The sequence below is a fragment of the Anaerolineales bacterium genome, from assembly GCA_003105035.1.
Lineage (GTDB): Bacteria > Chloroflexota > Anaerolineae > Anaerolineales > UBA4823 > FEB-25.
Genome location: PQAL01000006.1, coordinates 57,672 through 104,717, shown reverse-complemented (window position 1 = coordinate 104,717; position 47,046 = coordinate 57,672). Strand labels below are relative to the sequence as shown.

General features: G+C 51.9%; 42 protein-coding genes and 1 other RNA gene (1 of these 43 cut by a window edge). 20 read left to right on the top strand and 23 right to left on the bottom strand.

Going from position 1 to position 47,046, the window contains the following annotated elements:
- Positions 1–341 precede the first annotated feature (341 nt).
- Positions 342–1,403, bottom strand: coding sequence for a hypothetical protein (locus tag C3F13_04535; protein PWB55554.1), 1,062 nt, complete (start codon positions 1,401–1,403; stop codon positions 342–344).
- A gap of 192 nt (positions 1,404–1,595) precedes the next feature.
- Here C3F13_04535 and secG point away from each other — a divergent pair, with 192 nt between their 5' ends.
- Both secG and C3F13_04525 read left to right on the top strand, forming a co-directional pair.
- Positions 1,596–1,817: a preprotein translocase subunit SecG gene (gene secG / locus C3F13_04530; GenBank protein PWB55553.1), complete on the top strand. Its 222-nt coding sequence runs from the start codon at positions 1,596–1,598 to the stop codon at positions 1,815–1,817.
- 115 nt (positions 1,818–1,932) lie between these two features.
- The gene (locus tag C3F13_04525) at positions 1,933–3,633 is read left to right on the top strand and encodes a hypothetical protein (protein PWB55552.1); all 1,701 of its coding nucleotides are present in this window, start codon (positions 1,933–1,935) and stop codon (positions 3,631–3,633) included.
- Positions 3,634–3,655: 22 nt separating this feature from the next.
- On the opposite strand, the gene C3F13_04520 is transcribed toward C3F13_04525, so the two are convergent.
- Entirely contained in the window at positions 3,656–4,270 is a 615-nt protein-coding gene (locus C3F13_04520) for a hypothetical protein (protein ID PWB55551.1), read from the bottom strand.
- Positions 4,271–4,596: 326 nt separating this feature from the next.
- On the opposite strand from C3F13_04520, the gene C3F13_04515 reads away from it, so the two are divergent.
- The 9 genes from C3F13_04515 (at position 4,597) to C3F13_04475 (ending at position 14,309) form a co-directional block, all read left to right on the top strand.
- Entirely contained in the window at positions 4,597–5,049 is a 453-nt protein-coding gene (locus C3F13_04515) for a hypothetical protein (protein PWB55550.1), read from the top strand.
- Positions 4,995–5,465, top strand: coding sequence for a hypothetical protein (locus C3F13_04510; GenBank protein ID PWB55549.1), 471 nt, complete (start codon positions 4,995–4,997; stop codon positions 5,463–5,465). Before C3F13_04515 ends, C3F13_04510 begins: the two co-directional genes overlap by 55 nt.
- Positions 5,466–5,497: 32 nt before the next feature.
- Positions 5,498–6,793 carry a hypothetical protein gene (locus tag C3F13_04505; GenBank protein PWB55548.1) on the top strand — a complete coding sequence of 432 codons (1,296 nt, stop codon included), beginning with the start codon at positions 5,498–5,500 and terminating at the stop codon, positions 6,791–6,793.
- Between the two features lie 201 nt (positions 6,794–6,994).
- Positions 6,995–7,822 (top strand): hypothetical protein, encoded by an 828-nt coding sequence (locus C3F13_04500; protein PWB55547.1) that lies wholly within the window; start codon positions 6,995–6,997, stop codon positions 7,820–7,822.
- A 63-nt stretch (positions 7,823–7,885) separates the two neighbouring features.
- Positions 7,886–9,145 (top strand): hypothetical protein, encoded by a 1,260-nt coding sequence (locus C3F13_04495; protein PWB55546.1) that lies wholly within the window; start codon positions 7,886–7,888, stop codon positions 9,143–9,145.
- Between the two features lie 29 nt (positions 9,146–9,174).
- Positions 9,175–10,164: a hypothetical protein gene (locus tag C3F13_04490; protein PWB55545.1), complete on the top strand. Its 990-nt coding sequence runs from the start codon at positions 9,175–9,177 to the stop codon at positions 10,162–10,164.
- Between the two features lie 10 nt (positions 10,165–10,174).
- Positions 10,175–11,125 (top strand): hypothetical protein, encoded by a 951-nt coding sequence (locus C3F13_04485; GenBank protein PWB55544.1) that lies wholly within the window; start codon positions 10,175–10,177, stop codon positions 11,123–11,125.
- Positions 11,126–11,172: 47 nt separating this feature from the next.
- Entirely contained in the window at positions 11,173–12,921 is a 1,749-nt protein-coding gene (locus tag C3F13_04480) for a hypothetical protein (protein PWB55543.1), read from the top strand.
- A 23-nt stretch (positions 12,922–12,944) separates the two neighbouring features.
- Positions 12,945–14,309 carry a type II secretion system protein E gene (locus tag C3F13_04475; GenBank protein PWB55542.1) on the top strand — a complete coding sequence of 455 codons (1,365 nt, stop codon included), beginning with the start codon at positions 12,945–12,947 and terminating at the stop codon, positions 14,307–14,309.
- Positions 14,310–14,486: 177 nt separating this feature from the next.
- Here C3F13_04475 and aspA read toward each other — a convergent pair whose 3' ends face one another.
- Genes aspA through C3F13_04460 form a run of 3 tightly spaced genes read right to left on the bottom strand, consistent with a single transcriptional unit; the run spans position 14,487 to position 17,138 of the window.
- Positions 14,487–15,875, bottom strand: a complete 1,389-nt coding sequence (gene aspA, locus C3F13_04470; GenBank protein PWB55541.1) for an aspartate ammonia-lyase — start codon at positions 15,873–15,875, stop codon at positions 14,487–14,489.
- A 13-nt stretch (positions 15,876–15,888) separates the two neighbouring features.
- Positions 15,889–16,875, bottom strand: coding sequence for a hypothetical protein (locus C3F13_04465; GenBank protein PWB55540.1), 987 nt, complete (start codon positions 16,873–16,875; stop codon positions 15,889–15,891).
- Positions 16,876–16,928: 53 nt separating this feature from the next.
- Complete coding sequence (locus tag C3F13_04460; protein PWB55539.1) at positions 16,929–17,138, bottom strand: cold-shock protein; 210 nt, start codon at positions 17,136–17,138, stop codon at positions 16,929–16,931.
- Between the two features lie 348 nt (positions 17,139–17,486).
- On the opposite strand from C3F13_04460, the gene C3F13_04455 reads away from it, so the two are divergent.
- On the top strand, positions 17,487–17,852 hold the full coding sequence (locus C3F13_04455) for a hypothetical protein (protein PWB55538.1): 366 nt from the start codon (positions 17,487–17,489) through the stop codon (positions 17,850–17,852).
- 36 nt (positions 17,853–17,888) lie between these two features.
- Here C3F13_04455 and C3F13_04450 read toward each other — a convergent pair whose 3' ends face one another.
- The gene (locus C3F13_04450; GenBank protein PWB55537.1) at positions 17,889–18,869 is read right to left on the bottom strand and encodes an alpha/beta hydrolase; all 981 of its coding nucleotides are present in this window, start codon (positions 18,867–18,869) and stop codon (positions 17,889–17,891) included.
- A 176-nt stretch (positions 18,870–19,045) separates the two neighbouring features.
- Between C3F13_04450 and C3F13_04445 the strand changes: the two genes are divergently transcribed.
- Both C3F13_04445 and C3F13_04440 read left to right on the top strand, forming a co-directional pair.
- On the top strand, positions 19,046–19,732 hold the full coding sequence (locus C3F13_04445) for a DNA-binding response regulator (protein ID PWB55536.1): 687 nt from the start codon (positions 19,046–19,048) through the stop codon (positions 19,730–19,732).
- Positions 19,733–19,758: 26 nt separating this feature from the next.
- Positions 19,759–21,102 (top strand): sensor histidine kinase, encoded by a 1,344-nt coding sequence (locus C3F13_04440; protein ID PWB55535.1) that lies wholly within the window; start codon positions 19,759–19,761, stop codon positions 21,100–21,102.
- Between the two features lie 113 nt (positions 21,103–21,215).
- Here the strand turns inward: C3F13_04440 and C3F13_04435 are convergent, their stop codons facing one another.
- The 5 genes from C3F13_04435 to C3F13_04415 all read right to left on the bottom strand — a co-directional run bounded on the left by C3F13_04435 (position 21,216) and on the right by C3F13_04415 (position 26,396).
- On the bottom strand, positions 21,216–22,235 hold the full coding sequence (locus C3F13_04435) for a nitrogen fixation protein NifH (GenBank protein ID PWB55534.1): 1,020 nt from the start codon (positions 22,233–22,235) through the stop codon (positions 21,216–21,218).
- Between the two features lie 28 nt (positions 22,236–22,263).
- Entirely contained in the window at positions 22,264–23,202 is a 939-nt protein-coding gene (locus C3F13_04430) for a hypothetical protein (protein ID PWB55533.1), read from the bottom strand.
- A 124-nt stretch (positions 23,203–23,326) separates the two neighbouring features.
- A complete protein-coding gene (locus C3F13_04425; protein PWB55532.1) occupies positions 23,327–23,716 on the bottom strand; it encodes a glyoxalase in 390 nt (129 codons plus the stop codon).
- A gap of 13 nt (positions 23,717–23,729) precedes the next feature.
- A complete protein-coding gene (locus C3F13_04420; GenBank protein ID PWB55531.1) occupies positions 23,730–24,572 on the bottom strand; it encodes an EamA family transporter in 843 nt (280 codons plus the stop codon).
- A 132-nt stretch (positions 24,573–24,704) separates the two neighbouring features.
- The gene (locus C3F13_04415; protein PWB55530.1) at positions 24,705–26,396 is read right to left on the bottom strand and encodes an AMP-dependent synthetase; all 1,692 of its coding nucleotides are present in this window, start codon (positions 26,394–26,396) and stop codon (positions 24,705–24,707) included.
- Between the two features lie 245 nt (positions 26,397–26,641).
- Between C3F13_04415 and C3F13_04410 the strand changes: the two genes are divergently transcribed.
- Complete coding sequence (locus C3F13_04410) at positions 26,642–27,118, top strand: Cys-tRNA(Pro) deacylase (protein PWB55529.1); 477 nt, start codon at positions 26,642–26,644, stop codon at positions 27,116–27,118.
- A gap of 72 nt (positions 27,119–27,190) precedes the next feature.
- Here the strand turns inward: C3F13_04410 and C3F13_04405 are convergent, their stop codons facing one another.
- The 3 genes from C3F13_04405 to C3F13_04395 all read right to left on the bottom strand — a co-directional run bounded on the left by C3F13_04405 (position 27,191) and on the right by C3F13_04395 (position 33,007).
- Positions 27,191–27,979: a hypothetical protein gene (locus tag C3F13_04405; protein PWB55528.1), complete on the bottom strand. Its 789-nt coding sequence runs from the start codon at positions 27,977–27,979 to the stop codon at positions 27,191–27,193.
- Between the two features lie 63 nt (positions 27,980–28,042).
- Positions 28,043–28,705, bottom strand: a complete 663-nt coding sequence (locus C3F13_04400) for a hypothetical protein (protein ID PWB55527.1) — start codon at positions 28,703–28,705, stop codon at positions 28,043–28,045.
- 234 nt (positions 28,706–28,939) lie between these two features.
- Entirely contained in the window at positions 28,940–33,007 is a 4,068-nt protein-coding gene (locus C3F13_04395; GenBank protein PWB55526.1) for a hypothetical protein, read from the bottom strand.
- Positions 33,008–33,492: 485 nt separating this feature from the next.
- On the opposite strand from C3F13_04395, the gene mgtA reads away from it, so the two are divergent.
- Positions 33,493–36,126, top strand: a complete 2,634-nt coding sequence (gene mgtA, locus C3F13_04390) for a magnesium-translocating P-type ATPase (protein PWB55525.1) — start codon at positions 33,493–33,495, stop codon at positions 36,124–36,126.
- A 247-nt stretch (positions 36,127–36,373) separates the two neighbouring features.
- On the opposite strand, the gene C3F13_04385 is transcribed toward mgtA, so the two are convergent.
- The 6 genes from C3F13_04385 to C3F13_04360 all read right to left on the bottom strand — a co-directional run bounded on the left by C3F13_04385 (position 36,374) and on the right by C3F13_04360 (position 42,045).
- Entirely contained in the window at positions 36,374–37,525 is a 1,152-nt protein-coding gene (locus C3F13_04385) for a hypothetical protein (protein ID PWB55524.1), read from the bottom strand.
- Positions 37,526–37,535: 10 nt separating this feature from the next.
- Positions 37,536–38,243 carry a hypothetical protein gene (locus C3F13_04380; protein ID PWB55523.1) on the bottom strand — a complete coding sequence of 236 codons (708 nt, stop codon included), beginning with the start codon at positions 38,241–38,243 and terminating at the stop codon, positions 37,536–37,538.
- Between the two features lie 319 nt (positions 38,244–38,562).
- The gene (locus tag C3F13_04375; protein ID PWB55522.1) at positions 38,563–38,823 is read right to left on the bottom strand and encodes a hypothetical protein; all 261 of its coding nucleotides are present in this window, start codon (positions 38,821–38,823) and stop codon (positions 38,563–38,565) included.
- 347 nt (positions 38,824–39,170) lie between these two features.
- Positions 39,171–40,472 (bottom strand): hypothetical protein, encoded by a 1,302-nt coding sequence (locus tag C3F13_04370; GenBank protein ID PWB55521.1) that lies wholly within the window; start codon positions 40,470–40,472, stop codon positions 39,171–39,173.
- Positions 40,473–40,675: 203 nt separating this feature from the next.
- Positions 40,676–41,071, bottom strand: a complete 396-nt coding sequence (locus C3F13_04365) for a hypothetical protein (GenBank protein ID PWB55520.1) — start codon at positions 41,069–41,071, stop codon at positions 40,676–40,678.
- 146 nt (positions 41,072–41,217) lie between these two features.
- A complete protein-coding gene (locus C3F13_04360; GenBank protein PWB55519.1) occupies positions 41,218–42,045 on the bottom strand; it encodes a hypothetical protein in 828 nt (275 codons plus the stop codon).
- On the opposite strand from C3F13_04360, the gene C3F13_04355 reads away from it, so the two are divergent.
- Positions 42,038–42,232 (top strand): hypothetical protein, encoded by a 195-nt coding sequence (locus C3F13_04355; protein ID PWB55518.1) that lies wholly within the window; start codon positions 42,038–42,040, stop codon positions 42,230–42,232. The two genes, C3F13_04360 and C3F13_04355, sit on opposite strands and share 8 nt — an antisense overlap.
- 3 nt (positions 42,233–42,235) lie before the next feature.
- On the opposite strand, the gene C3F13_04350 is transcribed toward C3F13_04355, so the two are convergent.
- Both C3F13_04350 and C3F13_04345 read right to left on the bottom strand, forming a co-directional pair.
- Entirely contained in the window at positions 42,236–43,687 is a 1,452-nt protein-coding gene (locus C3F13_04350; protein PWB55517.1) for an RNA-splicing ligase RtcB, read from the bottom strand.
- Between the two features lie 15 nt (positions 43,688–43,702).
- Positions 43,703–44,116, bottom strand: a complete 414-nt coding sequence (locus tag C3F13_04345) for a protein archease (protein ID PWB55516.1) — start codon at positions 44,114–44,116, stop codon at positions 43,703–43,705.
- 125 nt (positions 44,117–44,241) lie between these two features.
- Between C3F13_04345 and C3F13_04340 the strand changes: the two genes are divergently transcribed.
- Positions 44,242–45,057: a hypothetical protein gene (locus tag C3F13_04340; GenBank protein ID PWB55515.1), complete on the top strand. Its 816-nt coding sequence runs from the start codon at positions 44,242–44,244 to the stop codon at positions 45,055–45,057.
- A 15-nt stretch (positions 45,058–45,072) separates the two neighbouring features.
- Entirely contained in the window at positions 45,073–45,519 is a 447-nt protein-coding gene (locus tag C3F13_04335) for a hypothetical protein (GenBank protein PWB55514.1), read from the top strand.
- Positions 45,520–45,558: 39 nt separating this feature from the next.
- On the opposite strand, the gene C3F13_04330 is transcribed toward C3F13_04335, so the two are convergent.
- The gene (locus C3F13_04330; GenBank protein PWB55513.1) at positions 45,559–46,320 is read right to left on the bottom strand and encodes a hypothetical protein; all 762 of its coding nucleotides are present in this window, start codon (positions 46,318–46,320) and stop codon (positions 45,559–45,561) included.
- Positions 46,321–46,596: 276 nt separating this feature from the next.
- Between C3F13_04330 and rnpB the strand changes: the two genes are divergently transcribed.
- An RNA gene (rnpB, locus tag C3F13_04325) (RNase P RNA component class A) lies at positions 46,597–47,046 on the top strand (it continues 5 nt past the right edge of the window).

The following is a 47,046-nucleotide window of genomic DNA, read 5'->3' as shown; positions in this document are numbered from 1 at the left end:
ACAGAAAAAAGGTTGCGTAATCATTAAGAATGACCTCACAGAGTTGTTAATCGAATTGTGAAGTGAAGGGCATCGTTATCAAGACGATCGTAAATGGATGAGGAACTGCGCTGGGATCAATATTGAGTTAATACGGCAAATATGAGCCATTCCCGCCAAGCCAGTTTCGGTGTAATCTTATGCCCGATCTGAGATTTCCTATACTTCCCCTATTTAGCGAAAAAATATATTCCAATTCCATTTAGACGAAAAAACCAAAAAGCAGAGGTATGACAATGGGGTCAAGAAGAGTGAGTTGCTTAACGAGTACTTCAGTTTCTTGTGCTATCGGTTTATTTATCTTACCTCACATATATCGGATTACTATAGATCCAACCTCTTTTCCTCCCCAAATATTCGATATACACCTCCACCCGGTACACTCCTGGATCTGATGTTATATACGTGCACAATTCATGCTTATGCCAGGTGCGTACAGGAACGCCATTCTTCAATAATATGCATTCCGCAATCCTGGGCAGGCGGATCTGGAAGGTCACACCACCTTTACCGCTCAGCTCATCGCCCATCTCGGCAGTCCGTTCCATTCCACGGGCAGTGAAGTGGAATCCGCGTGTGGGTGCAGGCCGGTCGTAACCGATAAAGCAGTGTCCCTGGCGAAGCGCATCCAAGACCATGCTGATATCTGATGAACTATCTGTACCAAGCGGGCGTGGTACGAAGACATGGTTATTGATCGCCCTGAAATGGAATTCATACGGAAAGATAGTCCGGTGCAATGGCCCGAGGCTGAGGCGATTGGCATGGGCATCGCCACCCCCAATGGCGACCACGCGTTTGCCCGTAGCCAGCAATTCATCCCAGCGTAGCAGCACTTCAGGCAGCGGGCCGCAGTTGATGCGCTGTGGGTTGTAAGCATAATACAGGGCATGCAAAAACGACTTGATGCGGGGCTTGAATTCCGAAAAGCCATTCCACAGTTCAATCCCGGTGTATCCATGCACATTCCAATCCACCCATGAGATATCGCCTTGATGTACCGATGGAGCCGCAGGGTCCACTGGATGGGCGATAAATGCCAGACCACCCGCTTTAGCGATAGTATCAATGAGCAGCTGGGGGTCGTAAGCATAGGTTGCCAGCTCTCGATTCACACCGAAAGCTAACAAGTGGTTTTTCTGAGGATCGCGGGCCTGGTCATGGATCTCCTCCCCGACCATTACTAGGACCTGGCGATCGGCCTCCTTGATATATCCCTGCAGGCCATTTACCCAAACATTGTGGTCAGTGACGATCAGCGCATCAATGCCTGCCTTCATTGCATCAGATGCAATACCAGCATGCGTACCACTCCCATCGGAGTAACGGGTATGCATATGCAGGTTCAGAATGATTTCTGGCATATCGACTCAATATCGCAGGATCGTAACTTATTATATATGGAATTTCTGCCAGGAATAATGCTCGAACGAGTTGGAAGAATAATACACACAGATGAAACTTACCATTTGATTTGACGATTCAACCAACCGAAGGTATAATCCGCAAGCTTAACTACTGAAGCTGAGACATTAACGATTGTTCGGAGGCAGGTTGTGGTCAACGTTGTAGACATTTCATTGATTATTATATCGGTAGCGCTGATTGTGAGCGTTATTATGCAAAGCAAGGGTGCAGGTTTGGGCGGCTTGACCGGTGCAGACACGGGCGGTATCTTCACTGCTCGAAGAGGCGTTGAGAAGACGCTTTTTTATGTAACCATCGTTTTGAGTGTGTTATTCTTTACCCTGGCAATCATTTCAGTTAAAGTATCATAATTGAAGCCAACCCAAGCGCAGAGGTGTGCTGCCGAATTGAATGTGAATACTCGGCAGCTGAACTGAAGCGCTTTTTATTTTTAATCATTATTTGACCCATGATAAGATTGATCCCATGAAAAAACTTCGCTGGCCATTATTGATCGCGATTATTGCACTGGCAGCTATATCAATCCTGCTGATCAAGCAAAGGCCAAGCAACTTACAGCCTGTAAACGTACCGGTGGTCCAACCAGCAGTCGGGGGTATATACACAGAAGGAATTGTTGGCACCTTCATGCGCCTCAACCCGGTGCTGGATTATTACAATGAAGCTGACCGGGATGTAGACCACCTGATTTTTAGTGGGATGTTGAGGATCGACGAGCGCGGCCTCCCGCAGGCTGATCTGGCTACTTCATGGGGTATTTCCAGAGATGGTACAATCTACAACTTTTCATTAAACCCAAGCGCCACCTGGCACGATGGCGAGCCCGTCACGAGTGACGATGTAATTTATACGATCCAAACGATGAGCTCAGACGACTCGCCCCTACCGGCTGACCTGCGTGAATTCTGGAAGCAGATTGAAGTCATTCGCCTGGATGACAAGACCGTGCAATTTAAGCTGCCAGAGCCATATGCACCATTCCTGGATTACCTGACCTTCGGCTTGCTTCCTTCACACCTGCTTGGTGACTTGAGCATGGCTGACCTGATCGACAATCCCTTCAACTTGCAACCGGTTGGCACCGGCCCATACCGTTTCGACCACCTGATCACCGGCGACGGGCAAGTTACCGGTGTTGTGCTTTCTGCATATACAGACTACGTACCTCAACCGGCTTTTATCGACCAGATCGCATTGCGCTATTTTCCCGACACACCGGCCGCGTACGCAGCCTACCAGGCAGGCGAGATAGCTGGAATTGGAAAAGTAACTGCTGATATCCTCCCCGAAGTCCTCGCTGAAAGCGGACTGAGCTTATATACCACGCGCCTGCCGGTCATGTCGATGGTCCTGCTGAACCTGGATGATGCGCAAGCGAAATTCTTCCAGGACGTTAACGTCCGCATGGCACTGATGCAGGGTTTGAATCGTCAAGGGATGATCGATAACCTGCAGAGTGGTCAGGCTATCCTGGCTGATGGTCCAATTTTCCCAGGCACTTGGGCTTATTATGACGGCATCACACACTATGCTTACAACCCAAGTGAAGCGATCTCGCTGCTCCGTGAAGCCGGTTACACCATCCCCGCGGAAGGCGGGGAGACACGCACCAATGAAGATGGAACAGCGTTATCCTTTGAGCTGCTTTTCCCGGATGACCGGGCACACCAGGCACTGGCAGATGCCATCCGGCGTGATTGGGCTTCCTTGGGAGTACAGGTTAAGCTGACTGCCATGCCTTATGATCAGCTGGTTGCAGAGCACCTCGATACAAGGAACTACCAGGCAGCCCTGGTAGATCTGAACCTGTCACAAACACCAGATCCTGATCCCTATCCCTTCTGGCACCAGACGCAGATCTCCAGCGGGCAAAATTACTCAAATTGGGATGATCGCCAGGCAAGTGAATACCTGGAACAGGCCCGCATCACAACCGACCTCGAAGTGCGGGAGCGTTTATATAATAATTTCCAGGTGCGCTGGAGCCAGGAGCTGCCTGCCCTTCCCCTGTACTATCCTGTTTATACTTACGCAGTAAGCAATGATGTCAACGGGATCAGCATAGGGCCGATCCTTGAACCGGCTGACCGATTCAACCACGTCACCAACTGGTACCTGGTGACGAGCCGGGCGACCGGGACTGAAACTCCTACCCCCAATCCATAAATAGATTTACTGAACTACCTTTTCAGCGTTTCTCGACAGTTTTCTTCACCTTAAGAAACGCAGGAAGCTCGGCCCCAAATACTTCCACCAGCTGGGGATCAAATAACGATCCACCCGCGCCGCTAATCAAGCGAGAGGCATCTTCCGGCGATATTTCCTTTTTATATGGGCGGGGAGTTGTGAGAGCGTCGAAGACATCTGCAAGGGCACACATGCGTGCACTAAGCGGGATTTCCTCCCCACTGATCCCTTGTGGATACCCCGATCCATCCCAGCGCTCATGATGATTCAGGGCGATGGTTTCCGCTGCTTGCAGCAAGGGAGAGGTGGAGTTACTCAGCAGCTCCGCGCCGATAATCGTATGGCGCTTGATCTTCTGCAGCTCGGTTTCGGAATACTGCCCCTGCTGGAGCAATAAGGACTCTGGTAAGCCGACTTTGCCAATATCATGTAACTGGCAAGCAGTGGCGATCAGCTGGTATTCACTTTGGGTCAGGCCAATCCCGCGCCCGAGAACCTGTACATAACCCTTGATACGCTCCAGATGGGAAAGGTTGTTACCTTCTCGATATTCGGCAATATAAGCCAGGCGCCAGACTGCATCCAGCAACTCCCTGTGACTATCTAACGAATACATAATCCCTTCCTTTCCGAGGTTGCACTGTAACCGAAAACATAAAAATCCGTTTTATATGATGACAAGGAAATAACCTACTATATTTTACAACAATAATCAAAGGGATTTGTTTAATCTAGTTCTTATTTCCTTATCAGATTTGTTAGTATAATTGTTAGACCGCAATGATATAATTTTTGCGTACAAGGGACGTGGCTGCTCACCCGATCTGACGGGAAATATTACTGGTAAAGGTTAATACTGGTGTCTGGATAGATGATATTCCGCGTCGATTGGGGGAGCGTTTTTTGAGAATGCCGATTATCGCGAGTTGTGTATATTAATAAATGATGACTGGTAAAGACAAATTAATGAATCAGAAATCTTTGGGGCAAAGTATGGTTGAGTTTGCCCTGATCTTGCCGTTGATGGTGCTTATCGTGCTGGGAATCTTCGAGCTTGGAAGGGCTTTTTTTGCCTATATCGCCATTTCTAATGCAGCACGCGAAGGTGTCAGAGTGTATACCTTCACGCCCGACACAACCACAGTGAATCAAATCTACTCAACTGTAGTCACCGAGGTGGGCACATCGACACTTGTTGATCCGGATAAAATCACCTCGATCACCATCGCCTGTGGCAATGCCTACACCCCGGTAACAACCGATGCCGGACTAAAAGCTTGTCTGGTGGAGGAACCCATCCGGGTTAGCGTTACGTATGCCCATGACTTGATTTTGGGGATATTGTTCTCCCAGCCGCTTACGATTGGAAGGTCAGTGGAGATGATGAAACCGTGAAGAATCAGCAAAAATCGAGTAACAAGGGTCAATCACTCGTGGAGTTTGCCTTAATCATTCCAGCCTTTCTATTGATGGCTGTGATGGTTTTTGACCTTGGTCGGGCAGTCTATTATTCAAGCTCTGTACACAATGCAGCCAGAGAAGCAGCTCGGTATGGTATCGTTCATCCAGCGGACGAGGCTGGTATGAAGGGAAAAGCGGTCAATTATGCCGTGGGCTTGGGTTTACAGGTTTCCGATGTATCTATTGATGTGGTTGTTCCGGAAGATACTTCCAGCTTTCCACCGCCACATGTCACTGTCTATGTAAACTATGATTTTTTCCCGGCAACACCGCTCGTATCCAATTTCATCTCAGGTGGCAAGATAACCATAAAAGGTGAAGCCACAATGAAGTTGGAAGCATTACCGTAATCATTCGTTATTGTGAATACTAGTGAGGATGAATGATGAACAAGAAGCTTTTTTCGGAAAGCGGACAAACCTTAGTACTGGTAGTCATCGGGTTCCTGGCTTTTATTGCCATCCTGGCGCTGGTGCTTGATGGTGGGAATGCCTACGCAGCCAAACGGCAAGCTCAAAATGCAGCCGATTCAGGGGCGTTGGCTGGGGCGCAGTACTTATGCCAACATCGGAATGATGCTGGAGTGGTTACTGCAGCAATCCAAAAAGCCAAGGACTATGCAGGTTATAACGGGGCCGATAATTATGCCCAGGTGAATGCCAATATTACCGCAGCAACGGTGGTGGTGACCGCAACCGTCACAAAGGACACTTTTTTCGCAAGTGTGATTGGTTACCCTCAAGTGGCACCCCGCGCAGTAGCCGAAGCGGCCTGCCGCCCTCCCGGTGTGGGCGTGCTACCCGTTGCCTGGTCGTGCCGTGAAAATGTTGTGGGAGAAATTAAATGCACCGAGGATGTCGGCCCGTGCCGAACGGCATCCGATCCGACGGGTTTAAAATGCACTTATGTGCTGATGGATTCAGTTAAAGTTAAAGAAAAGAATAAAAACTGTGACCCAGCTGACCCGACCTGTTATACTCAGAATGACCTGGAGTGCAGTCCCCCAGGCACGCCCCCGACCTGCGCTCCGGCAGATCTCACGAAGATCGATTGCGATCTGGACAACGATTGCGTGGATGAGTTGGCAACTGGGGGCTCGCGCAGCTGGCTAGATTTAGATGGCAGCGGTGGTGGGGCAAATGAGCTAAAAGACTGGATCACTGGAGCGGTAGACCCTCCAGAGATTGCAGTCCATACCTGGTTGCCTGAAGAAAGTGGTGTGGCTACCAGTATATTTCACTCAACAGCTGATGCCCTCGTAGGAAAAGTTGTGATCCTACCGGTGTTTAACAAAGTTTGTAACGGCTTGCCAACAATTCTGAACCCTGAAACGACCAGTTACTGTAATGCTGGATCAATCGACATACAAGACTTGATCACCAGCAGCACACTCAATTTCCATGTGATTTCTTTTTCGGCATTTCACATAACGTGTGTTCAGACCGGTAAGAATAAAACCACCCCTGAAGCAGGATATTTCCTATCTCCATCGGATAAAAGCTGCTATGGGCATAAGGTGGCAGCCACTGATCCAGACGGATCTGGTCCATTAAATCCCTCTATCGACGATAACGATAAAACGATCGAGGGCTATTTTGTGCGCGACAACCTCGGTGGTTTTGGCGGTCCGGGTGATTGGTATGATACCGGCACTTTCACAGTGGTCCTGGTCAGGTAGAGGTTTGGACCAACTTTTTTTGATATCTAAATAATAAGAATAGCTATTTACTCTTTAATTGTTAAGAGATTAATTATTGGTACCCTTCACAAATGAAAGCAACAACTAATCTAAATATGCCCACTTTCTGGTATATTTAATGCATCAGTTTGCATAGCATTTGCAAATTAGCAATAAAACCTGTAACCCAGGAGGGCTACCTTGAATCGTCGCGTTCTCATCGGAATCCTGATCGCAATCGTGGGCATTGGGTTGATCGGGCTTGGCATCCTGGCGATCAACCGGGTGTTGAAGCAAAGCTTTGCCCCACCCGCGCAGCCAACCGCGGTCGTGGAAGCGACCACGGATGTCGTCATCACCACCCGCGATCTGGCGGTTGGAACGGTATTGACCCGGGAAGATTTGCAAACCGCAACCATCCCGGTGACATTGGTGCCCCGCGATGCCCTACTCTCCATCGAATCGGCCCTCGGCAAAATCGCCGCTGTGCACCTCATCCAGGGTGAAATGGTGCTCCAGCACCACCTGGCAGACCCAACCAACATTGCACACGATATTGGTTATATCATCGGTGATGACCAGGTCTTAATGGCATTCCAACCGGGTGACTTAATGACCAGTCTGGGTATCTTGCAACGTGGAGATAATATTGATCTCTTCGCAACCATGACGGTGGCTGTCACTCCCACCAATATTACCATTGTTGGAACTGAACAGGAGCCTGAACCACGTACGTTCACCTTTGATTCGTTCCAGCGAGTGCAGATTTCTGCCATTGTGGCTGACGTGATCGCTGATTCTGGCTCGTCTGGTCAACCTCAACCGACTCCAAGCCCGCAGGATATCAGGGTGCGCGCCTACTTACTGGCATTAAATGCTCAGGATGCACTTGTGCTAAAGCATATGATCGACAGCGGTGCGAACTTTACCCTCGTCCTGCGCTCTCCAACATCGAGCCAGTTGTTTGAGGTCAGCCCGGTTACAGAGGAATATCTGTTGCAGCGCTTCCAACTGCAGGCTCCTCGATGATTCAGCTAAAAATATCCAATGGTTATTTTCATTAAGCACAGTTTTCTACAGAGGTGAGCGACAATGAGCCCAGCAAATAAATCAATTCGTGTAATTGCGCTATGTGACAAAGGCCCAACACAGCAACAGATATCAGAAGCGATTAGTTCTACACAGGGAGAATTCACCCTGGTGGATGTTTTGTTGTCAAAGGAGATGCTGGCCAGGCAGATCCGAACCGCTGAGCCTGATATCTTGCTGGTAGATTCGCAGCTTGAGAACGAAACAACCATGGATATCATCGATGACCTGGCCTTGCAATTCCCGACCGCGGCAGTGGTTGCAATCTTACCGAGTAATGATCCTTTAATTGCCCAGCAGGTTATGCTAGCTGGGGCACGCGCTTTCCTCATCGCCCCGTTCTCACAGATCAATCTGGTCAGTACCTTACGGCGGGTGTCTGAGCTAGAAGGGCGCCGGCAACAAACCCAGACCTACGTTCCAACCCAGGCACCTGAAGCGACCCGACCATTGCATTCGATCACATTCTTCAGCCCACGAGGAGGTACAGGAGTAACCTCCATTGCAACCAACACAGCCATTGCCCTGGCAGAGGAGACCGGCAAAAAAGTGCTGCTATTTGAAGGGAAAGTATTTTTTGGTCACCTGGAAGTGATGCTCAACCTCAAGGTGCAGAATGCCTTATCCGACTTGATCCCCCATGCCAACAGCCTGGATGAGGCACTGATCCGCGACGTTGTAGCCCCTCACCCTTCGGGAATCAATGTACTTCTCGCTCCTTCAAATGTCCAGATTGCCCAGGGTATCAAGGCTGAGGATATATACAATATATTTGTTGGCGTGTCACGCTATTATGATTACATCGTGGTTGATGCTGGTGGCCAATTAAACGACATATCGGTGACCTTGATGGATGCAACCGACCGCATTGGCCTGGTGACCACAGCCGATCTGGCTTCCTTGCATGACACCAGCCGTTTCTTACAGCTCAGCCGTTCACTCTCGTATCCGACAGAGAAGATCCTGATGATCTTGAACAAGGCAGGTGTTGAGGGCGGCGTGAAGCTGAAAGACATTGAAACCGTGCTCCATAATCAGATCTATCATCAGGTGGCGAATGATCCAGCAAACGTTTTACGCAGCATCAACCGGGGCATCCCATTTTTGGTCTATTACCCCAGGAGCATAGCCAGTAAATCGATCCAGCAGCTGGCGCGTAACCTCTCAGCGATCAAGATCAGGGAGCTCAGCCATGAAACTGCTCCAGTAGCGGGTGAAAAGGCGGGGCGTGACCTGTTGATGGCCTCCAGCCGCCTGGGCTAGCATGGAGCCGCTAAAGTAGGAATTACGGAATGCCAACCTTTACCTTATTTATCGGACTGATTCTATTCATCCTGGTCATTATACTGATCGCCTATGGGCTGGTGATCTATGGCTTGCGGGATATCTTTTATGCTGGCCAAGATATCGGCTCCAGGCTGGCTACCTACGTCTCATTGCCCGAGGAAGCCAATCCTGCCCAGGCGGGTCAGCGGCGACGAGTGGGATTTATTCGTTTTCGTCTGCGGATGAATAATATGCTTTCAGGGTTGGCCTCTGAAAAGCTGAACCTCCAATTGTTGAGTGCCAACTGGCCGATCACTGAGACAGAATATGTGCTGGTCAGGGTAGCTGGCGTCATCGTGGCATTCGGGCTGGGCGTTTTGATATCGAAGATGGTCATTTCTGGGTTGGGATTGGCTGCGATTGCATATTTCATCCCCGAATTACTGCTCAAACGAGCCATCTCCCAACGGCGGCTGGCATTCGGCCAGCAACTGGTGGACGTGCTGGTGCTGATGACCGGAGCAGTCAGGGCAGGCTACAGCCTGCCGCAGGCAATCGAGGTTGTTAGCAAGGAACTGAAAGCACCCGCTTCCGAAGAATTTCGCCGGGTGAGGCATGAAATTGGCTTAGGATTATCACTGAGCCAGGCATTGACCAACCTGGTCGCCCGCATGGAAAATGATGACTTGTATCTTATGGTGACCGCCATCAACATCAACTCGCAGGTCGGTGGAAATATTGTGACCATGCTTGAGGCGGTGACGGATACCATCCGGGAACGGGTACGCTTGTTCAGTGAAGTGCGCGTGCTCACCGCCCAACAAAGATTTGGCAGTATTATTCTCACTTTTTTACCGATCGCTATGGCAGGTGCACTGTTCTTCATTAACCCCGATTATATGATGCGCCTGTTTAGACCTCCAGAACCATTCCTCTTGTGTATCCCAATTGGAGCGGCATTCATGGTGATTATCGGTAATTTCGCCGTAAGACGATTTGCAAAGATCGATGTATGAGGTATAGTTTATGCAATATTTAATGCAAATCACACTAAGCCTGGTGTTAGGTATTGCAGGATTAACCATTATCTTCCTCGGCGTTCGTTGGCTGACGACAAGCAACGTCAACAAACGCCTGGTTCAATACGTGGAAACGCCTTTACAGGTGCTGGAGGGCAAGAAAAATATTCCGCGCATGCAATCCCGAAACATCACAGGCTCTTTCTTTGGCCGGATCGTCACCCCGGCTATTAAAGCCATTGGACGTTTCTTCGGCCGGATCACACCTGCAGGTGCGATCGAAAACATCTCAAAGAAACTGATGATCGCTGGTAATCCGATGGGCCTGGGCGCTCGAGAATATTACGGGATGAGCCTAGCTTCAGCTCTGTTGGGCGTGTACCTGGCATTCCTGTTCTACCGCAGGGGCACAACTACACTGAATGTGCTTGTCAGTATATTAATCATCATTTTCTTCTATTATGCTCCAAAGGCATGGCTGCAAAGCCGGGTGGCCAACCGTCAGAATAAGGTAAGGAAAGGCTTGCCCGATGCCCTGGACATGCTCAGCGTATGTGCTACGGCAGGACTGGGATTTGACCAATCTCTACAGCGGGTCAGTGAATATTGGGATACTCCTATTGGTCGCGAGTTTGGACGGGTGATCAGCGAGATGGAGATGGGCCTGACCCGGCGAGATGCACTACGCAACCTTTCCGACAGGCTGGAGATCAGAGAAATTGCTAGCTTCGTCGCCCTGATCTTGCAAACAGAGCAGTTGGGCATGAGTATTAGCGACACCTTGCATGCCCAGGCAGAACAAATGCGCATTGAACGGCGTTATAGAGCACAGGAACAAGCCCAGAAGGCGCCGATCAAAATGCTCATCCCCATGGCATTGCTGATCTTCCCTGCACTGATAGCTGTGATCTTAGGTCCCGCTATTCCTACGCTAATGGAAGTATTTAATTCTTTATAAGTGTAAATGGTGATTGTGTGGATGATAAAGAGATTGTTGGAGGAAGTATGAGTCCGAATGATAATGGATCGTTCAAGGATTCGCCTGCATTCCAGGAAGCGATGGGTCACTTTCGGGTTGGCAGGTGGGAGGAAGGCTTATTGAAGCTTGCTGAGGTTGAAAAGACCTTCCCTACCGCAACCGAGTTGAGAGGCCTACGGCAAGAAATGGAAATCCGTGCCCGCATCTCCGAATATGAGGCAGAAGAGAACAAGCATAATCGTGGGAATAAAATAAAAACCTTTACGGTAAGGTTTTTTCTTGGCACAGTGATCGTTATCTTGCTGGTGGGAGCGATCATGACCTATTCTGGATGGATCCAGGGACAGGTCGCCAGAGCACAAACCAGCTATGCCCAGGGAGTACAACAGGCTGAGTTAATTTTTGAATTTCGGGCAGCCCAAAGCTTGATGACTGCTGGCAAGCCAGATGAAGCATTAAAGAGCTTTGAATCGATCAAAGCGAAGCAAGCAGAATACCCAGGTCTGGCTGAAGCCATCCAGCAAGCCCAGTCATTGAAAGATATTGAAGTGGAGTATACCCAGGCAATGAACCTGCTTCAGGTCGGCGATTCTGCTCAGGCATTGCAGTTGTTGCAAGGCATCAGTGAAGAAATGCCGAATTACAGGGATGTTTCGCTGCAAATAAAAAACCTGCAAACGCAGACAGAAATGAGCTCCGTCCTGGAACAAGCTGATCTGGCGTTTTTAGAGGGCCGGTACGAGGATGCTATCAGCAATTACGAATCCCTGCGCATTATGAATCCGTCATTCCAAACTACACAAGTGGAGGAAAATCTGTTCCAGAGTTATATAAAAGCCGCCCAAGAGCTCTTACTGGCACCCGTGCCCACCCTTGAAAACCTGAAGATAGTCGACCATTACTTCACGCAGGCCCTGTCTCTAAAACCGCTGGACCGTGAAGCACTGGCAGCCCGGACACAAGTCAGATTGGTGATCGAGGATGGTGTCATAAATGATTATGTGAGCCAGGCCCAAGCAGCCTTAGCCGAATCACCGGATGGATTGGATGCCCAGCAAAAGGCGGAACATTTCCTGAGTCTGGCGCTTGGCGTCCGACCTGATGATCCAAACGTTCTGCTGCAATTCCAACTTGCCCAGACATTTATCCAGGCAATCAGTGATTTCAACAGCAGTAAATGGGGCGCAGTCATCGATAACCTGGAATTTGTGATCGAACAGCAAGCAGGGTATGCCAGCGGCACTGCCCTGCAGACGCTGTTTGATGCTTACATTGCCCGCGGGGCTGAATATATCGCTTCAGGCGAATATGCATTGGCATTGTCAGATTTTCAGCGGGCAGCGGTGCTGGCTCAACAATTGGAAGAATCGGACGCTCTGGCCTTTGAAGCCCAGGTGATGATCGGTGAAGCCCAGGGGTTGCTCAATCACTACCAGCAGGCAGTCCAAATCTACCAGGAGGCGATGAACACCATCGGATTAAGGGAGCGCATTATAAACCTGCAAGGTCCGTTGAACGACAGCTTGATGTATGCCGATTACCTGGCCAATGCCGGTAATTACCAGAGTGCGTTCTATGCCTATCGAAACCTGATCCGCAACCGTGTACAAGCCTATGATCAATCGACGCTAGTTACTGTCAAAAACGGTGATTATCTGTCGATGCTTGCCCATCGTTACAATACCACGGTGGCAGCCATCTTATCGGCCAATGATCTTAATAACCAGCCAAAACTCACCCCCAATACGACTCTGGTGATCCCAATCCTTCCATAATGGTATAGAACGGAGTAGGTGCTATGTTTACCAATAGACCAGCTAAAAACGGGCACACGCCGACCTCAACTGAGTATGATGTCTTAGCTGAGGCCAAGACTGTAGGTGCAAGTGATCATATCACGGCGGATGCCTACATGATCCGCGACCGCGTTCAACGGAGATTGCTCGCTGAAGCGGATGGCGAAGTGGACCTGTCACACATCCCCCAGATGCACCAGATGATCGAGTCGCTGTTCAACCGGGTGTTAACCGAGGAAAACCTGTTGTATACCCGGGCTGTGCGTTCCCGGCTATTGGATTGGGTCATCGCAGACATCCTGGGGTTCGGTCCTCTGGAGCCATTGCTCAATGAGCCGAGTATCACAGAAGTCATGGTCAACGGCTATGATAATATCTATATCGAGCGATACGGAAAAGTAGAAAAAACACGCATTACATTTGAGAATGAAGCCCACCTGATGCGCATCGTCGACCGCATCGTAGCACCGTTGGGAAGGCGTGTGGATGAATCGAGCCCCATGGTGGATGCCCGCTTGCCCAATGGTTACCGTGTCAACGTGATCATTCCACCCCTCTCCCTTATCGGGCCAATGCTGACCATCCGCAAGTTCGCTCAAACCCCCTTCACTGCACAAGATCTGGTGGCGAACGGTACCCTAACAACGCCCCTGGTCAACTTCTTGAAGGCCTGCGTGGAAGCCCGTGTAAATCTCGTCATCTCGGGTGGTACCGGCTCAGGTAAAACGACGCTGCTCAATGTTGTATCTGCTTTCATACCGAGTAACGAGCGAATCATTACCATCGAGGATATCGCCGAGTTGCAGATGAAACAGGAGCACGTCGGTAGGCTGGAGAAACGCCCGTCTAACGTGGAAGGAAAGGGCGAAGTCACCATCCGCCAGCTGGTGATAAACTCGCTGCGTATGCGCCCCGACCGGATCATCGTAGGCGAGGCGCGTGGCGGTGAAGCGCTGGACATGCTCCAGGCGATGAACACCGGCCATGACGGCTCCATGACCACGATCCACTCCAACAGCCCGCGCGATACCCTGCGGCGTATCGAGACGATGGTATTGATGGCGGGTCTTGAGCTACCCTTGCGGGCAATCCGTGAGCAGGTATCTTCAGCCATTGAGCTGATCGTCCACATGGAGCGCCTGCGGGATGGCACCCGTAAAGTAGTGCATGTGGCCGAAGTACAAGGTATGGAAGGCGACACGATCATTATGCAAGACCTTTTCCTGTGGGAACAGGTCGGCATCCAAAACGGAAGAGTGATCGGTGCGTTGAAATCCACCGGCCTACGCCCGAAATTTGCCGAGAAATTTGCCATTAACAACATCGAGCTACCGGCAGAGATATTTAATGTAGGTACCGTAATCTAATTCCAACGAACATTTATCGAAATTTAAGAAAGAATCAGTGACTCTGTGCCGCAGGTGCTAACAACCCTGCGGCATATTATTTACTTACCTGGTTAGTCGTATTAGCAAAGATATAGCACCCGACATCACCCCTTAACTTTGCATCGTCAAAATATACACCCAAAGACCAGGATCGGCTTAGCGGATCATCCTATGTGGAGATAGCACCTGCTCAAGCTCCTCCCGGCTCAGGTAACCTTTTTCAAGCACCACTTCCACCACTGATTTTCCTGAGCGCAATGCTTCCCGGGCGACTTCACTGGCTTTGTCATAGCCAATCAATGGGTTCAGGGCAGTCACCAGCCCGATGCTGTTCTCAACCAGCTGCCGGCAATGCTCGCGGTTGGCGGTGATACCCAGGATGCAACGATTGACGAGTGTGCGACAGGCACGCCCGAGCATGTCCAATGAAGTGAACAGGTTGTAGGCAATCACAGGCTCCATGGCATTCAGCTCAAGCTGGCCGGCTTCAGCCGCCATGGTGACCGTCAGGTCGTTGCCGATCACCTCGAAGGCCACCTGGTTCACCACCTCGGGGATGATCGGGTTGACCTTGCCCGGCATGATGCTTGACCCGGGTGCCATGGGAGGCAGGTTGATCTCCCCCAGCCCAGCGCGTGGACCGGATGAAAGCAGACGCAGGTCATTGCTGATCTTGGATAACTTGACTGCCACCCGCTTCAACACCCCCGATAGCTGTACATAAGCCCCAGCATCCTGGGTGGCTTCCACCAGGTTAGGCGATTGGACCACAGGCACTCCGCTCAGCTCTCTCAGCTTGTGAGTGACCAGCTCAGCATAACCGGGAGGCGCATTAATACCGGTGCCGATAGCTGTGGCTCCCAGGTTGATCTCCCGGATCAAGGACTGCGCCTCCCTGACACGCGCAATATCCTCCCCAACTGTCACACCCCAGGCATCGAACTCCTGCCCGAGGGTCATGGGGACGGCATCCTGGAGCTGGGTACGCCCCATCTTGATTACGTCGGAAAACTCAACCCCCTTCTCCGCCAGGGCAGTCTGCAGAGCCTGCATCTCAACCAGCAGGCCATCCAATTTCATGCTGAGAGTCAGGCGCAGAGCGGTAGGGTAAACATCATTGGTGGATTGCGAAAGGTTGACGTGATTGAGTGGGTGCAGCACTTCATATTGCCCTTTTGGTAGGCCAAGATGCTCGAGCGCCCGGTTGGCGATGACCTCATTGGCATTCATGTTCGTGGAAGTGCCCGCCCCACCCTGGATGGCATCCACAACAAACTCGCCGTGTAGCTGGCCCTGCAAAATATCATCGCAAGCCTGCGTGATAGCTTGGGTGATATCCTCAGGCATCAAACCCAGCTCATGATTTGCAAGGGCAGCTGCTTTCTTAATGTATGCAAGGGAGTGTATCAGCCGGGGGTATTGGGAGATGGCGATCCCACTGATAGCAAAATTTTCCACCGCACGCAGGGTCTGGATCCCATAATAATGTTCATCCGCAATCCGGCGCTCACCTAACAGGTCGTGTTCAAGACGTGAATCCGACATACCAGCTCCTATCTCACGGACAATTGAGCGAAAAGATTTGCAGGTTTTGATCTACCTGCACTGCCAGGTATTGGCTGTCATATGACCAATCCGTCTCGCTGGCAGTGCCGTACTGACCGATATCCAGTGGATACAGGCTGCCATCCTCCGCATTGATCACCCAGGCGTTGCCAACCTGATCGATGTAAGCTGCCTGCTTTTCATCGGGAGACCAGTTAAGCTGACCGGGTAAATCAGCGTATTCTGCAGGTAATGTGTCAGGTTGATTGGTATGAGGTGCCCACAACCCCCAGCCACGCTGGATCGCCTCGCCTACCGGGCTCGAGGCCCCACTCTCCACGTAGAAATCGATCGTCTGCAAACAATTAAAACCGCAGGAGGTCAAGACCCTTAAACGGCTTGAATCCATCCATTCCAAGACTGCTTTCTGGCTGGCATAATCATCCGTACGGGCAGCTTCATCAGGGAACAGGTCCTGGGAGGGACGTCCATCCGGGTAAGCCAGCCCAATAGTATAGAGATCGTCGCTGCGCCGCAGGCCCAAGAAAGCAATGGCTGACGAATCGGGAGACCAGTTGAGCTCACCCGCCGCGCCAGTTGCCAGGCGTTCCGGATCTTGAAACATAGGCGCAGACAGGATATTCAGGTCACCCACATCCCAGCTTGAGCTCTGTGTGGAAGCGATGTATGCGACGGTATTGCTTTTGGGTGACCAGGCAATCAGGTCACCCTGAGGCTCATACACTCGGATCATTCCCTGTTCTGCCAGCTTGCATGCTTGTGGTGCGATGACCTGAAAATTGGGGATGCTGGATGTAGGTACCGGCGTGGCTGTAGACTCTGGAGAGCCAATCCCAATCACGCTGCAGCTGCTCAAAAGGAGCAGCAACCCGCTGGCGAATAACAACAGGGTTATATTTTTATATCTGAATGGTATCATGCTGGGTGAATTATAACTGCAAGAAAGCTCGCCTAATTCATAGGTCAACCCAGGAAACAAAAGACCTGCCGATTGTGCGGCAGGTCAGGTTTGGCTTGTAATTTTGTGAATTATTACATGGGGATTACATTGGCAGCTTGCAAACCCTTCGGGCCTTTCTCGATGGAGAACTCCACCTTCTGGCCTTCCTGGAGAGTGCGATAGCCGTCAGATTGGATCGCTGAGTAGTGCACGAAAACATCCGCGCCATCGGGCTGAGATAAAAATCCATAACCCTTGCTCCCATTGAACCATTTGACTGTGCCGACGATTCTTTCAGACATTGATTTACCTCCGTAAGGTATGAAAAAAGATATGTGGTGCGCCTTCAAATCCATCGGAGCAGTCAAAAAAAAACAGCCCAAGGAGCGAGCCTTGGACCGTCTTCATTACTACGTGCAACGAGAACTTTCTGGCTTTCCTACAGGGCGTTAGTGTACCAGTGAATCACTGAATCGTCAAGCTGCAGGTAATGAATGTGTCAGTGCAAAGTAGAAATGTCCCCTATTTAATGGATAGATGACTGAACTCAATCTGTTTCATGGGTAAGAAGCTCTTGAAAATTGGCCGATAATTCCAGCTATGATCTGGGTAGAATGCCGAAGTATCTACTGGTCTAGGGAGTAGCGTCTATGTTCACTAGAATCTCGACGATTTCAGTGCCGGTAAAAGACCCTGAAATCTCCAAATTCTTTTACACCAATGTGCTTGGCTGCCGTGGGATGGAAGATGTGCAAGCCACGCCTGGTATGCGTTGGCTCAGGTTGGAATTTCCCGGTGTGGAAACCTGCATCGTGCTGGTGACTTGGTTCCCGCAAATGCCTCCAGGCAGCCAGCAAGGAGTCATCCTGATCCCGGATGATATTGTCAAGACTTGCGACGAATTGAAGAGGTGCGGGCGGGAGATTACCCCCATCAAGCAACAGCCTTACGGACAGGAAGCCACTTTTCGAGACCCCGATGGCAATAGCTGGGTACTCCAGCAACTTCCTCTGTAGAGTTGGGGATGAGGTTGGAAAAGTTGCTCTGTTCCCTTAATGTTGCCGGATAAATTCCCCAATCCTTTCAATGGCTTGGCGTCCTTCCGGCAAGCGGCTGGCTGCGTACTGCCACACATGCTGCATCCCGGGCCATACCTCCAGCTTGACCTCCACACCCGCCTGTTTGGCTCGTTCGGCAAATTGTTGTGCATCCGAAAGCAGCATCTCATCCGAACCGACCTGGATCAGGATGGGTGGCAAGCCTGGTAAATCGCCAAAAAGTGGCGATGCCAGAGGGCTGCGTGCATGGACGTCTCCGAGATATATGGATTGTAGCTTATCGGCAGTGTATGGATTGACGATCAGCTCTTTTTTGAGATTCTTTTTCCAGCTCTCGCCACTGAAGGTCAGGTCAATCGCGGGAGATAAGCATACACCTCCCGCGGGTAATGGGAGGTTCCTTTCTTTTAGCGCCAACAGGCAGGATAAGACAAGCCCCCCACCCGCTGAATCACCTGCAAGGAATATCTGGCCAGGCTCATAACCTTGTGCCAACATCCATTGATAGGCAGTCAACGCATCCTCAATACCTGCAGGGAAACGGTGTTCGGGTGCCAGCCGATATTCAATGATCAATGCCTTCGCCTGTGCGGCATAGGCAATACTACCTGCCAGGTGGCGGTGAGATTCGATTGACCCGGAAATGAAGTACCCGCCATGAAGGTATAGGATGCCCCGACCTCTGTCCACTATAGATGGTGTAATCCATTCAGCTGGAATACCCTGGATGTCAGCGTGAGTGCAATCAATGTCAGCCAGGGGTTTGAACAGTTTTGCCATTGCATCCATCTCGGCCCGTTCCTTTTTAATATCAAGTGTCTTCGGAAAAGGCGTGATCAACAGGTGTACCTTAAAATAAAGCTTCAGCAGTTGTCCTTGGATGCTTGTCATGCTTTCCTCGCTTCTTCTATATATTTCAGGTAATTCATGATTGGGTAGACAGGTTTCGGTATCACACCAATCGGTGGACGTCATGAAGATAGCAGAATTATATGTTGAAATTAAAATACTTGCATCAACCTCAGGCTGGCTTGAGCAACAGTAAGGACCATCAAAACATGATTCAGCAGGGCAAATCCAACAGAACGCATAATTAATTCACATCTATATGTTATCTTTTATATTTATCTCGAAAGCGATATACTCACCTCATGGCTACTTTGCTGATCATCGAAGATGAACCTGAGCTTGTGCGTGTCCTGCGTTCTTATCTGGAGCAGGCTGGATTCTCAGTGCTCACCGCCCTGCGGGGTGACACCGGGCTCACCACCTGGGAAGATAAGCGGCCGGACCTGGTGATCCTCGATCTCAACCTCCCTGGGATGGATGGACTCAATGTTGCCCGGCGCATTCGCCAGAATGAAACCCGCCGCACGCCGATCATCATGCTGACTGCCCGGGCAGATGAATCCGACCAGCTTATCGGCCTGGAGCTAGGAGCAGATGACTATATCCCCAAGCCATTTTCGCCGCGCATCGTCGTTGCGCGGGTGAATGCACTCCTACGCCGTACCGATGCAGGTAGCCAGGCTGGCCAACCCTTGCGGATTGCTGACCTTGAGATTGACCGGCAAGCTCATCAGGTTACACGGGCGGGGGTCAGCATAGAGCTCACCCCCACTGAGTTCAGTCTGTTGGTCACCCTGGCCAGCCAACCAGGGCGGGTGTACAGCCGCTTGCAGCTGCTCGAAGCGGCCCAGGGTGTGGCATACGAGGGATATGAACGCACAATCGACGCGCACATCAAGAATCTGCGCGCCAAGATTGAGCCTGATCCAAGAAACCCCATCTACATCGAGACTGTCTTCGGTGTGGGTTATCGTTTTTCCCGTAACTGAGCTATCGAGATTGGTCAGAATGAGACATGCGCCTTAAACTTTTCCTTGCTTTTACCCTGATTGTGTTCGTCTCTGTCTCGCTGGTGGCGGTGATTGCCCGGCGTGGGGCTGTTAATGAGGTCCGCACCTTCATGTTTCGGGGTGGTATGTATGGCTTGAATGAGCTGGCAACCGGCCTTGAAAATTATTTCCGCAACAACGGCAATTGGAATGATGTCCAGTCCATTTTCAGACAACCGCGAGGAGTTCCATCTGGGATGAGCAATATGATGAATGAACACCTGCTCCTGGCGAATTCCTCAGGTGTGGTCGTCGCAGATACCCAGCAAGCCCAAATTGGGCAGAAATTGGCTCCTGTTGAGTTGCAAAATTCCATCCCAATCATCGTGGCTGGGAAGGACGTAGGTTACCTGTTCTACGAGGGTGGGATGAATGTTATTCCTGGCAACGAGCAAGCCGTGCTCCAGCGGTTGAACCGCAGTGTTTTACTTGCCGGGATTCTCTCCGTTGTGCTGGGGTTGGTTGTTTCCTCCGCCTTGGCTTACACGCTGCTGCGCCCGGTGCGCGCTCTCACCGTGGCAGCCAAGAAACTTGCTGAGGGTGACCTGTCACAGCGTGTGGAAGTGAATGGAAAAGATGAGTTGGCAGACCTCGGCCACACCTTTAACCAGATGGCCGATTCGCTCCAGCAGGCAGAAGAAGCCCGGCGTGCCATGACTGCGGATATCGCCCACGAGCTGCGCACCCCGCTGGCTGTCCAGCGCGCCAACCTGGAAGCGCTCCAGGATGGAGTCTACCCCCTCACTGTGGATAACTTGGTGCCGGTGGTCGATCAAAATCACCTGCTCACCCACCTGGTGGAAGACTTACGTACGCTCGCTATGGCAGATGCCGGCCAGATTGAGTTGGAACGCACCCCGACCGACCTGGTTTCTTTGGTTGGCAGGGTGGTGGAGCGTTTTCAACCCCAGGCTGTCACCCAGCAGGTTGAGCTGGTCATCACTCCTCCACCATCCGCACTGCCACCTGTCTCTTTGGATCCGATCCGCCTGGAGCAGATCCTCACCAACCTGCTATCAAACGCATTGCGCTACACCCCCGTTGGTGGGAAAGTCGAGCTGGCTATCGTATCGTCAGCGAAGAAAGCCATGGTACACATACACGATTCGGGTCCGGGGATTCCTCCCGAAGCGTTACCGTATATCTTTGGACGTTTTTACCGGGTAGATAAATCTCGCACCCGCGCCGAGGGAGGCAGCGGGCTGGGGCTCGCCATCGCCCGCCAGCTGGCGCGTGCCCACGGGGGAGACCTGACGGTCGCCAATCATGCTTCAGGTGGGGCCGTGTTCACCTTGAGCCTGCCGTTGTAAAGATTCCCACTGAATCCAGTACGGGTGTTCCTCGTCAGGCAAGCTGTGACACCGAATCGTATACAGCTGTGAAAACCGGGTGTTGCCTGGCGCACATATGCAGTAAACCGGGTCTATCCGCTAGCAGCTCGCTTTAGCGCTCTCATTGCTCTCAATGTTACCCACTTGTTGGGTTGTTTCTTATCCCCATAGTTTCCCCAGGTCTTACCTGTATAGTCGTACTCCAGCAGCCACCTGCCATTTTCATCCTGCTTATCCCGGATGAGCTCCAGCGTGTTCGCAAGCAGTGGGTCTTTACCATAACCCAAGACCACCAACCCTTCCACCAGCTGGAGCAGGTCAGTGATGTAAAACACCGGGAAGCCGAACTTCCACCAGTTTCGGCTGGGTTTATCGCCCAGCCTGGTCGGCCAGGCAGCCGTTGCCGGGTCAATACCCAGGAAGAAATCCAATCCTTCCTGGATGGCTTGCTTTATCAGTGGTGATCGTTGACTTTCTGGGAGTTTACCGAAGGCCAGCATGACCTTGACACCCCCCCAGGCGCAGGGCTGGCCATAATTAGGTCCACAAGCGAATAATGGCCCACACTTGTAGGCGTAATACCTGCGTTCAGCATCCTTGTCGTTTCTGGAGGCCAGGCCCTCCCCCGTCACTGTACGTGCCATCCAGTCAAAAGCTGCCTCCAGGCGGGGGTCTGCATAGCCGATCTCGAGCAGAGCCCACAGCAGGTTGCCTTGCAGGCAATCGATTGTGCTTGATGGTGTTCCATAGACGCTGAATTGGCCACCAGGGGAGAAGGAATGCTCCATGAGATAGCGGCACCCCCGGTCAATACGCTCATCCTGATCTAGCCTGGCTCCCAGCTGCGCCAGCAGGATGATGGTCCAGGCGGTTGAGCGATATTTGGCCGTATATCCTGGGCCTGGTTTCGCCCAATAGCCTTCGAGGTGGATGTTATCAAGCACGCCAGCAATGGCTCCATTCTGATGTGCTTCTGAGCATGCGGAGATAAATTCTGGGTCGTCAGCAGGTTTATCAAGCAGGTCACGCAGCGCCAGGTAGCGTACCCCGGGGTTATCCGGTTGCAATAACCAGGTGATGGGATCACCTTTCAGCTGATCTTGCCAGCTCATCGTCTCATCCTATATTGCCTAGCAAGAGCTATTTCTGTTTCCTGGATGCCGAGTACAACCCAATGAAGACGAATAAACCTGCCATCAATCCCACCGCGGTCGGGTTGGGTATCCGAAACAGCTTCGATAACGGTCCGGCAAACAGCACCATCGCCAGCAGCGAAATCCCCAGGATGGTGAAGATTGACATTCCGCCACCTCGGCCTCCCCGTTTGGCAATGCGTTGCCCGTATTGCGGCGCCGTGCCTGTATCCAGTACTTTCCGGGCATCCGTGCCGGCTCCCCCCTGCGGGTCAAGCTCGATCACCTTTTCGAAATGTACTTTAGCCTGTTCGTCTGCATCCGGGATGTACAGGGAGTACAATGAGCCAAGCTGGTAGTGTGCTTCAAGGAAATCCGGGGCTTGTGCAATAGCCTGCTTCAGATATTTCTCCGCGTCCTCTACCTTGTTCACCTCGAGCGAGAATATCCCGAGCAGATAGATGGCAGCCGGAAACTCGGGTTTATTCTCCACCGCTAGCTTTAGTTTTTCAATTGATAAATTATGGTCTTGTGATGCAATGGCCTGCAAAAATAACAGCTCGGCGTGGTTTGGATGCTCCAATAGAGCGCCTTCCATGCTGGTTTTTTTCTTCGATTGGGGTTGTAAAATGAAATCTAAAACCTGGAAATTCGCGTTGTGTTTGTCTGCCTCGGTTTGGAATCCCTTGAACCAAACAAGCACTTCATTCCAATCTTTTTTACTCACCTTCACCAGATAGCTTTTATTGCGAATGATGTTCGGTGGATTGGTGAACAGGCAGGCGATATTTTGTACGAATGTCGCCGCCGGATGGCCTGGTTCGGCATCCAGCCATGTGGAAGCGGTTTGGTACAACCCTTCCCAGTCACCTTGTATTAAATCTGCCCTTAATCGTGAGCTATAAAGATTGCTTTGGGCTGGAGCATTTGTCGTTATTGAATCCACGATATGACTTCCTTTCAAATAGCAAAATCATGGTACCTTGCTCTTATCAGATAATATTCTATTTCCATCTGCTATGCATGGCAGGTCTCTAGGAGAGTATTTTACCAGCCTTACCTGACTGATATCATACGGTGATTTCTACCCGGTTCCCATCTGGGTCGAGGATCACACACTCGTAATAACCATCTCCGGTACGGCGAGGTCCATCCACAACCTGATAACCATCATTTTGGATCTGTTCGGTCAGTAGATCCACCGCTCCTTCGCTTCCAACGGAAATAGCAATATGAAAATTCTCCCGGGATTGACTGCCCGTCAGCGTATCCGCTTCAGGAACAATCAAATGGGTCATGAGTTCCAAGCGAGCGCTTGAGGAAAAGTTCAAGAAGTAGGAGGCAATCTGCTTCGTTTGATTAAAATATCTCTTGCCTGCCCTGGCTTGAAAGTAGTTTTCGTAAAATTCCCTCATTTGCTCCAGCTGATTGGTCCATATGGCGATATGCTCAATATGCATGGCCTACCTCCAGTTATAAAATGATCAAGGTCATTGCCAGCAGGCATAGGAGCAGGCCTGCCAGTTGTGCCGGTGAAACTTTTTCCCTCAAAATGATGCGGGCCAGAATGACTGTGCTGGCTGGGTAGAATGATGAAAGCAAAGCGGCAATATCCAGGCGGGTGAGCTGCGTCGCCAGGAGGTAGAGAATATTACCACCTGTGTCCAGCACCCCTGCCAACAATGCCAGCGGGTTAGATACGATCCCGGGCGAGGGCAAGCGGTTCACCCGTAGCATGATGATGGCGATGGCCAGGGTGACCGTCCTGGCTACTAGGATCGGGACAAAAACCTGGCCTTTTTCAACGAAAGATATGAACAGGAAGAAGCCTCCAAATCCGATCCCGGACAGGAAGGCCAGGACTAAACCTTTGCGGAAATCTCCGTCACCTGCTTGAGGTGATCTGCTTAGCAGCCAGATGCCGATGAATGCCAGCACAAATCCAACCAGCTGGGTGGTGGTTGGGAGCCCGACTGTAATCAGGCCATACAGCACCGGGATCAGCGCACAGATGATGGCCGAGGTAGGTGCCACGCTGGCGGTGTTCCCCATCGATAAGGCTTTATAAAGGGCTGCGACCCCCAATGCCCCGCTGGCACCAGCTAGTGCTCCCCACAAGAAGTTCCGCCCACTCGGTAGCCCTTCTCCTCTCACCAGGGCACATAACCCCAACATCACCATGCCTGTCAGGGCTGCCAACATGAGCACCTGGTATTGGTGGCTCTTGCGGGTTGCCTGCCCGCCACTGAAATCACCGCCTCCCCAAACTGCTGCGGAAGCAAGGGCAAGGAATATCCCCATCAGGCTAGCAGGCATGGAGTTCTATGATCTTGTTGTGTGTGGGGGAATTGGGGTACTGCATCGGTTAAGTGTATCACCAGTCTTCCAAAGTTAACAACAAGGGCACAGGCCAGTGAGTATCAGCCTGTGCCCATTGGGTCGTTACGGTTATTGTATCTCGCCTGATTCTTGCTGCCGGACCAGCTCCCTGCGCAGTACTTTGCCCACCATCGATTTCGGTAATGAGGTACGGAATTCAAAGAATTTTGGTACCTTGTAGTTAGTCAGCTTGGTATGGCAATACTGGCGTAACTCGTCCTCAGTCACCGTTTGCCCTTCTCGCAGCACCACCCAGGCCTTTACCGCTTCGCCCGAGTAGGCATCCGGGATGCCTGCTACGCCGACTTCCGCCACTGCCGGGTGTGCTGCAATGACTTCCTCAACATCCCTCGGCCATACCTGGAATCCGCTGGGTTTGATCACATCTTTCTTGCGATCCACAATGAACAGGTAACCATCCTCATCTAAATAACCGAGATCACCCGTGAACAACCAGCCATCCCGGATGGTGTTGGCAGTTTCCGTGGGATGCTGGTAGTACCCCACCATCAGCTGCGGGCAGCGTGTGGTGATCTCACCCACCTCGCCGGTGGGTAACTCCTGTAAACCTGTGTCTGCATCAACGATCCGCACTTCGATATCCGGCAGGGGCACCCCGGTGGAGCCTTGCTTATAGGTTCCACCAACCGGTGTAATGACCGTGGCCATCATGTTTTCAGTCATGGCATAGCCTTCAACGATATTCCCTCCAGTCAAGGCTTCAAAGCGCTGCTTGGTCTCAATCATCAGCGGGGCTGCACCCGAGATGCAGTTTTTGATCGACTTCAGGCTCACCTTGCCCGATTGGACGTCTGGGTGCTTGATCAGGGCGATAAACAACGTTGGCACACCGGGCAGAAAAGCGGGCTTGACCTTGTGGATGGTCTCAACCATGTCATTAATGTCACGCGGGTTGGGGATCAGGATCAAGGTGTTGTGTCCAACCAACCCGGTAGGCAATACACCTGCCAGCCCGTACACGTGGAACAGCGGCATGTTCTGCATGATCGTATCCTGCCACTCGATGGTATTAGGCCTGAACCACGTGCTGATCTGCATGCCCGAGATCACCAGAGCCTTATGTGAACCGATAGCACACTTGGGAACACCCGTCGTACCACCCGAGAACAGGAAGATGGCGTGATCCCCCGGGCCAACTTTCACACTGGGCTTTGGCGCCTCAGCGTACTGCTTGAGCAGGTCGCCCAGCCATAAATCCCCCTGTTGCAAGGTTATACGGTAGCCTTCCTTCTTTTCTTTGGCAACGGTGAAAAGGATGCGCAGCACTGGCGGCAGGTATTCTTTGATATTGGTAGCGATCACATAGCCTACTTTGCTGTGTGCCTGGGCAGCCTTGAACTTGTTATAGAATGATGAAAGTACGATTGCAGCTGATGCTCCGCAATCCTGTAGGGCGAATTCCAGCTCACTCTCGGTATACAGTGGGTTCAAAGGGACGGCGATCCCTCCTGCTTTCCAGATCCCGAATAGACCGATGACACTCTGCGGGCTGTTGGGTAAGACCAATGCCACCCGGTCACCTTTCTTTACTCCCTTAGCAATCAACCCTGCACCTAATACGTTACTCAGCTTTTCAAGCTCAGTCGCGCTCAGTGTGGCGCCCTTGAAATAAAGGACGGGGAAGTCGGGCTTCACCTTCACAATCTCGCGCAACGTCTCAATCAGGGTGATCTCTGGATACGGTTCCAGGGTTTTTGGAACTCCGGCGACGTAATGGTTTAACCACGGTTTTTCTGACATAGCTCCCTCCTCTGATAAACGTAGGTGTATCCACCTGTACCTGGTGGATGCTCGATAGAAAATGCACCAACCTGATGCAAAATCACAGCTTCATACCTTGAATTAATCAACCGTTGAAACTAGCTATTCAGTTTTGCAGTAAAATCAATCAGTAAAATTGGGAATTCCAGAATACCAATTGCAATGCCCGATACTATTGCAGTGTACTTATTAATATACAGGAGAATTAACAGGAAGTCAACGCTGTGGTCGCCAATAATATTACTCGCCTGCTCGACGCCAAAAAAATACCCTACACCGCCTATGAGCTGCCGGCGGAGAAACTTGGTGCTGTGGAGACTGCCCAGTTATTGAATATTCCCCTCGACCAGGTGTACAAGACCATCGTGGTTAAACGTGAGGGCAAAGGCAAACCCATCCTGGCAGTCGTCCCCGGATCGACCGAAGTGGACCTGAAGTTATTGGCAAAGGCTGTAGATGAAAAGAAACTGCACCTGCCAACGGAGCACGAAGCTGAACTGCTCACTGGCTTGCAGGTCGGTGGCATCTCTCCTTTGGCATTGATCAACAAAGGCTTTCAAGTTGTGGTCGACGAGAGCGCAAAAGGATTTCGTGAGATCCATATCTCGGGAGGTCGTCGAGGTTTGAATATCCGTATGTCGGTGGAAGCCCTGGTCAGCCTGACCAATGCACGCTTCGAGCCGATCAGCCACCAGCAGTAAGAAGCCTTATATTATTTTTCAGCCCAAAAAGATTACACATCCGGCGCTGCCCTGCTAAACCGCTGTCTCACTTCAAGCCTCGAGCGCTGGTAAATAGCCCCTTTCCTGCAGCCACATAAGGGATGGATCAAGGTCTTCCACAGGTGTTTCGACCGTCCAGACTGCCCGGGGTGCATGCCTTGCCAACCAATCGAGCACCCCTTCAACCTGAATGGTGCCCTTATCCAACCGCCAATGGTCATCCAGGCTGCCCCCATTATTGTGCAGGTGGACGTAACAGATGCGATCCCCAAGCCCGGAGATCCATTCCTCTAACGTCTTGGATGAATTCGAATTCACGTGCCCGATATCCAGGCAAATGGTGATGCGCTCTCGATTAAGGGCCAAATTTACCTGATCAATCAGCTCCCTAAGGTTGGTAAAGCTGTCCTCATACACGTTCTCGACGTGGATTTTACCTTCATAGCGGGTGGTGCTCAGAAACTCCGTCCAGAATGCAAGCGAGTTGCTTAGCCATAGCTCACCCGGATACGTCTTGGGGATGAACCCCGAATGCAGGATGAGGTGCTCCGTGCCAATTTGTTGTGCCACTTCACAGGCTTGCCTGAACCGCTCGAGAGTAGCCTGCCTGATCAATTGATCACGGCTGGCAGGGATCAGATCGGAGAACGGGCCATGCATGCTCAGGTGGGCGAGGTCTTTGGTCATCTCGATGATCTCGTTGCGCAAAAGATTAGATGTCTCCAGATCACGTGGGCTGGTAAATTCCTGGACTTCAAGCCCTACCTGGTATTTATTTGCCAGAGGTAATGCAAGGTCGAGATCTCCCCAATCGGTGATATAAATCGGATGATTTTGCATTTCAGCATTCCTGTTATTTTAGTTCTACCTGTTTATACACAACCAAACCGTCGTAATAATGATCTAAGCAAGCATTTCGGCTAGAAGCTCATGCCCATTCTTCTTAGCCAGGTCAAGGGCAGTTGTCCCGTCGTCGTTGGGGATAGACTTGTCGGCTCCATACTTCAAGAGTAACTTCACCAGGTCAATGTTGCCGTTTGCAGCAGCTTCATGGAGGGGTGTCCATCCACCGATCTGAACCACATTGACCCTGGCTCCGTGTTTTAATAACATTTCTGCCATATCGCAGGCTATGTCAGCGTCGTGATGCGCCACCGCGCTATGCAAGGGGCACACCCTCATTGTGTTGTTCGAGGCAATATTTACATCCGCACCGGCGGTAATCAAGCGCTCGAGCACAACTTCATGCCCGAAGAAGGCTGCCAGGCCTAGCGGGGTAAAACCATCCGGTGAGAAACGATCCACAAGCGAGCTGTTTGCGTGAAGCAGCTCATCGGTTTTCAGTAAATCGCCGGTGGCGGCTGCCTCCCAGATATCAAGGTCGGTTTTTCGCTCCAGGAGCAACTCCAGGATCTCAGCCTGCCCATAGTACACCGCGATCAGCACCAGTGAGACGCTATTTTCATACCTTGCACCAATCAGCCCTGGCGTATGATCAAGCATGTTCCTCACAGAGTCGATGCTCCCCGTCTTAATTTTATTAAAGAACTCAGCTGTATTATTCATCTGTTGTGGCTAATCCCTCAAATGGACCATAAAGCTGATGTACAGCTCTGTAGAAGCTTATTTAATAGAAAGTATACTTTAAATATCATCGTGCAGTTATGGTTTTTATTGCTTCGCCTACAGCCGTGATTATTCTGCTGTATTGCCACTTGTAGATTGCAGGGAAATCATCAAAAAAAAACCTGGCTGGTTTCAAAGACCAGCCAGGTTAGTTGATCACCCTAGAAAAAACTGCTAATCGTCAACGTTGTCCAATAATCTCATTTCCTTCTTTAGAGACATGAACACATCCACTACCTTTGGGTCGAATGATTTTCCGCGTTCATCCAGGATATATTGAATAGATTTTTCCTTCGACCATGCTTTCCGGTAAGGTCGGTCGGAGGTCAACGCATCATAGACGTCTACCACGGCGAATATGCGGGCAGCCAGCGGGATTTGCTCGCCTATCAGGCCACGCGGGTAGCCGGTGCCGTCCCATTTCTCGTGATGGCTTCCGGGGATATCCAACGCTGGGCGCAGGTAAGATATGGGCGCCAGCATCTCAAAAGCATACTGGGGATGCTTGTGCATGATCTCCCATTCATCATCGGTCAGGGCATCCGGCTTCAGCAGGATCGTATCCGGCACACCCATTTTCCCCATGTCATGCAGCAGGATGCCCCGGCGCATGTGCACCAGGTCAGCCTCACTCATACCCATCACCCGAGCCAGGGTGAGTGCCATTTCGGTGACACGCCGGGTGTGGCCTTCGGTAACCGTGTCGCGCATATCCAGGGCGCGTGACCAACCTTCGATGGTGGCATCGTACGCCAGGCTGAGCTCGAGGTTGGAGCGTTGCAAGTTGGTGAATAATTGCGAGTTGTCGATGGCAATCGTAACCTGCCCGGCGAGGGTTTCGAGGAATTCCTCCCATTCCGCACTATGCTCATGGTGCGTCCGGTCAAATACCTCCAAGACACCTTTTACCTCACCTTTAGCAATCAGCGGGACTGCCGAGTAGGAGATGAAGCCTTCGGTGATAAACGTTTCGGCGCGCCGGAAATTGTGGATGACAGCTTTAAGGTCGTTTATGTGAATTGTGCGCCGCTCCATCATCTGGTGACCGATCACACCTTCGCCCAACAGGAAACGAGATTTCTCGATGGCTTTGGTGAGGAATCCCTTACCGATTGAGTACTCGAACGCATAATTATGAGGGTTCAACAACAGGATGTCGGCTGCATCCACACCCAGTTGTGAAATGACCTGCTGCAGGATGATGTTGAGGATCGACTTCAAGTCGAAGCTGGAAGCGATGGCTGAATCAATGGTGCGCAGGCACTGGACCTGCTGTAGCTGGTGTTCGGTGATCTCAAACAGCCGTGCGTTTTCCAATGCGGCTGCAGCCCGTTCAGCTAACAGATGGCATGCGGAGATTTCCTCTGAAGATGGATGGTAAGGCCTGACATTGCTCAGGGTGATCACCCCTATCACCCGCCCTTCCCTCACCATAGGGTAAGCGAAGAAAGCGTTAATGTCTGGCCGTACCAGGATCTTGCGGATGGCTGGCTCCTGGTTATCGATATCGGAGATGATCAACGGTTCCGCAGTGTCGATCAGCTTACGGATCACGGGTAAGGTCAACCTTATCCGGGAATTAATCGAGCCCGACGGCACTCCGCTTCCGGCAGTCAGGACGGCTTCATTTTTCTCCTGGTTGATCAGCAGCACCGTGCATGTCGAACTGTCCATCACCTCAGCCACGCGCCTGACCAGGGTGTCAAGGACTTCCCCTTCACGTCGCAGTGAGGCCAGGTCGATACCTATCTTAACGATCTGAGTCAGGCGGGCAGTACGCAATTTTTCCGCTTCGTACAATCGTGCGTTTTCGATGGCGACAGCAACATTATCCGCAATGGTCGCTAAAAGCTCACGCTCGCGTTCTCCGAATGCGTTCGGCTGGTAGGCTTGCACTGAGATGACACCGACAACCTTATTACCCAGCTGCATGGGGACACCCAGCCAGGACCTGGAAGGCATCCCCGTTCCCCACAATGACATTGTGGGGAGGTGTTCTTTTTCAAGCTCATAGTCCTGGATCAGCAAGGATTTCCTACTATTGACTACTTCGGCAGTCAATGCGTTCCCGAGGGGTCGAACGGAGGGGGTTTCGCGCACGTCGCCGTCCACCCTGATGCGGAATTCGAGCTGATTAAGCTGCTGGTCATAAAGCGCCATAAAGAAGGAATCGGCAGGAACCGCGTGGATGATTTCTGAATACACGATTTCGAGCATGTCATTCAGGTCGAGGGTTGAGCTGATGGCACGCGCCACGCGGTTGAGCAACGCCATTCGATCTGCATACTGGCGGGTTTCTTTCAAGCTGGCCCGCAGCGCATCCTCGGCTTTTTTGCGCTCAATGGATACCGCCACCTGGGTGGACACAAACTCCATCAGGTCCAGGTCATCCTGGTTGTATTGCACACCTTCCTCGTAGCTTTGAGCTACCATCACACCCGTGACCCGCTCTGCCACCTTGAGTGGTACGCCGATCCAGTCGATTGAATCGGAACCGACGACTTCCACTTCTCCTTGCTTAACAAGTTGTTGGAACACCTTTTCCGGAGCCCAAAGCGGCCGCCCCGTACGAAGCACATACTCCGTCAGACCGCGCTCTGGTTTGGCTGGCGGAGGTGCTTGATCATAAAGGTCTACATAGTATGGAAAACTAAGCAGGTCATTGGGCGCATCATACAGGGCGATATAAAAATTTTCCACGGGCATCAGCTCAGCCAGGATGGAGTGGATGGAAAAATATAGCTCATCCAGGCTGGCAGTCGTCACTAATGCCTGAGAGATGCGGTAGATAGCCTGTTGAACTTGTTCTGCCCGTTTTGCTTCTGTGACGTCGCGATATAAGCCAATGGATCCATGAGAGACTCCATTTTCATCCCTCAGCTCCACGGCCGAATCGAACACCCAATGGATCGTACCGTCTTTGGCTTTTATGCGGTACTCACATTTCCAATTCACACCGGGATTCTCACCCGAAATGATCCTGCTAAGCGCTTCATCCCATGGATAACCTGCCAGGTCTCCCATCAGCCGGGCATCCAGGATCAGCGATTTCCAAATATCTTCATTAAACTGATCTGCGGAATATCCAGTGATCTGCTGGATTCCTTCGCCGATAAAGTCATAACGGATATTTTTACCAGCATTGGTATAAGTTTGATAATACGGAACTCCCCCAGTTGATTCAATCGCCTGGCGGTAAATGGTAACCGATTCGCGTAAGGCTGCTTCAGCCCTTTTACGCTCTTCAATCTCAAGCGCAGCTGATTCGTACAGGCGGGCATTTTCGACTGCCACTCCAGCATGGTTGGCGAACAAGGTCAACTGATCCAAGTCTCTGGGCGTGAATGGTTTCTCCCTGAAGACGTGCAGCACGCCGATCACCCGTCCCTGCCAGGTCATGGGTACGCTTGCCAGTGCCGGCAATGGTGGGTCACCGGTCTCTGCGAGCGCTACCTTTCCAGGCCAGCGGGTGTAATCCTTGATGATTAATGGTTTTCCAGTCTTAACCACCTTTCCCGCTGCTCCTTCGTTAAACTGATGGATAGGTCCGCTATCATCGCAATGCGTATTGTAGGAAACCACACATTTAATCGTTTGGGCTTCTCGATCGACCAGGTAAAGGCGACCCCCGTTAGAATCCAATAGCTTGGTGGCTCGTTCGATGATCAGGTTCAACAAGTCAGGCAGCGATTGACGGATGGTCAGGTTCAGCACCGTTTCTTGCAAAGCGGAAAGTTCGGTGGCATGCCGCTCAAGCTCCATCTCAGCGTGCTTACGCTCGGTGATGTCGATCATGAAACCCTGCCAGAATAGCGGCTTACCTGCCTCATCTCGGATAAGCCAGGATTCATCATAAATCCATTTCAATTGACCCTGGCGTGTTCGAATGCGATATTCGACTTTATACGGTTCTCCAGTTTCTTCAGTGCGTAAATTCTCAGCCCCCACTCGCTCCTGGTCATCTTCATGGATGATTTTGAACCACAGATCGTTGTCGGTCATCCAATCTTCCACCTTATAGCCGGTGACGGCTTCCAGCTGAGGATTGATGTATACGGTCTGATTGGGTTCGCCCACCGCATCTGTATAGATTACGGCTGGGATTTGCTCCAGCATGGCGCGATAACGATATTCCAATTCAGCATCCGATTTTGTCAGTTTCCTGATCTGCCTGGTGTGCGTGCGATGATGATCATCGCGTCTGATCGTGGTCAATACAGCTGTAGCTAATCTATCATTCATGCCGGACCTCCAGGAGGAGGTGTTGCAATAAGTACACCATCTGAGAAGTTGATTTCATCATCACAAGTTGCTTCGAAGAAAAATTGGTAAGTATACAATACTCGATATCAGGTACTTTTTGCTTATCACTTATGTAAGGAAGCCTTTGCTTACAACTTCGTCTGCTTGTTCAGGTTGGATGACAGCGGATGGAAGCTCATTGGCTCATCCCACGAATATTTCGTCCTTCTAATCAAGGATAAGATGTCACGAATCCGTCTCTTGACACATCTGATACGCAGGACTATATTAGTCAGGCTTGACAAGAGCAGAAAGTCAGAAAAAAAACATGAAGGTATCTGATCGTAGTCATAAGCAAATTAGCCACCTGGCTGATTGGAGCTGCCGAGGGTAAGGTAGTGCATCCCATGAGATAGCGGTCCTCATTGCCTGCCCCTGCGCGATCCTTCAGCGTGGGGGTATTTATTTTCCGAAAGGAGGTAAAAATGGGCTTCTTCGCAACATTACTTTCCACTCCTGCACGCCTGACGGGGGCAACCCGTGGAAATGAAACCGGTATCTCGAAACAGCTTGTCGAATACGCAAAAAAAGACCTATCCGCTGTTTTTGAACAGCTGAAGACTTCTCCCAATGGCCTGAGCGTTGAGGAAGCTGAAACGCGCCTGGGCACCTACGGGCACAACGAGGTGGCTAGCAAGAAGCGCATCACCTGGTACATGCGTTTGTGGAATAATGTAAAAAATCCGCTGGTCATCCTTTTATTGGTATTGGGGTTCATCTCCTACCTGACGGGAGATATTCGCGCCGCTGGTGTGATCTTCTTGATGGTGGTATTGGGAGTGGTGTTACGCTATTTCCAGGAACAACGGGCCGATCATGCCGCCGAGGATCTCGAAGCCATGGTGAGCACTACCGCCACGGTAGTGCGCCAAGGTCACCACCAGGAGATCTCACTCAAGGATCTCGTCCCAGGCGACGTGGTTATGCTCTCTGCAGGTGACATGGTTCCTGCGGATGTGCGCCTGCTAACAGCTAAGGACCTGTTCCTTAACCAGGCCGCCCTTACGGGTGAATCTCTTCCGGTTGAAAAAACACCCGGACCCCCCGCAGACACGATTGATAATGCACTCGAGTGTGGAAACATCTGCTTCATGGGCTCAAATGTTGAATCGGGTTCGGGCACGGCGGTGGTGCTCCACACCGGAAGCCGGACGTACTTTGGCACCCTGGCCAGCTCACTGGCCAGCACGCGCGTGGTCACCAGCTTCGATAAGGGTATCAACCAATTCACCATGTTGATGATCAGCTTCATGGCGATCATGGTGCCGCTGGTTTTCCTGTTTAACGGTTTAAGCAAGCACAACTGGCTGGATGCTTTCTTGTTTGCCCTGGCAGTGGCAGTCGGCCTCACCCCTGAGATGATGCCCATGATCGTCACGGTGAATCTCTCCAAAGGTGCCATTACCATGTCGCGCAAGAAGGTCATCGTCAAGCGCCTGGATTCCATTCAAAATTTTGGCGCTATGGATATGCTGTGCACCGATAAGACCGGCACCATTACCCAGGGGCGGATCGTCCTGGAAAAGTACCTGGATGTGAGAGGCAGTACCTCTGATCGGGTTCTGCATTATGGCTACCTGAACAGTTATTACCAAACCGGGTTAAAGAACCTGATGGATGAGGCAATCCTGAACCATGAACACTTAAATTATGACCTACAGGTGGATGAAGACTTTCACAAGATCGATGAAATCCCGTTTGATTTTCAACGCCGCCGCATGTCGGTCATTATCGAAGATAACCTCAACCGCCAGTTGCTGATCTGTAAAGGAGCGGTGGAGGAGATCATGGCTCTTTCTACAAAAGTGGAAATCATGGGTGAAGTGCTTGACGTACTGCCTGAACATGACGCCAAGCGGCGAAAGATGATCCACGACCTGAACGCCGATGGCTTCAGGGTGATTGCCATTGCCTATCGATATTTCCCGGGAGATAACGATGAGCCTCATTACACGGTCAAGGATGAGTCGGACCTGACCCTGATGGGCTTCCTGGCATTCCTCGACCCGCCCAAGGAGAGTGCATCGGAAGCCATTCAGAAGCTGCACAGTCACAATGTGGATGTGAAGATCCTCACCGGAGATAATGATGTGGTCACAGGCAGCATCTGCCGCCAGGTTGGATTGCCTGTGGAGAACATGCTGCTGGGTGCGACGATCGAAGACATGACAGATGAGCAGCTGGCCACAGCCGCCTCAACCGCCACCGTGTTTGCCAAACTCTCACCCTCCCACAAGCAGCGCATCATCCAGGCCTTGCAGAATAAAGGACACGTGGTGGGCTTCATGGGGGACGGAATCAATGATGCACCGGCCCTTAAAGCCGCTGATGTGGGCATCTCGGTAGATTCCGCGGTGGATATCGCCAAGGAATCGTCAGATATCATCCTGCTGGAGAATAACCTGCTGGTGCTGGAGCAGGGCGTGATGGAAGGGCGCCGCGTATTTGGCAACATCATGAAGTACATCAAGATGGCCGCCTCCTCCAATTTCGGCAACATGTTCAGCGTGTTGGGTGCCAGCATTTTCCTGCCGTTCCTGCCCATGCTCCCTATCCAGGTGCTCACCAACAACCTGCTGTATGATTTTTCGCAGACTTCTATCCCTACTGACGAAGTGGACGCCGAATGGCTGGAAAAGCCGCGCAAATGGGCGATCGGCGATCTACGCCGTTTCATCCTGGTCATCGGGCCGATCAGCTCGATCTTTGACTATCTGACGTTTGCACTCATGCTATATATATTCAAGTGCTGGACCAACCCAGCCCTGTTCCATACTGGCTGGTTCGTCGAATCGATCTTCACTCAGACCTTGATCATTCACGTCATCCGCACCAACAAGATCCCGTTCATCCAAAGCCGCGCCAGCAAGGCGTTGACCTTGACATCGCTGGCTATTGTGGCAGTGGGGACCTGGCTGCCCTATTCGCCCCTGGCTGGCACGTTGGGGTTCGTCCCACTGCCGGGGCTGTACTGGCCGTTCCTGCTGGCTATACTCCTGGGTTATATTGTGCTCACCCAGGTGGTGAAGACCTGGTTTGTCAAGAAATTTGGAGACTAACCTTCTTAAATAGATAACGGATTCAATCCAATCGTAATGTGTAGAGACGCAGCACGATTGCGGCTCTATGTATCAGCCTAAGTCTGAGCAGCATACACCCCAGGATTTTGTTAATGCGCAAGGATTGCGCTCCAAAGCTGTGACAAAGCCTTCAGGCATATGTGATTCAATCTCGCATTGAACTATAAGGGCACAGCGAGACTGTGCCCTTACAAAACACGGCTACTTCTCAACGCTGGAAGGATGTTTATTCGCACCCCTCACAGCCGATTGAGATCAGACTACCCTTGTCTCCCTCCGGGGCGATCGTGACTGACAGGACCCGGTCATCCTTGGTCCAAGCCTGGTAATACGTTCCACTGCTATTGAAGGGATCAGCTTGCGCTTCCCATCCATGAGCGATCAGCTGATCGACATAAAACTGGTTTACTGTTTCAACACTTGCAATGGATTGAAAAACCACGATCCCTGATTGATCAACCAGGATGCTTGCCTCGGGGTATAGCGGGATATCTGCAGGAAGGCTTGAGCCAGCTGGCGTACCCACCTGTCCCTGAGAGGTTCCCGGGGCTGCAGCGGGGGTGGCTTGAAGCGCTTCCAGCTTGGGTTGGATAGGGGAGATGTCTGAGTGCTCAACCTGTAAGTGAATATGTACACTTCCTTCGGTCTGTGGGCCGTACAGGCTGGCTGGCAGGTCAATCTCCGCCCCCAGCAGAGATTGCTGGCTTGACTCCACCCATATCTCACCACTAACCGACTGCCCGTACAGGGTACCCTGGATGGCATACTTTTGGGCTTGAAAGCCTCCGAATAATTCGCTCCCTTGCGATGTGAGGCTGCCTGCTGGGAAGACTTTGAGCCAAAAAGCAGGACCATCTGGCGAGAGTATGGCATTCTTGAGGGTAAACGACATCTCCTGGGTCTCAGCGACCTGGAAGATTCCATCCTCGTCTGGTTTATACGCCACACCACCAACGACATATAGCTCAAGGTTGAAGGGAGGCGACTGCATCCCCTCACTGAATACCAGTCCGGGGTTTTCAGGATAGGTATTCAACAGGTGCTGGTCACCATTTGCATCAATCTCAGCTGCAAGGCTGGTACTTGAGCCATCGGGTTGGGTAGTACTCAAGCTGATCTTCACATTGCGAAAGGCGAGGGTACCCTCCACCAGGCTGTCGATGGTAGGCTGGTTGCCTGTGGCTGTGCTGGCATCACTTGCAAGCGTGGATGTTGCATTCGACACTTGTGGGGTCTCCAGTGAAGAAGATTGTTCGCTAGTAGCCAGTGGTGAGGGCGTCTGGAGAGATTGCGTACCAGGGGCGGGCGTTGTTTTCGAGCAAGCCAGGGCGAATACGAGCAGGATGAACATGGGGAGCAGGTTTCGGTGTGTGTGCATGGTTCCCTCCTTACGGCAGTTTGGCATACGGATCGTAATAGAACATGCGCCACTCGCATTGCTCGATGGTCGCTTTGGTGACGGCACGCCCGACAGTCATCTTACGCGGGAAGTCTGCCATGCTGCATTCGCCTCCAGCGCTGAGCAAAGTATGGGAGGTGACATGAAAATCCAGATTCGGCCACTTGGTGATGCCCAGCTTGGTTTTTGTAGAAATCGCCTGGCTCTGGCAGGTTGGGCTACCGGATGCATTTACTGTCAGTTTTGCGTATGCGTCACCGGAGGTTGGTAGAAAGGGGATTGAGAATCCATCTCCCAGGGATGAAGCTAAGAGTGGGCTGAGTGGCTGTGTTCCACCTACTGCCGGAGCGCGAATGCTTTCAGTCCAGGTGGCATTACAGCCTTCCGAGGTAAACGTACCCGACCGGCCTGCTATCTTCTCTAGGGGGAAGGTCGCCGTACAGCTGCCATTGCCGGCTTCATCGGATACAGTGCACTCGATTTCGCCATGGGTTTCGTGATACAGGGTGGTGGAGTCTTTTGCCATCACCCCGTTTTCATTCAGGGTGTAATCAAAGTCGGAGCGTTCTAGAAAATATACCCAGCCCAGGTATGTGCCTGTCATCCACGTATCCGCTTGCGAGGCAGTGGGTTGGGTGGGGCTGAACAGGAATTGGCATAAGAGGGCTACCAGTGCTGCCGTTGCCATGCGTTTCATTGGCTATTCTCCTCAAGATTGTGTGGGTGCGCTAATTATATACTTGATTAATAAATGATTTCGGCGCGTCTATACAGAATATTATTGTCAGGTGAAATGCAAGCATAAGGATACCCGAAAGAGAATCGGCAGTATTGGCGAGATGTATACACCGTACATTGTGGAAGGTGATTGGGTTTCGACCATCCAATCGTAAGGGCACCGCGAGGCTGAGCCCTTAGACATTCTTACCTAGCTTATTGCGTGGTTCTATAACTGCGATTTACTGAGGCGGATTTCATCCGCCCTTATATACCTCTTCAATGCCTGAAGGGTTCTATCAACTTGTGGTTTCGTGTCCGACTGTGTAATCCCCGGTGAACTTGGTGAGCTCAATCACCCGGGCTTTTCGTCGAACCAGAGGAGGCACTGCTAGGCGTGCCTGGGCTTCGTCTTCCGCTTCGATGATCGCCCAGCCTATGTGCACCCCAACTTTACAACCCCAATCAAAGTTGTGGAGGTAACCCATGGCATGCACCTGTTCAACCAGCATGGCACAGTCTTGGGCGGTGTGAGGTGTTTCTATCAGGTATCTTTGCATATTTTTTTTGTGAGTGACTTCCGCTACCCACGATCCTCCCTGGTAAATTATATTCGGATTTATAACATCAACATTATCTTATTATAAGTGTTGCGCGGGAAAGGTCAAGGGTGAAAGCCCTGATTGGCTGAAGCTACCCACATGGGGAGGACGGATGGGCTGCGTAAGAAAGCTCAGAATTTTCGCTGACCGGAAGAATGTTAAAAGGTCCAAAAACCTAAGGGCAATCCACACATAAAAGTCATCCTGGATTATTACGCGCCAGTTTTATGACAAGCGGTGAAATAAATTCAGGCCCCACAGATTTTGCCATCCAGTGAGGCCTGCTGCAATCTGCTCGGTTACGCTTACGGACCCACCGAAGGGATGATGATGCTCCAGCGTAAACCGCCATTATCGGTTTTCACCAGGGCTACTTCATTGCCAGCAGTGGCAACCGCCCATCCATTCTGCTCACTGACGAAATCCATCTGGGGAGTCCAGGTGACATCGGTGAGCACCGTCCAGGATTGACCTCCGTCGGTGGTCTTGCGCAAGATGAGCGAAGTTGCCCAGCCAGTTTCGGCTGAGTAAAAGTACAGGGCATCACCCGGGTAGGGTATGCATGTCCAGGTGCTACCAGCGTCTTGTGTGGAGTAGATGTAGTATTTATTCTGGATTTGGGCTGCACTGTAATCAGCGCAGCGGACGCTTAAATGTCCCACGTCATTTCCGAAGAAGAATGGTTCGTACGAGCCGCAGGCCATATTCATGTTCTCGTATATCCCTGGGGCTCCGCTGGGATCCGGGAGCGTCACAGGCTGCCATGTCATCCCTCCGTCCAGGGTATTGAACAAGAGCACCCCTGCCTTTACCCCATTACAATCCCCAGTCAACCAGCCATGGGTTGCATCGGTAAAGAGCATGGCATTCTTGCTGCAGGATTGGATCCCACCGTCATTGTAAGGGTCGAGGATACGCTGCCAGCTGGTTCCACCGTCGGTGGTCCGGTAGATCACAATGTAATCGTGGTTCATCCCTACACCCACGTGGACTAATAACCAGCCGTTTTCCCCCGCAACAAATTGTATCATAGCCGGCACATAGACCTCAGAGAGACCAGTGATGTCGAGTGGCTGGCTGGCAGTCCATGTCAGGCCCTGGTCTGTAGTTTTCCAGACGACTGGGATATCGATCATCGGGTAGCCACCGTTGATGAAATAGGTGACCCAGGCAGTATTCAGATCCTGGAAGAAACCGACCGCGGCTTTAGCCTGGTCGGCTGCGGGTTTGGACTCGGGCGGGGTGACATCTTTCCAGGTGGAACCTCCATCAGAGGTGAAGAGCACATGGTCACCCGCCCGTGCTCCCAGGCTGCCGATCGCCCAGCCATGGGTCAGGTCGATCATGTGGATATAGGTGATGCTGAATTCCTGGTCGGTCGGGTAATGCTGGATGGCATTCACAGGTAGTGGTGTGGCGCTGGGTATGGGGGTGGGCGTGGGAGGTGAGCTAGTAGGAGTCTCAGTAGGTGTCAGCGGCGTGGAGGTGGCAATGATTACCTGGGTAGGGGGAAGGCTGGTTTCAACCGGTATGCCAGCAGTTGCACAGGCTGATAAGCTGACTAGCATCAGGCTAATGGCGATTAGTTGGGACAATTTCTTGATCATATCATCCTCCACTGATCAATCGCACTTATTATACTTCCCGGGGAATTGGTGAAGGGTTAGTAGGACATAAGTGCTTTCAGCCCAATTAACGAAATCAGGAGCGGGTTGGTTCCAGCACCCACTCCTGAAGTTATGCTCTACTTCATGCTGGGCTACGTAATCCAGCAAGATTTTTCCCAAGCCAGGAAATTTGCCTGGTTATTTCAGGGCAAGGTTGTCGAATTACTGCAGGTGAAGGCTCCTATTTGCTCGTCATTGACTAGCACGGTGTACTTTCCAGGTGGATAATTGCCCAGCGGAAATTCTATGCTGAACTCCTTGATCACCATAATGCAGGCCTGACCCGGATCGAACAAGGAATACACTTCCAGGTTGATTTCGTTTCCAGAACTCAAGGGTGAAACGATGATTCGCAGCAAATGGCACGGATCAGATAACCGACCCACTAAACTAACCCACACCTGGGCAGGCTTGCCGGCGTGGATGATGACCTGACACTGGTCAAGGTCTAAATAAACCTGGTCACGGGATAGCTTTTTATCACCAGACTGAGGCTCATATCCGGTTGGGTGTATCGGGGTCTGTTCTTTACTTGCCATAGCTGAATCCAATTAGAATGCGCGGTTTATGGTTAACCAGAATGGAGTTATTTTTCAAGATCAGCCATCATCTTTGAATTCATTAAGTCCGCTTCGGAGCTTGGCTACCACGATCAATAATGAATCTCAACGTCACCCGAATGAACTTAACTATCAAATTTTCCCAGCAACTCTCCATTTACGTACACTGAATATTGGCCGCTCGGAAAACTTCCCATCGGATAAACGATATTGAAAGGCTGGATGACGGTGATACAGCTGGTGCTTCCATCATAAACGCCATAAACGTCCAGGTTTATTTTCCCACTGTTATCGGGAGGAGTCATGGCGATACGCAGCTGGTGGCATGGATCAGGCAGATAACCTTGCAAGGTTACACTCACGTTATCTTCGGGAGTCGCCGGTAAGACCAGGTAAGAAGCTGCCACATCGACTGTTGCTTCGCTCCGTGACAATTGCGAGTCACTTGCCTGTGGTGTGTACATGGCATTGAACTGGCCTAGCTGAGCACCGTTCACGTTGACTGTATACTGGCCGGTGGAATAGCTCCCCAAGGGGATGACCGCGTTAAACGGTTCGATGGTCATGATGCAGTTCATATCTGGGTCCACAATTGCATATGCCTCCAGATTGATAATATTGTATGCATCTGCGGGATGGACCACGACCCGCAGCACATGGCAGGGGTTGGGCATGGTACCGGATAGGACAGCCTCGACGCGGGTAGGGATTGTAGCAGTAATTAGCAGCTGGCTGTCAGCCATTTCTATGATGACCTCATCCCGTATCCGTTTGCTATCGGTCGTCTGCGGTTCATATCCCGATGGTGGAATTACTACTGACCCTGAATCACTGGTACCTGGTTCAGGGTATGGTGAGGTGGAAGGTTGTGTTGGCAGGCTGCCCGGAGCTGGGTACACAGTAGAAAAAGCCGGCGCGGGATAGGCGGATGAACCACCAGGCAGGATGGGCATCGCTATTTGTGTTGGTGAGCTGTCCGGAGTCGATGGTAAGTTGGAGTTATCGGTTATTGCTGGTGATGATGTGGTTGATGAACAAGCAGCCAACAATAAGGTGAAGACTAAAACGACACTTATGCTTTTGAGCGACATTCATACCTCCATGGATTATGGATTAATAACGCCTATTCGCGTGGAATAGTTCCTAACCTTTAATCACCGCCAGCGGATGCAGACGGGCTACCTTGCGGGCGATGCCCCCTCCGACTACAGCCTGAACAACCTGGTCGACATCCTTGTAGGCCTGGGGAGCTTCTTCAGCCAGTCCAGCCATCGAGCCCGCCCGGATGTGGATGCCCTCTGCTTCCAAATCCTGGCGCAGCTTTTCGCCGCGCACATTGCGCTTGGCTTCGTGGCGACTCATCAACCGACCTGAACCGTGGCAGCTGGATCCGAAGGAATGTTCCATGCTGGCTTCGGTGCCCGCCAGTACCCACGAAGCGGTGCCCATGCTGCCCGGGACGAGCACCGGTTGGCCGATGGGGCGATATTCTTCAGGCAGCTCAGGCGAGCCAGGCCCAAAGGCGCGCGTGGCCCCCTTTCGATGGACACATACTTTTATTCGCTCGCCTTCGATGACATGCGTCTCGATCTTGCCCATATTGTGGCAGATATCATACACCTGGTGAAGCTGCCAATCCTTCACCTTGCCAGCCAGCACCTGCTCAAATGCTTTCCGAGCACTGTTTGCCAGGATCTGCCGGTTGGCGAAGGCGTAATTGGCAGCGCAACGCATGGCAGCCAGATAATCCTGTCCTTCAGGTGAGTTGAGCGGGGCGCACACCAATTCACGGTCCACCAGGTGAATGCCATACCGGCGGACAGCCGCCTGGAACTCCTCCACATAATCGGTGCAGATCTGGTGGCCGAAGCCGCGTGAGCCGCAGTGGATCTGGACGGCTAGCCTGCCTTGCTCCAGGCCCATTACTGAGGCAGCTTGAGCATCGAAGACCTGCTCAACCAGGTCGATCTCGATGAAGTGGTTCCCGGCCCCCAACGAGCCTAATTGCGGACGGCCGCGCTCGCGGGCACGTTTCGAAACCCGGGTGGGGTCAGCACCCACCACGCAGCCTGCTTCTTCGGTGCGTCGGAGGTCAGCTTCGGAAGCCATGCCTCGTTTAAGTGCCCAGCGTGAACCCTGCCGGCATACTTCTTCCAGCTCGGCCTCGCTGGCCCGCACAACACCCTTCTCACCCACGCCGCTCGGGCATAGCTGATTGAGAGCCGTAGCAAGGTCATCCAGCCATGGATTAGCCGCCTCAAAGCTGATCTGTGAGCCGAGCAACCGCACCCCACAATTAATGTCGTAGCCGATTCCCCCGGGGGAGATAACCCCTTCCGGGAAGCGCGTAGCCGCCACACCTCCGATGGGAAAACCATAGCCCTGGTGCATATCGGGCATCACGATGACGTGTCCAACCAACCCGGGCAGGGTGGCAGCATTCACCGCCTGCTCGAGTGATTTATCTTTTATCACATCTTCCAGCATGCGGCGCGTAGCAAATAACCGCACCGGCACGCGCATATCCGGGCGATAGCTTTGAGGGATCTCCCATTCATAATCACTGATTCGTTTCAGATCCTGAAGTGTGACCATTATTCCCTTGTATTTCTATACGTCAAACACAATACTGGTTCGCAGTCCTTGGGGAGTATCCTGGATCACCAGGTTGTGGTAAGTCACGGCTTTGATTTCCTTATCCAGGCTGATGATCCGGGAACCTTGCAGGGTAGCACGCAGGTTGTACTCTGGATCAATTTTTATCGAGAAGTGATCGAATCCCAGCTTCTCATCCTCCTCCAGCCACAGCAATTCTTCAAGGAAGTGCACCAGCAAGCCTTCCTCATCCAAAGCCTGAAACTGGAGTGACCGTTCCTGCAGGGTGCCTGCCTGCAGCTTCACTCCCGAAAGGGTGTACATGCCACGGGCCGCCTGTTCGAGCAGGGAAGGCAGATCAGGTGCCCAGACTTCCAGCTCCCAATCTGCAGTATGGGCGTGCTCGCGGAAACCAAATCCAGGTTGCATACGTCTAAAGAGTATACCGTACTTTTTTATGCTCAAGAATCGTTTACAAGATGAGTAACCCGACCGAATCTCTCATCTGAGCCGGGATAATGACCATAAATGCACGCAGGAGATGTGGTTAAATTATGGACATGCATTGGATTGAGAGCTCATTGGGTCGCCTGGAAAGCCACTTGCGCGAGCTGATCGAGGGCAAGCAAGGGAGCGTTGACTCCTCGCCAAGGTTCTACAAGCAGTTGGAAAGAATGCTGCTGGCTGCCATGCGGTCAGGGGTGCAGGATGCACCCGCCCGCACTGACAATTATTCAGGAAAGAAAATCGCACCAGACCAGTACACCTTGTTGCTTGCCCCACCGCAAGCAGAGCTGGTGTTAACCCATCCCGCAGAGCTCAACGGTTTAGCTAACCATTTAAAAATTGCTGCAGCTGAAGCAGGATACCTTTCCAGCAGCGAGCCGGTGATTAAAGTTGTTGCCGTCCCCGAACTTGATACACCAAAAGCCCTGGGCGAATTTTCCCAGGATGGCAGGGGAAAATCAAGCACTGCGCATGTAGGTAGTATGCTGGCAGAACCTGTGGCTCACGGCCAGGAAAACATGCCTAAAGCCTTCCTGATTGTCAATGGACTGTTGACCTATGCGCTTGGCAGCCCGGTGGTCAATATTGGCCGCGATCCTGTGAACCAGGTCTGCCTGGACGATAAGCGGGTATCGCGCATGCATGCTCAGCTGAGGTTGATCCAGGGCAGGTTCGTGATCTTTGACCTGGATTCGTCGGGTGGCACGTTCGTCAATGGGGTACTGGTGAATCGTCATGCCCTCAACGCCGGCGATGTCATCCTCCTGGCCGGGGTGCCCCTGGTATATGGGCAGGAGCAACTAAGCGGGACGAGCCTTACCCAGGAGCTGCCGGCAGCACCGCCGCCACCAGAAGTATTGTAAAGGTATAATCGACCTGTGAGTGCCATCCTCCTGTTAGCCTTACGGGCCTGCTTGGCGATCCTGCTCTTCGGTTTCCTCGGTTTTGCCATCTATACCATATGGCGCGATCTGAAACAACAGGCAGAGCTTCTGGCCGCGCGCCAGCCTCCACCGGTCAGTCTTACCAACCTGATGTTGGACACACCCGCCACGCAATTCTTTGAGAAACCGGTAATCATCCTGGGCAGGGGGGATGGCTGTGATTTTGAGGTGGATGACCAGACCGTCTCTGCCCACCACGCCAGGTTGGCATATCGCCGGCAACAGTGGTGGCTGGAAGACATGGCTTCCACCAATGGGACTTTTCTTAATGGCGAGGCTGTCACCTCCCCGGTGGTCATCACCCATGGGGATGAGTTACGCCTGGGATACCTGGGTGTTAGAGTGGAGATCGGCCAAAAAACAAAAAACCCGGCGGGATAAAACACATCATCCCACCGGGTGTCCAATGACGTTTGTAACTTATGGGGCAGGCGTGTAGCTGGTGAGCTGCGTGGCGTCGCTGAAGTCGATGCCACTCACATGGCTGGTTCCTTCGCTCTTGATCGTGCCCACTCCGGGCACTAACCAGCTGGTGGTGGTATATGTGCCCGCCACCACATGGAGGGCACTCACCTCCACGCGTATCGTGGTGTCCACCCGCAGGGCATCGAACGTGCCAAACGGGACTGTGATATTTTCAAAGCCTGTAGCCGTGTAATCGAAAACGAACCTTCCATTGATGTTGAGGCTCTGGGAAGTAGCTTCAAAATCGGCGGTTTGCTGCCAGGTGTCACCTGGGGCAACATTGGCGGGCAGCGTGAGGCCGGAGTTGGAAGTCAGCTTGACATTCACGGGTACACTTGGGCTGCTCAGCAATGCGCCTGCATACTGCGAGACCGGGTCTCCTGCAGTCAGACCGGCGCTGGAGCAAGAATATGTGAGCGAGTAAGGGATACTGGACAGTGTGGTGTTCACAGTAAAAGCATCTGTGCTGGAGCTGGAAACCGTATCGGTGCGTATATACTCTCCCGTCACGGTGTTGCTCCCGGCATACGTCCAGGTGGTTCCAGTGGTGTTAGGAAAATACTGGTTGGAGCACAAGGTAGCAGGCTGGTTGACTGCCGGTGTTGACGGAGCCAGGGACTCGCCTGGTGATACCTGCCGCTCCGGTAAGTTGCAGGCTGATAAGGCCAGGATTGCCAGGGTGAGCACTGCAACGGTTACGATCGATTTTCTAAGCATTTTCATCTCCTAGGATAAAATCGCAGGCATTATACTCTGTATGGTGGTAGTTAACGAGAATTCACATGCCTATCTACTTTAAGCTACCCTTAAATGAGCGCCTGCAGCGTGGCAGATTGATGGACCCGCAAAGGGTCCATCACCTGATAGACGTCCCATGTCAACCAGTGGTTCCCCAGGCTGGGTACACACTGCAGCATCGAAAACCAGGCCAGCAACCTGGCGGTGGTACCCGAAACCTGGAAATAAGGTAAATTATGGTATGATGAGGTTCCCCAGGCTGACCGGATGATCGCGGTGGAGATATCCATCGAGGAAAGTCCGCACTCCACAGGGCAAGGTGCCGGGTAATTCCCGGGGCGGGGCCACCCGCACGAAATTTGTGCGGGCAACCTGACGGATCGGGCCACAGAAACAGACCGCAACCCCCTTCCAACCTCCCCTGATTCCTTCGGAATTAGGGGATGGGTTAGAGGGAGATGTAAGGGTGAAAAGGTGGCGTAAGAGACCACCGGCGCAGGCGGTAACGTCTGCGGCTAGGTAACCCCCACCTGGAGCAAGGTCAAGCAGAGCTGATCCCTATGGGAGGTGGCGGCTCGTCGCCTGGACCGTAAGGTCCGCAGGCTCGGGTAGACTGCATGAGGTGTGAGGTAACTCACGCCCTAGAGAGATGGTCATCGCTGCAGGGAGACCTGCATGCACAGAATGCGGCTTACAGGCTGGCCT

What these genes read in the sequence shown, in the direction of transcription:
- C3F13_04395 (PWB55526.1), bottom strand. Translation starts at nt 33,007, where the DNA reads ATGAATGATAGATTAGCTACAGCTGTATTGACCACGATCAGACGCGAT.
- C3F13_04520 (PWB55551.1), bottom strand. Translation starts at nt 4,270, where the DNA reads ATGTATTCGTTAGATAGTCACAGGGAGTTGCTGGATGCAGTCTGGCGC.
- C3F13_04385 (PWB55524.1), bottom strand. Translation starts at nt 37,525, where the DNA reads ATGCACACACACCGAAACCTGCTCCCCATGTTCATCCTGCTCGTATTC.
- C3F13_04380 (PWB55523.1), bottom strand. Translation starts at nt 38,243, where the DNA reads ATGAAACGCATGGCAACGGCAGCACTGGTAGCCCTCTTATGCCAATTC.
- C3F13_04420 (PWB55531.1), bottom strand. Translation starts at nt 24,572, where the DNA reads ATGCCTGCTAGCCTGATGGGGATATTCCTTGCCCTTGCTTCCGCAGCA.
- C3F13_04375 (PWB55522.1), bottom strand. Translation starts at nt 38,823, where the DNA reads ATGCAAAGATACCTGATAGAAACACCTCACACCGCCCAAGACTGTGCC.
- C3F13_04505 (PWB55548.1), top strand. Translation starts at nt 5,498, where the DNA reads ATGATGAACAAGAAGCTTTTTTCGGAAAGCGGACAAACCTTAGTACTG.
- C3F13_04350 (PWB55517.1), bottom strand. Translation starts at nt 43,687, where the DNA reads ATGGTCACACTTCAGGATCTGAAACGAATCAGTGATTATGAATGGGAG.
- C3F13_04405 (PWB55528.1), bottom strand. Translation starts at nt 27,979, where the DNA reads ATGCAAAATCATCCGATTTATATCACCGATTGGGGAGATCTCGACCTT.
- C3F13_04480 (PWB55543.1), top strand. Translation starts at nt 11,173, where the DNA reads ATGAGTCCGAATGATAATGGATCGTTCAAGGATTCGCCTGCATTCCAG.
- C3F13_04445 (PWB55536.1), top strand. Translation starts at nt 19,046, where the DNA reads ATGGCTACTTTGCTGATCATCGAAGATGAACCTGAGCTTGTGCGTGTC.
- C3F13_04525 (PWB55552.1), top strand. Translation starts at nt 1,933, where the DNA reads ATGAAAAAACTTCGCTGGCCATTATTGATCGCGATTATTGCACTGGCA.
- C3F13_04515 (PWB55550.1), top strand. Translation starts at nt 4,597, where the DNA reads ATGATGACTGGTAAAGACAAATTAATGAATCAGAAATCTTTGGGGCAA.
- C3F13_04400 (PWB55527.1), bottom strand. Translation starts at nt 28,705, where the DNA reads ATGAATAATACAGCTGAGTTCTTTAATAAAATTAAGACGGGGAGCATC.
- C3F13_04455 (PWB55538.1), top strand. Translation starts at nt 17,487, where the DNA reads ATGTTCACTAGAATCTCGACGATTTCAGTGCCGGTAAAAGACCCTGAA.
- C3F13_04450 (PWB55537.1), bottom strand. Translation starts at nt 18,869, where the DNA reads ATGACGTCCACCGATTGGTGTGATACCGAAACCTGTCTACCCAATCAT.
- C3F13_04435 (PWB55534.1), bottom strand. Translation starts at nt 22,235, where the DNA reads ATGAGCTGGCAAGATCAGCTGAAAGGTGATCCCATCACCTGGTTATTG.
- C3F13_04535 (PWB55554.1), bottom strand. Translation starts at nt 1,403, where the DNA reads ATGCCAGAAATCATTCTGAACCTGCATATGCATACCCGTTACTCCGAT.
- mgtA (PWB55525.1), top strand. Translation starts at nt 33,493, where the DNA reads ATGGGCTTCTTCGCAACATTACTTTCCACTCCTGCACGCCTGACGGGG.
- C3F13_04355 (PWB55518.1), top strand. Translation starts at nt 42,038, where the DNA reads ATGGGCATCGCTATTTGTGTTGGTGAGCTGTCCGGAGTCGATGGTAAG.
- C3F13_04425 (PWB55532.1), bottom strand. Translation starts at nt 23,716, where the DNA reads ATGCATATTGAGCATATCGCCATATGGACCAATCAGCTGGAGCAAATG.
- C3F13_04495 (PWB55546.1), top strand. Translation starts at nt 7,886, where the DNA reads ATGAGCCCAGCAAATAAATCAATTCGTGTAATTGCGCTATGTGACAAA.
- C3F13_04460 (PWB55539.1), bottom strand. Translation starts at nt 17,138, where the DNA reads ATGTCTGAAAGAATCGTCGGCACAGTCAAATGGTTCAATGGGAGCAAG.
- C3F13_04370 (PWB55521.1), bottom strand. Translation starts at nt 40,472, where the DNA reads ATGATCAAGAAATTGTCCCAACTAATCGCCATTAGCCTGATGCTAGTC.
- C3F13_04365 (PWB55520.1), bottom strand. Translation starts at nt 41,071, where the DNA reads ATGGCAAGTAAAGAACAGACCCCGATACACCCAACCGGATATGAGCCT.
- C3F13_04340 (PWB55515.1), top strand. Translation starts at nt 44,242, where the DNA reads ATGGACATGCATTGGATTGAGAGCTCATTGGGTCGCCTGGAAAGCCAC.
- C3F13_04330 (PWB55513.1), bottom strand. Translation starts at nt 46,320, where the DNA reads ATGCTTAGAAAATCGATCGTAACCGTTGCAGTGCTCACCCTGGCAATC.
- C3F13_04485 (PWB55544.1), top strand. Translation starts at nt 10,175, where the DNA reads ATGCAATATTTAATGCAAATCACACTAAGCCTGGTGTTAGGTATTGCA.
- aspA (PWB55541.1), bottom strand. Translation starts at nt 15,875, where the DNA reads ATGTCGGATTCACGTCTTGAACACGACCTGTTAGGTGAGCGCCGGATT.
- C3F13_04475 (PWB55542.1), top strand. Translation starts at nt 12,945, where the DNA reads ATGTTTACCAATAGACCAGCTAAAAACGGGCACACGCCGACCTCAACT.
- C3F13_04490 (PWB55545.1), top strand. Translation starts at nt 9,175, where the DNA reads ATGCCAACCTTTACCTTATTTATCGGACTGATTCTATTCATCCTGGTC.
- C3F13_04415 (PWB55530.1), bottom strand. Translation starts at nt 26,396, where the DNA reads ATGTCAGAAAAACCGTGGTTAAACCATTACGTCGCCGGAGTTCCAAAA.
- C3F13_04440 (PWB55535.1), top strand. Translation starts at nt 19,759, where the DNA reads ATGCGCCTTAAACTTTTCCTTGCTTTTACCCTGATTGTGTTCGTCTCT.
- C3F13_04360 (PWB55519.1), bottom strand. Translation starts at nt 42,045, where the DNA reads ATGCCCATCCTGCCTGGTGGTTCATCCGCCTATCCCGCGCCGGCTTTT.
- C3F13_04345 (PWB55516.1), bottom strand. Translation starts at nt 44,116, where the DNA reads ATGCAACCTGGATTTGGTTTCCGCGAGCACGCCCATACTGCAGATTGG.